52 protein-coding genes, 1 pseudogene and 1 riboswitch are annotated in these 52,425 nt (G+C 51.3%); of the genes and pseudogenes, 16 read left to right on the forward strand and 37 right to left on the reverse strand.

Features of this window, described 5'->3' with window-relative positions; genetic code table 11:
- From OMQ46_RS16155 to OMQ46_RS16165, 3 genes and pseudogenes are all read right to left on the reverse strand, one after another.
- A pseudogene (locus OMQ46_RS16155) lies at positions 1-2,499 on the reverse strand (hypothetical protein); the annotation flags it as partial.
- Complete coding sequence (locus tag OMQ46_RS16160) at positions 2,499-4,301, reverse strand: vWA domain-containing protein (protein ID WP_266238530.1); 1,803 nt, start codon at positions 4,299-4,301, stop codon at positions 2,499-2,501. The pseudogene OMQ46_RS16155 and the gene OMQ46_RS16160, both read right to left, overlap by 1 nt.
- Before the next feature lie 94 nt (positions 4,302-4,395).
- A complete protein-coding gene (locus OMQ46_RS16165; RefSeq protein WP_266238531.1) occupies positions 4,396-5,583 on the reverse strand; it encodes an O-succinylhomoserine sulfhydrylase in 1,188 nt (395 codons plus the stop codon).
- A gap of 109 nt (positions 5,584-5,692) precedes the next feature.
- Positions 5,693-5,889: riboswitch (cobalamin riboswitch) on the forward strand.
- Positions 5,890-6,019: 130 nt separating this feature from the next.
- Between OMQ46_RS16165 and OMQ46_RS16170 the strand changes: the two genes are divergently transcribed.
- Both OMQ46_RS16170 and cobO read left to right on the forward strand, forming a co-directional pair.
- Positions 6,020-7,969 (forward strand): TonB-dependent receptor plug domain-containing protein, encoded by a 1,950-nt coding sequence (locus tag OMQ46_RS16170; RefSeq protein ID WP_266238532.1) that lies wholly within the window; start codon positions 6,020-6,022, stop codon positions 7,967-7,969.
- A 295-nt stretch (positions 7,970-8,264) separates the two neighbouring features.
- Entirely contained in the window at positions 8,265-8,873 is a 609-nt protein-coding gene (gene cobO, locus OMQ46_RS16175; protein ID WP_266238533.1) for a cob(I)yrinic acid a,c-diamide adenosyltransferase, read from the forward strand.
- Between the two features lie 514 nt (positions 8,874-9,387).
- On the opposite strand, the gene clpA is transcribed toward cobO, so the two are convergent.
- The 7 genes from clpA to OMQ46_RS16210 all read right to left on the reverse strand — a co-directional run bounded on the left by clpA (position 9,388) and on the right by OMQ46_RS16210 (position 14,977).
- Positions 9,388-11,649, reverse strand: a complete 2,262-nt coding sequence (gene clpA, locus OMQ46_RS16180) for an ATP-dependent Clp protease ATP-binding subunit ClpA (RefSeq protein WP_266238534.1) — start codon at positions 11,647-11,649, stop codon at positions 9,388-9,390.
- Between the two features lie 71 nt (positions 11,650-11,720).
- A complete protein-coding gene (clpS, locus tag OMQ46_RS16185) occupies positions 11,721-12,044 on the reverse strand; it encodes an ATP-dependent Clp protease adapter ClpS (protein ID WP_266238535.1) in 324 nt (107 codons plus the stop codon).
- Between the two features lie 8 nt (positions 12,045-12,052).
- Positions 12,053-12,370, reverse strand: coding sequence for a Grx4 family monothiol glutaredoxin (grxD, locus tag OMQ46_RS16190; RefSeq protein ID WP_266238536.1), 318 nt, complete (start codon positions 12,368-12,370; stop codon positions 12,053-12,055).
- A gap of 72 nt (positions 12,371-12,442) precedes the next feature.
- Positions 12,443-13,285 carry a phosphoserine phosphatase SerB gene (gene serB / locus OMQ46_RS16195; RefSeq protein WP_266238537.1) on the reverse strand — a complete coding sequence of 281 codons (843 nt, stop codon included), beginning with the start codon at positions 13,283-13,285 and terminating at the stop codon, positions 12,443-12,445.
- A gap of 73 nt (positions 13,286-13,358) precedes the next feature.
- Positions 13,359-13,898: an inorganic diphosphatase gene (ppa, locus tag OMQ46_RS16200; protein WP_266238538.1), complete on the reverse strand. Its 540-nt coding sequence runs from the start codon at positions 13,896-13,898 to the stop codon at positions 13,359-13,361.
- A gap of 93 nt (positions 13,899-13,991) precedes the next feature.
- A complete protein-coding gene (gene rd, locus OMQ46_RS16205) occupies positions 13,992-14,162 on the reverse strand; it encodes a rubredoxin (protein ID WP_266238539.1) in 171 nt (56 codons plus the stop codon).
- A gap of 20 nt (positions 14,163-14,182) precedes the next feature.
- Positions 14,183-14,977, reverse strand: coding sequence for a sulfite exporter TauE/SafE family protein (locus OMQ46_RS16210; protein ID WP_266238540.1), 795 nt, complete (start codon positions 14,975-14,977; stop codon positions 14,183-14,185).
- 140 nt (positions 14,978-15,117) lie between these two features.
- Between OMQ46_RS16210 and OMQ46_RS16215 the strand changes: the two genes are divergently transcribed.
- Both OMQ46_RS16215 and OMQ46_RS16220 read left to right on the forward strand, forming a co-directional pair.
- Positions 15,118-17,130, forward strand: a complete 2,013-nt coding sequence (locus tag OMQ46_RS16215) for a sodium-translocating pyrophosphatase (RefSeq protein WP_266238541.1) — start codon at positions 15,118-15,120, stop codon at positions 17,128-17,130.
- Between the two features lie 286 nt (positions 17,131-17,416).
- A complete protein-coding gene (locus OMQ46_RS16220; RefSeq protein WP_266238542.1) occupies positions 17,417-17,584 on the forward strand; it encodes a DUF1328 domain-containing protein in 168 nt (55 codons plus the stop codon).
- Positions 17,585-17,886: 302 nt separating this feature from the next.
- Here the strand turns inward: OMQ46_RS16220 and OMQ46_RS16225 are convergent, their stop codons facing one another.
- Positions 17,887-18,843 carry an HNH endonuclease gene (locus tag OMQ46_RS16225; protein WP_266238543.1) on the reverse strand — a complete coding sequence of 319 codons (957 nt, stop codon included), beginning with the start codon at positions 18,841-18,843 and terminating at the stop codon, positions 17,887-17,889.
- A gap of 96 nt (positions 18,844-18,939) precedes the next feature.
- A complete protein-coding gene (locus tag OMQ46_RS16230; RefSeq protein ID WP_266238544.1) occupies positions 18,940-19,218 on the reverse strand; it encodes a hypothetical protein in 279 nt (92 codons plus the stop codon).
- 483 nt (positions 19,219-19,701) lie between these two features.
- Here OMQ46_RS16230 and OMQ46_RS16235 point away from each other — a divergent pair, with 483 nt between their 5' ends.
- On the forward strand, positions 19,702-21,015 hold the full coding sequence (locus tag OMQ46_RS16235) for an MATE family efflux transporter (RefSeq protein ID WP_266238545.1): 1,314 nt from the start codon (positions 19,702-19,704) through the stop codon (positions 21,013-21,015).
- Here the strand turns inward: OMQ46_RS16235 and OMQ46_RS16240 are convergent.
- Positions 21,012-21,212 carry a hypothetical protein gene (locus OMQ46_RS16240; RefSeq protein ID WP_266238546.1) on the reverse strand — a complete coding sequence of 67 codons (201 nt, stop codon included), beginning with the start codon at positions 21,210-21,212 and terminating at the stop codon, positions 21,012-21,014. The genes OMQ46_RS16235 and OMQ46_RS16240 overlap by 4 nt on opposite strands.
- Before the next feature lie 181 nt (positions 21,213-21,393).
- On the opposite strand from OMQ46_RS16240, the gene OMQ46_RS16245 reads away from it, so the two are divergent.
- The 7 genes from OMQ46_RS16245 to OMQ46_RS16275 all read left to right on the forward strand — a co-directional run bounded on the left by OMQ46_RS16245 (position 21,394) and on the right by OMQ46_RS16275 (position 26,946).
- Positions 21,394-21,849: a DUF4124 domain-containing protein gene (locus tag OMQ46_RS16245; protein WP_266238547.1), complete on the forward strand. Its 456-nt coding sequence runs from the start codon at positions 21,394-21,396 to the stop codon at positions 21,847-21,849.
- A 12-nt stretch (positions 21,850-21,861) separates the two neighbouring features.
- Positions 21,862-22,197, forward strand: coding sequence for a phenylpyruvate tautomerase MIF-related protein (locus tag OMQ46_RS16250; RefSeq protein ID WP_266238548.1), 336 nt, complete (start codon positions 21,862-21,864; stop codon positions 22,195-22,197).
- Positions 22,198-22,279: 82 nt separating this feature from the next.
- A complete protein-coding gene (locus OMQ46_RS16255) occupies positions 22,280-23,989 on the forward strand; it encodes a proline--tRNA ligase (protein ID WP_266238549.1) in 1,710 nt (569 codons plus the stop codon).
- Between the two features lie 8 nt (positions 23,990-23,997).
- Complete coding sequence (locus OMQ46_RS16260; protein ID WP_266238550.1) at positions 23,998-25,518, forward strand: fumarate hydratase; 1,521 nt, start codon at positions 23,998-24,000, stop codon at positions 25,516-25,518.
- 21 nt (positions 25,519-25,539) lie between these two features.
- On the forward strand, positions 25,540-26,010 hold the full coding sequence (locus tag OMQ46_RS16265) for a CopD family protein (RefSeq protein WP_266238551.1): 471 nt from the start codon (positions 25,540-25,542) through the stop codon (positions 26,008-26,010).
- A complete protein-coding gene (locus OMQ46_RS16270; protein WP_266238552.1) occupies positions 26,007-26,678 on the forward strand; it encodes a lytic transglycosylase domain-containing protein in 672 nt (223 codons plus the stop codon). The genes OMQ46_RS16265 and OMQ46_RS16270 overlap by 4 nt, the downstream gene beginning before the upstream one ends.
- Positions 26,679-26,727: 49 nt before the next feature.
- Positions 26,728-26,946, forward strand: coding sequence for a hypothetical protein (locus OMQ46_RS16275; protein ID WP_266238554.1), 219 nt, complete (start codon positions 26,728-26,730; stop codon positions 26,944-26,946).
- Here OMQ46_RS16275 and OMQ46_RS16280 read toward each other — a convergent pair.
- A complete protein-coding gene (locus tag OMQ46_RS16280; protein WP_266238555.1) occupies positions 26,938-27,393 on the reverse strand; it encodes a retropepsin-like aspartic protease family protein in 456 nt (151 codons plus the stop codon). The two genes, OMQ46_RS16275 and OMQ46_RS16280, sit on opposite strands and share 9 nt — an antisense overlap.
- Before the next feature lie 199 nt (positions 27,394-27,592).
- On the opposite strand from OMQ46_RS16280, the gene OMQ46_RS16285 reads away from it, so the two are divergent.
- Both OMQ46_RS16285 and OMQ46_RS16290 read left to right on the forward strand, forming a co-directional pair.
- Positions 27,593-28,366 (forward strand): SDR family oxidoreductase, encoded by a 774-nt coding sequence (locus OMQ46_RS16285; protein ID WP_266238592.1) that lies wholly within the window; start codon positions 27,593-27,595, stop codon positions 28,364-28,366.
- On the forward strand, positions 28,359-28,823 hold the full coding sequence (locus tag OMQ46_RS16290; RefSeq protein ID WP_266238556.1) for a YchJ family protein: 465 nt from the start codon (positions 28,359-28,361) through the stop codon (positions 28,821-28,823). Before OMQ46_RS16285 ends, OMQ46_RS16290 begins: the two co-directional genes overlap by 8 nt.
- Here the strand turns inward: OMQ46_RS16290 and OMQ46_RS16295 are convergent, their stop codons facing one another.
- The 14 genes from OMQ46_RS16295 to glyA all read right to left on the reverse strand — a co-directional run bounded on the left by OMQ46_RS16295 (position 28,824) and on the right by glyA (position 41,829).
- Positions 28,824-30,545, reverse strand: coding sequence for a lysophospholipid acyltransferase family protein (locus tag OMQ46_RS16295; protein ID WP_266238557.1), 1,722 nt, complete (start codon positions 30,543-30,545; stop codon positions 28,824-28,826).
- A 216-nt stretch (positions 30,546-30,761) separates the two neighbouring features.
- Positions 30,762-31,142 carry an aspartate 1-decarboxylase gene (panD, locus tag OMQ46_RS16300; RefSeq protein ID WP_266238558.1) on the reverse strand — a complete coding sequence of 127 codons (381 nt, stop codon included), beginning with the start codon at positions 31,140-31,142 and terminating at the stop codon, positions 30,762-30,764.
- Between the two features lie 50 nt (positions 31,143-31,192).
- A complete protein-coding gene (gene panC / locus OMQ46_RS16305; protein WP_266238560.1) occupies positions 31,193-32,047 on the reverse strand; it encodes a pantoate--beta-alanine ligase in 855 nt (284 codons plus the stop codon).
- Complete coding sequence (panB, locus tag OMQ46_RS16310) at positions 32,047-32,841, reverse strand: 3-methyl-2-oxobutanoate hydroxymethyltransferase (RefSeq protein WP_266238561.1); 795 nt, start codon at positions 32,839-32,841, stop codon at positions 32,047-32,049. The genes panC and panB overlap by 1 nt, the downstream gene beginning before the upstream one ends.
- A 2-nt stretch (positions 32,842-32,843) precedes the next feature.
- Positions 32,844-33,503, reverse strand: a complete 660-nt coding sequence (locus OMQ46_RS16315) for a deoxynucleoside kinase (protein ID WP_266238562.1) — start codon at positions 33,501-33,503, stop codon at positions 32,844-32,846.
- Positions 33,500-33,988: a 2-amino-4-hydroxy-6-hydroxymethyldihydropteridine diphosphokinase gene (folK, locus tag OMQ46_RS16320; protein ID WP_266238564.1), complete on the reverse strand. Its 489-nt coding sequence runs from the start codon at positions 33,986-33,988 to the stop codon at positions 33,500-33,502. The genes OMQ46_RS16315 and folK overlap by 4 nt, the downstream gene beginning before the upstream one ends.
- Positions 33,988-35,361, reverse strand: coding sequence for a polynucleotide adenylyltransferase PcnB (gene pcnB / locus OMQ46_RS16325; RefSeq protein WP_266238565.1), 1,374 nt, complete (start codon positions 35,359-35,361; stop codon positions 33,988-33,990). Before pcnB ends, folK begins: the two co-directional genes overlap by 1 nt.
- Before the next feature lie 50 nt (positions 35,362-35,411).
- Positions 35,412-35,984: a ribonuclease HII gene (gene rnhB, locus OMQ46_RS16330; RefSeq protein ID WP_266238567.1), complete on the reverse strand. Its 573-nt coding sequence runs from the start codon at positions 35,982-35,984 to the stop codon at positions 35,412-35,414.
- Positions 35,977-37,128 (reverse strand): lipid-A-disaccharide synthase, encoded by a 1,152-nt coding sequence (gene lpxB, locus OMQ46_RS16335; RefSeq protein ID WP_266238568.1) that lies wholly within the window; start codon positions 37,126-37,128, stop codon positions 35,977-35,979. The genes rnhB and lpxB overlap by 8 nt, the downstream gene beginning before the upstream one ends.
- A complete protein-coding gene (ribBA, locus tag OMQ46_RS16340) occupies positions 37,125-38,243 on the reverse strand; it encodes a bifunctional 3,4-dihydroxy-2-butanone-4-phosphate synthase/GTP cyclohydrolase II (RefSeq protein WP_266238569.1) in 1,119 nt (372 codons plus the stop codon). The genes lpxB and ribBA overlap by 4 nt, the downstream gene beginning before the upstream one ends.
- Positions 38,243-38,884 carry a riboflavin synthase gene (locus tag OMQ46_RS16345; protein WP_266238570.1) on the reverse strand — a complete coding sequence of 214 codons (642 nt, stop codon included), beginning with the start codon at positions 38,882-38,884 and terminating at the stop codon, positions 38,243-38,245. Before OMQ46_RS16345 ends, ribBA begins: the two co-directional genes overlap by 1 nt.
- A gap of 13 nt (positions 38,885-38,897) precedes the next feature.
- Entirely contained in the window at positions 38,898-40,004 is a 1,107-nt protein-coding gene (gene ribD / locus OMQ46_RS16350; RefSeq protein WP_266238571.1) for a bifunctional diaminohydroxyphosphoribosylaminopyrimidine deaminase/5-amino-6-(5-phosphoribosylamino)uracil reductase RibD, read from the reverse strand.
- 84 nt (positions 40,005-40,088) lie between these two features.
- The gene (gene nrdR, locus OMQ46_RS16355; RefSeq protein WP_266238572.1) at positions 40,089-40,565 is read right to left on the reverse strand and encodes a transcriptional regulator NrdR; all 477 of its coding nucleotides are present in this window, start codon (positions 40,563-40,565) and stop codon (positions 40,089-40,091) included.
- Between the two features lie 10 nt (positions 40,566-40,575).
- Complete coding sequence (gene glyA, locus OMQ46_RS16360) at positions 40,576-41,829, reverse strand: serine hydroxymethyltransferase (protein WP_323135171.1); 1,254 nt, start codon at positions 41,827-41,829, stop codon at positions 40,576-40,578.
- A gap of 109 nt (positions 41,830-41,938) precedes the next feature.
- Between glyA and OMQ46_RS16365 the strand changes: the two genes are divergently transcribed.
- On the forward strand, positions 41,939-42,802 hold the full coding sequence (locus OMQ46_RS16365; RefSeq protein WP_266238576.1) for an NAD(P)-dependent oxidoreductase: 864 nt from the start codon (positions 41,939-41,941) through the stop codon (positions 42,800-42,802).
- Between the two features lie 54 nt (positions 42,803-42,856).
- Here the strand turns inward: OMQ46_RS16365 and OMQ46_RS16370 are convergent, their stop codons facing one another.
- The 9 genes from OMQ46_RS16370 to rho form a co-directional block, all read right to left on the reverse strand.
- Entirely contained in the window at positions 42,857-44,152 is a 1,296-nt protein-coding gene (locus OMQ46_RS16370) for an adenylosuccinate synthase (RefSeq protein WP_266238577.1), read from the reverse strand.
- Positions 44,145-45,341, reverse strand: a complete 1,197-nt coding sequence (locus OMQ46_RS16375) for an ATP phosphoribosyltransferase regulatory subunit (protein WP_266238578.1) — start codon at positions 45,339-45,341, stop codon at positions 44,145-44,147. The genes OMQ46_RS16370 and OMQ46_RS16375 overlap by 8 nt, the downstream gene beginning before the upstream one ends.
- 6 nt (positions 45,342-45,347) lie before the next feature.
- Positions 45,348-45,545: a DUF2065 domain-containing protein gene (locus tag OMQ46_RS16380; RefSeq protein ID WP_266238580.1), complete on the reverse strand. Its 198-nt coding sequence runs from the start codon at positions 45,543-45,545 to the stop codon at positions 45,348-45,350.
- Positions 45,542-46,414 carry a protease modulator HflC gene (hflC, locus tag OMQ46_RS16385; RefSeq protein ID WP_266238581.1) on the reverse strand — a complete coding sequence of 291 codons (873 nt, stop codon included), beginning with the start codon at positions 46,412-46,414 and terminating at the stop codon, positions 45,542-45,544. Before hflC ends, OMQ46_RS16380 begins: the two co-directional genes overlap by 4 nt.
- A complete protein-coding gene (hflK, locus tag OMQ46_RS16390; protein ID WP_266238583.1) occupies positions 46,415-47,608 on the reverse strand; it encodes an FtsH protease activity modulator HflK in 1,194 nt (397 codons plus the stop codon).
- An 85-nt stretch (positions 47,609-47,693) separates the two neighbouring features.
- A complete protein-coding gene (hflX, locus tag OMQ46_RS16395) occupies positions 47,694-48,836 on the reverse strand; it encodes a ribosome rescue GTPase HflX (RefSeq protein WP_266238585.1) in 1,143 nt (380 codons plus the stop codon).
- An 11-nt stretch (positions 48,837-48,847) separates the two neighbouring features.
- Complete coding sequence (gene hfq / locus OMQ46_RS16400; RefSeq protein ID WP_266238587.1) at positions 48,848-49,072, reverse strand: RNA chaperone Hfq; 225 nt, start codon at positions 49,070-49,072, stop codon at positions 48,848-48,850.
- 75 nt (positions 49,073-49,147) lie between these two features.
- Positions 49,148-50,101 carry a tRNA (adenosine(37)-N6)-dimethylallyltransferase MiaA gene (gene miaA / locus OMQ46_RS16405; protein ID WP_266238588.1) on the reverse strand — a complete coding sequence of 318 codons (954 nt, stop codon included), beginning with the start codon at positions 50,099-50,101 and terminating at the stop codon, positions 49,148-49,150.
- A gap of 12 nt (positions 50,102-50,113) precedes the next feature.
- The gene (gene rho / locus OMQ46_RS16410) at positions 50,114-51,373 is read right to left on the reverse strand and encodes a transcription termination factor Rho (RefSeq protein WP_266238589.1); all 1,260 of its coding nucleotides are present in this window, start codon (positions 51,371-51,373) and stop codon (positions 50,114-50,116) included.
- Between the two features lie 385 nt (positions 51,374-51,758).
- On the opposite strand from rho, the gene OMQ46_RS16415 reads away from it, so the two are divergent.
- Positions 51,759-52,160 (forward strand): hypothetical protein, encoded by a 402-nt coding sequence (locus OMQ46_RS16415; RefSeq protein ID WP_266238590.1) that lies wholly within the window; start codon positions 51,759-51,761, stop codon positions 52,158-52,160.
- Positions 52,161-52,425: the final 265 nt, after the last annotated feature.

A 52,425-nucleotide genomic window follows, 5' to 3' on the forward strand; every position in this document is an offset into this window, starting at 1 on the left:
AAAGAAAAAGGAGAGAAGGACAAGAGAAGGTGATGACTCTGGTTGTGTATTGGGATCTAGCGAAGCATGATAATCAGGATATGGATAGGGATCTGGCTCTGGCTCTGGCTCTGGCTCTGGCTCTGGCTCTGGCTCTGGCTCTGGCTCTGGCTCTGGCTCTGGCTCTGGCTCTGGCTCTGGCTCTGGCTCTGGCTCTGGCTCTGGCTCTGGCTCTGGCTCTGGCTCTGGCTCTGGCTCTGGCTCTGGCTCTGCAATAGTGTGTTCTTCGTCCTGCTGCTGTAAAGGTGCCGCTTCCGTAATCTGTTGCTCTGCTGGCGTCGCTTCTACATCTTCGCTTGAAAAGCCGTCTGTATTGTTCCAGTCCTCTGCGACATCAATTTGTGATTCAGGCTGCTCCTCTTGCGGCTCAATTTCAGATAACCGCATTTCATCATCAGCGGGCTCGGTTGTATCCGCAGTTTCTGCAGTTTCCTCTAGATATTCTTCGGGTATTTCATCGGTGTCTGACTCTGCTGTGGTGTCAAAATCAGAGTCAGATGGCAACTCAGGCTCCGTCACGGTGTCAGTCAGTGCGTCGACATCATCCATTGAATCAGTCATTTCGGGTTCTGACTCAGCGAGATCAGGCGGTGCTGATGCAGGCGACGCTTCATCCGTGTACTCCGATTCCGTTAATGCCTGCTCAACCCGGGTGACCGTGTCATTGCTGATGGCTGTGTCGGGCTGCTCATCCATATCGGCCGGTTCTGAAACCGTATCGCTCTGTTTCGGCGCTTCAGGCACATCCTCAGGCTCCGCCGGGATGAGCGGACTTTGGTTATCATCAGGTTCATCCACTGGAGTGCTAGATGCCTGAAATGATTCAGCAATACTTTCAGAGCTCGGCTCAGATTCAGTCACCGAATCGATGAGGGAATCAATTTCTTGCTCAGCCGTTTCGACTGCTTCAGGCACTGGCTCAGCCACCTCAGGTTGCGACTCGGCTGTGGGCTGTGCATCGTCAGTATTTTCTGCCGCCATAGGCGCTGGCTCAGGCTCTTCGATGACTTGGTTCACCAGGCTCGTGTCTGGCTGCTGTTGAGTCTCCTCCTCTGCTGACATGGCGACGTTCTGCTGAAGCGAATTTTGTGTCTCGCTCGCCTCCGTCGTTTCAGGCATTTCCTGCTGTTCAATCGACGTCTGCACAGTTTCAGATTCTTCTGATATCGAATCAGGTGTTGCCTCTGGCTGCACTGACGGTCTGGGCTGGAAACTGAAACTGTCCGCCTTGAGGAATTGTTTCAAGCTGCTTGCTGTTTGAGGCTCCACCTCTTCTGACTTTGGGGGTAATTCAGCTTGAGCTGAAGGTTCAGCTGGCTGTTCAGCAACAGTGTCTGCCTCCGGTGATTCAGCGCTGATCGTGGCATCCAGATTGTCAGGATCACCGGGTATTTCAATTTCTTCATCACTGTCAGCGAAGCGTTCAATGTCTTCATCCCGCAGACCAGCGTTGGCATACTCCTCGTCAAGAGCGAGATTGCCTTCAATTTCTGTTATCTCGTAATCCTGTTCTTCCTGTTCTGACCCAGTATCCGTTGTGGCTGGCGTGTCAGTTTTTTCGGCAGTCTGTGTTTGCTCTCCAGAGAAGCCGGTGTTTCTCTCATCAACCTCTTCAAGTGCTGGTTCAGAAGAAATATCGCTTTCCAGATCAAAAGACTGGCCTTCAAGTAAGGCTTCGATATCATCGGTACGCAGTGTTTCATCCTGCAGCTCAGATTCTGTTTCTGCTGCTGTCTGACTCTGAGCATCAACTGTAGCTGATGGTTCTTGTTCAGCGACCGGTTCCTCTTCGCCTGGCTCAGTTTCATCACCACTAGCTTCCGGCGTCAGCTTTTTTTCAGCATCATCCTCAGATTTGATTTCAGCCTGGCTATCAATCGCACTGCTGTCGCTGAATAGCTGATCCAGGTCTTGTTCCTCAGCAGACTCTGGCTCCGCTTCAGATTGGTCACTGTCGACGCTTTCATCAATGTCAGATGTCAGAGCCTGCTCGTCTGTTTCGTCTTTTGCATCTACTTCGCCTGATTCCGCCTCATCAACTGTTTCAACATCCTCTTCTGCTTCAGTTTCATCAGCCTGCTGTCTGGTATCAGGCCTGATAGACAGTGCCGAATCAATCGCCTGCTCGATTTGCTCAGGCAAACCGGAGAAAGCCTTGCCATCCTGCTCAACAAAGGCTTTCAACAGGTTCTTATAGATCAGTTTTTCTCTGTCCAGCAGTTCAGCGGCCTGATTATCCAGCGCTTCACCGGACAATCCATAACGACCCGCCAGCAAAGATTTAACCTGTAAAGCACGCTGCTCCTGATTCTTTTTGATTTTCTTAACTGTTTTGCCGGTCTGTGAATGGACTCGCCGATGTCTTTTCAGATTTTTAACAATGAGCAGGCCTGCTATCACCGCAAAGATGAAAGCCACTTCGTATGCCAGGAGTTCCAGAATGGGATCAGTGAGGTTCATTAGATCAAATCTCCTGCCGGCACAGCTGAGGTGGTTTGTCTGCGCCACCAGATTATCCCGGCCAGCAACAGCAATAGAATCACAGCATTACCCAGCAATAATTTCATCGTATCCGACATCGGTGCTGATTCGGCATCTTCCGTATCCTGCGGCGTTGTCTCGGTAGAGGCTTGGTCAGATGCTGCAGGCTGAGTATCGGTGGTATCAGTCGGCGATACAACGGGTGTCTGGGCTGCTGTGGTTTCAGTCTGGGCCAGGTTGTTATCGGTGAGTGTCATTGGCTCCGGCTGTAGGAAAACCTGGCGTCCTTCAGGGGTTGTGCCACGCAATTGCAGCGACAAATGATAATCCAGTCCCGGGTCCAGATCGGTTAAGGTCAGACGCCAGCGGTTATCGTCGGTTTTTAACATCTCGTAGGGCCATTCATCACCATCCTGTTCTCTCAATAAAGCAGTTATCGACAAGGAATCAGGATTAATCAGCGCAGCATCAGCTTCAACTTCTATTCTATGGCTGCGAGTGGGTTGTTCAAGCTGTGTAGTGTCGACGGAGATCGGGGCGGCGATGACATTAATGCTTTGTCGGCGCTGACGCTCAAAAGTCTCACTTTTCATTGTCACAATAACATCATTACGACCGGCCTCGAAACCAGTACCCAGCGTCGCCCGATAGACCGCCTCGTCGGGACGCCTGTCGAGTGGCAACTCCGCCTGTCCGGAGGCTTTCTGGCGGACCAGTTGCCCCTCAACGAGGTGGAGAAAGGCGGGTCGGGTAATGACTTCCCCTTTCTCTGTCAGTCTGGCTTCAAATTCAAACTGTTCTCCTACCAGTACATTATTGGGTAAATCGCTGGTGCGCAATTGCATATCCGTCACCACCATCACCCGGTTATCCGGATCGAGCTCAGCATTAATTTGCCACTGTCCCGGTGTCGGCTTGTCAATGGTGATCAGATCAAAACTGTTTTCATGTTGCCAGCGTATACGCTCAGAGGCTTGAGATTGATCAATGGTTGAACCATCCGGCAACTGGAGTTTGGTCGCAGCTGAGCCAGGTTGGCGAAATGCCAGCACGGTCATTTCCTCTACGCTTTGATCAATAGAAAACTGGTTATCAGCCAGCGGCACTGTGTCACGATTGGTGGATTGTTCGAACAGATGCAGGAAAATACGCTGAAGGTCTTCTGCGGTGTCGGCCTGGCGGTACCAGCCATCGGTAGCCATTGACAGTGCTTTCAGTAATTCGTGATCGGCATTATCAGACAGCGCGATGGTGTGAACTGTCATTTGAAGGGCTTTGAGGCGGGGAACCAGCTTATCCAGAATTCGTTGACGTGAAGCCTTTGTTGCCGCCTCGCCGGGTTTCAGGTCCACAAAGCCATCTGACAACAAAATCATACTGCGTTGAAAACCGGGATCCGCCTGTTTCTGATTGGCCGTGGCTTTCTGTAAAGCCTGTTCAATATTGGTGAACAGGCCATGTGAGTGAATCTGACTGGATTTTTCGATCGCGTTCTGACGCCAGTCATCATTGACCTCGCGCCAGGGCACCAGCATGTTGACCATGCTGGCAAAGGTCCAGACACCGGCACGGGCATCCTCTCCCGGCATCAGCCCGACCAGCATCCGCATTGCCGGGGCTCTGAGATTATTGGGGTCGTTCTGTTTCATGCTGCCGGAGACATCAATAACGACCCGAACATCACTGACCGGTTCCTGAGCCACTGAGTAGCCCATCGGCAGCAATATCAATAACAACGGTACAACGTATTTATTGATTAATGACATAGCATAATCACTCATCTTGTTGTGTCAGTCTGCCCCACCCTCGCGGACGGGACAAATTTCTGACGTTAAACTCGCTTTTTGTGATGTATGCAGGTTTTATGCCGCAGTTTTAGAGCGCTGCAAAGCCCCGGCTCAGATCCGCCTTAATATCGTCGACTGTTTCCAGGCCGACAGAAATACGCAACATGCCGTCAGTGATACCGGATAAAGCTCGGGCTTCATCACTCAGTCGACCGTGCGTGGTGGTCGCTGGATGCGTAATGGTGGTTTTGCTATCGCCCAGGTTGGCGGTAATAGACAGCCATTCCAACGCATTAATCAGCTTCCAGGCATCCGCTTTGCCGCCCCTGATTTCAAAGGCAATGATGCCGCCGAAAGCCGATTGCTGTTTCTTTGCCAGCTCATGCTGAGGATGGCTGGGCAGTCCGGCATAAAAGACCTTGCTGACAGCTGGCTGCTGTTCCAGCCATTGAGCCAATTCCAGCGCAGACGCCGAATGCGCTTTCATCCGCAGGTCCAGCGTTTCCAACCCTTTGATAAAGGTCCAGGCATTGAACGGGCTCATGGTCGGCCCGGCAGAGCGCAGGAAACCGTATACCTGCTCACCGACTAATTCAGCATCGCCTACCACCGCACCACCGATGCAGCGTCCCTGTCCATCGATATATTTTGTCGCCGAGTGGATAACAATATCCGCGCCCAGTGCCAAAGGCTGTTGCAGGGCGGGTGTGCAGAAACAGTTATCAACGACCAGCAAACAATCGTTTTCTTTAGCCAGCGCTGAAAGAGCGGCCAGATCGGCTATTTCATTCAGTGGATTAGACGGCGTTTCCAGAAACAGGATTTTGGTCTCGGGTTTAATGGCCTGTCTCCACTGTTCCAGGTTCGACAGCTGCACATAGTCCGTGCTGATAGCAAATTTGCTCAGATACTTATCGAACAGAACACGCGTGGTGCCGAAAATACTTATGGAAGAGACCACGTGGTCACCCGCCTCCAGCAGGCCCATCATCGTAGACAGAATGGCCGACATGCCTGATGACGTCGCCACGCACGACTCGCCACCTTCCAGTGCCGCCAGGCGTTCTTCAAAAGTACGCACAGTCGGGTTAGTAAAGCGGGAATAAATATTGCCCGGCTCATCACCGGCAAAGCGCGCCGCAGCCTGCTCCGCACTGTCAAAGGTAAAGCTGGAAGTCGGGAAAATCGGTTCCGACTGCTCGCCTTCAGGCGTGCGGCGATGGCCAACCCGCACCGCGCGGGTCGCGAAACCTTTGTCTTTGAATTCTTCTGTCATCTGGAAGTAAATATCCGAGTAAATTGTTCAATTTTAATGGCTAAGACAGCCTGTGACCAGCTTCCTGTGTCTTGACACAAAATTGACATAAAAACAGTTCGGGATTAGAGTCTGCGGCTCTGATACGGGTGCCTGCTCGAAAAAAGCAGGATAATCGGGAAATTGGTAAGCCCCTGGCAATTCCAATACTGCCCCCGCAACGGTATTCAAGTTTCAGACAATCACAATGCCACTGTGCTTGCATGGGAAGGCGATTGTTTTTTTAGCTTGTAAGTCCGGAGACCGGCCTGTGTCAGCGGGATTTCGATCCCAACATTCGCGTCGCGGTGGGCGATGTGGCGAATCTTCATCGGCTCTGCCGAGCTTTCGTCACGCCTGCAGCGGATAGGACTTACCAGCAGTATCGGGTGGATGCTGCCAATCACAGGCGTACATCATGTTATCTAAGAAAACTCTCCTCTCGCAGGTTATCGGGGCGGCTTTATTGACTGGATTATCAATAAACACCTACGCCGCCGGTACCGATTTCAACAAAATCGTTGTCACAGCAACACGTACCCCAACGGCCGTCAAAAATACCGGCAGCAGTGTTTCTGTTATTACCCGCGAAGAAATTGAACTTAAACAACTTCACAGTCTTGCAGACGCATTAAAAGGCGTATCTGGTATCCGAGTAGCTGAAACCGGTGGCCGAGGCTCACAAACGTCGGTTTTTGCCAGAGGCACTAATTCCGACCACACGCTGGTCATGGTCGATGGTATCGAAATTAATGATCCCAGCTCACCCTCCGGCGCGTTTGATTTCGGCAACTTCCTGCTGGATGACGTAGATTCAATCGAAATCGTTAGAGGTGCACAAAGCGTGCTCTATGGTGCAGATGCTATTGGTGCTGTAATTCACATTCGTACCAAAGCTGGCGAAGGCCCGCTAAAAGCTCGAGCTAAACTGGCCGCTGGCAATAAATCAACACACCATGAGACAGTTTCGGTATCAGGCTCCCAAGACCGCTTCAATTACTCTTTCACCGCTGGGCTCTATGAATCAGATAATGACAGTGCTCCGACAAAAAAACGAATGCCCGCAGGAATTGCTCGTGATGATGATGGCTACCAGAACAAGATGTTCTCTGGCCGTTTAGGCTGGCAGGGCGAAAACATTCAAGCTTCATTCTTTGGTCGCCAAATAGAATCTGAAATTGATATTGATGGTTTCCTGTCAGAAGATCTTGATGCCTACAACAGCAGTCGTCAGACCTATTTGGGCGCAGAAATCAAAGGACAATTCTTTGATGGTATCTGGCAGCCTACGCTGACTTTGACGCACACCGAAGTCGAACGTAAAAACCGTAATGAACGGCAAGATCCCTTAGGTGACATTGACAGAAGCAATTACGATGGTGAGAAGCAAAAGCTCAGTTTGCAGAATGACTTTCGCCTCGTTGAAAATCACCTAATCACTATCGGGTACGAATTCGAAGAAGAGGATATAGAGGCTGAAGGATTCAGTACTTTTGGCAGTACTTTTGGTGACTTTACACAGTTACAAATGACCGATAAAAAAAGAAATAACCGTGCTTTCTTCCTTCAAGATCAGATTTCCGTCACTGATAAGTTATCGGCCACACTTGGTGTTCGCCACGATAATACTGACGGCTTTGACTCAGAAACCACCTACCGCGTGGCAAGCCGGTATGAGTTAACGCCATCGACTCAAATACGAGCTGCATACAGCGAAGGCTTCCGCGCACCATCACTCTATGAGATGTATGGTTTTACCCCTAATAGTTCCTCCCTTGCCTATACCGGCAACCCTGATCTGGATCCGGAAACCAGTGAAAACTGGGAGTTGGGCCTTGACCAGAGCTGGTTAAACGGCAAAGTGCAGACCAGCGCCACTTTGTTCAAAAACGATATTGACGACCTCATTACCACTGTCTTTCTGCCCAGCTTTGATAGTACCAGTGTGAACGTTGATGAGGCTGAAATCCGAGGTCTTGAAGCTGATATGAGTATTGAACTGACTAAGCAATTAGATGTTCACCTCAATTACACCTACACCCGTAGCCAGAACGAGGATGATCAGCAGTTAACGCGTCGCCCTGTGCATCAGGCTAACCTCGATCTGATTTATCAACCAGCGGCAGACTGGCGATTGGCTGGAAGTCTGCATCATATCGGTAGCCGTAAAGATGTCGACGCTGATGCTGATCGGGTCAGGATGGGCAGTTATGCTGTAATTAACGTTAGCGCTGATTACAAAGTGAACAACAATACCCGCGTTTTTGCTCGCGTGGAAAACCTGACAGACCGTGATTACGAGCCTGTTTGGGGCTACCAGGGAACCGGCATTACCGGTCTCCTGGGCATTGAGTTACAACATCAATAATCCCGATAAGGGCGGCCCTGCCGCCCTTTTTTTGACTGGCTTAACCTCAACAGTTTTTATCATCAAAAAATTTACAGCTAATTATTGCTGAAAATTCCCTCAGAACACTTCAGAGCACGACTTTTGATACTTTACAAACAGCAGATTCATCGCTTTTTGCTGGTGTTTGTAGTGTCAAATCATCGAATGACTGACGGATAGGGTCGAACAACATCGCGTTACTGATAGACTAACGACCTTTTACCGGTTAGCTGGATGAACAGAAACAACGGTTATCAACATGAGTGGGACAGTAATGAGCGAGACCGAACATTCACAGCGCCATAAACAGGCGATGCAAGAACAGAAAACACAGGTTGATGAGCAAATCAAACGTGCTGATCAGAAAAAGGGCCTGCTCCTGGTCATTACCGGTGATGGTAAGGGTAAAAGCTCGTCTGGCTTTGGCATGGTTGCCCGGGCACTGGGGCATGGCATGAAAGTTGGCGTCGTTCAATTCATAAAAGGCGCTTTCAGTACCGGCGAGGAAAAGTTTTTCCGACGCTTTTCTGACGACGTTGACTACCATGTTGTCGGTGATGGCTTTACCTGGGAAACCCAGAATCTCGAACAGGATATTGCCTCAGCAGAAAGAGGCTGGTCTATTTGTAAGGAGATGCTGTTAAACCCCGATCTGGATATCGTACTGCTGGATGAATTGAACATCGTGCTGGCCATGCGTTATTTGGATACCAGCAAGGTCCTGGCCGATCTTGCAGAGAGGCCGAAGATGAAACATGTCATTATCACCGGCCGGGATGCGCCTGAAGCATTGATAGAGGCAGCCGATACCGTCAGTCGCATTGAGGATGTGAAACATGCTTTCCGCGCCGGTATTAAGGCGCAGAAAGGCATTGAGTTGTAGCGCTTATATTTGAACCACAGGGGCAGAGAGGATTAATTAGCGTGATTGGGTTGAAGCTAGAAGCCCAACAATCCTGAAGCGCAGTGGCCAAAGTCAGTTTTAGAAATGCCCATCATCATTTTTCTCTCAGCCTCTGTGGTTAATATTTAATTTGCCTACAATGGCTTAGATTTTGCTGCGTCATATGACTGTAAAGTTACTCACATTTTCTGTGGATAAGTCTGTGATTAACTTTGGGGTTAGTCGCTAAGTGCCTCTTACAACAAGACTCCCCTCAAAATGGTTAAAAAATAACCAAGAAATAATTACCATATTAATCAGTCACTTACCGTTGCTCAATGCAAAATCAATCACTTGCATGTGCTAGTTAAAATAGACTTGAGGAAAAAGTTCCCGAGGTGAATAACTTTTGAATAATTAGCTAAAGCTAATATCTATAGCCAGAGACAGCTGAGCCCGATAGTGTTCACTATCGGGCTCATTTTTTGGAAAGGACAGAAGCGTTGAAACGGGGTCAGGAGCCAACCGATTCTGCTGCGTCCTCCATCTCAAGATGAATTTCATCATCCTGTAATGTGACACGGACATGCCCACCACGTTGACTGAGTTTGCCGAACAGGAGCTCATCAGCCAATGGGCGTTTGATTTTCTCCTGAACCAGACGTGCCATCGGTCTTGCCCCCATCAGCACATCGTAGCCATGATCAGCCAGCCATTGACGCGCTTTGTCATCAATTTCGATGGTGACATTTTTATCCTGAAGCAGCATTTCCAGTTCCAGCACGGCTTTATCCGCCACACGCAGAATGGCGTCTTTCTGCAGCGGTTTGAAGTGGATGATGCCATCCAGACGGTTACGGAATTCAGGTGTGAAGGTCCGTTTAACCGCTTCTGTGCCGTCAGTCTGATGTTCCTGCTTGGTGAAGCCGATGGAGGTTTTGCTCATTTCAGCCGCACCGGCATTACTGGTCATCACCAGGACTACGTGACGGAAGTCCGCTTTACGTCCATTGTTGTCAGTCAGCGTGCCGTGGTCCATGACCTGCAGCAGCAGGTTGAAGACATCCGGATGCGCCTTTTCGATTTCATCCAGCAGCAGGACTGCATGCGGTTGTTTGATGATGGCATCGGTCAGGAGACCGCCCTGATCAAAACCGACATAGCCCGGCGGCGCACCAATCAGTCTTGATACCGTATGGCTTTCCATATATTCCGACATATCAAACCGAATCAGGTCGACTCCCAGGTTGTGCGCGAGCTGACGGGTGACTTCGGTTTTACCGACACCAGTCGGGCCAGCAAACAGGAAGGCACCGATGGGTTTTTCCGGATGACCCAGGCCCGAACGGCCCATTTTGATCGCAGAGCTCAGGGCAGAAATGGCTTCATCCTGACCGAAGATGACATGTTTCAGGTTATCTTCCAGCTTACGCAGGTTGTCTTTATCGGCGTTACTGACCGTCTTGGCCGGAATACGTGCAATCTTGGCGACAATCGCCTGTACATCATTCACACCAATCAGTTTTTTACGCTTGGATTTAGGCGCAATGCGCTGAGCCGCACCGACCTCATCCAGCACATCAATCGCCTTGTCAGGCAGGAAACGATCGTTGATATGACGATGCGCCAGCTCAGCCGCCTGTTCAATGGCGGCTTGGGAATAACGCACGTTGTGATGTTCTTCCAGCCCGGGTTTCAGGCCTTTCAGAATCTCAATGGTTTCTGCCACAGTCGGCTCGGGCACATCGATTTTCTGGAAACGACGTGCCAGGGCACGGTCATGCTCGAAAATACCGCGGTATTCCTGATAGGTGGTTGAACCGATGCATTTAAGCTCACCACTAGCCAGCAATGGCTTCAGCAGGTTAGCCGCGTCCATGGTGCTGTTACCGGCACTGCCGGCACCAATCATGGTGTGGATTTCGTCAATAAACAGAATGGCACCGGGCTGTTTTTTGAGTTCACGCAGCAATGCTTTCAGGCGTTTTTCAAAATCACCGCGGTATTTGGTTCCCGCCACCAGCGCGCCCATATCCAATGAGTAGATAACGGTGTCTTGCAGTACCTCCGGCACATCACCCTGCACAATGCGGCGGGCCAGACCTTCTGCCAGTGCGGTTTTACCGACGCCGGCTTCACCGACAAACAATGGATTGTTTTTGCGACGGCGGCACAGCACCTGCAGCGTGCGCTCCAGTTCCATCGCCCGACCAATCAGGGGGTCGATACGACCTTTTTTCGCTGAAGCGTTGAGGTTTTGCGCGTAAAGAGACAGCGGATTTTTACCATCCTCGCCGCCCTCTTCTGCATCGATCTTGGCTTCTTCATCAGTCTCTTCGACAACTTCATCAATACCGCCATGGCTGATGGCATTGACGACATCCAGTCGCGTTACGTCCTGCTTCTGCAGCAGATAGACCGCCTGAGATTGCTGTTCAGAGAAAATAGACACCAATACATTGGCGCCAGTGACTTCAGTGCCGCCTGATGATTGCACATGCATGACGGCACGTTGCAGAATGCGTTGGAAAGCCAGCGTCGGCTGGGTTTCGCGTTCACTGTCCTCAGGCAGGGTTGGCAGATTGTCTGCCAGAAAATCACTCAGTTCCTGACGCAGTGCCGGAATATCGACATTGCAGGCTTTGAGGACGGCCAGCGCCTGACCATTTTCCAGTAGGGCCAACAGCAGATGTTCAACTGTGAGAAACTCATGCGAGCGCTGACGCGCGTAGTTGAATGCCTGACTGAGAGTCTGTTCGAGTTCTTTGCTTAACATCTTGCGTTCCACCTAATTGCTTGCATCGCTGAACAATTAAAAACTGAGTTCAGTTTCAGCTATCGAACGGGTCATTCCTCTTCCATCGTACACTGCAATGGATGACCGTGGCGCTGAGAATAGCTGTTGACCTGTTCGACTTTCGCTTCAGCTATCTCATAAGTGAAAATACCACACAAGGCACTGCCTTCGGTGTGAACTTGCAGCATGGTGCGTGTGGCACGTTCACGCCCCATACCAAATAGGTTTTCCAGAACCTCAACCACAAAATCCATGGGCGTATAGTCGTCATTGAGCATGATCACCCGGTACTTGGGTGGGCGCTTCAAATCGGGCTTGGCCGGAGCGACTGCGTAGTCGTTTTCGTGCCAGTCGTGATCGTGTTCGTCAGTCATGCGTCTTCTTAGCTCGCAGTGGCTTCTTCAACCATTTTTTTCAATTCGCCGTTTTCGTACAGCTCCATGATGATGTCGCAACCGCCCACCAGTTCACCGTTGATGTACAACTGCGGGAAAGTCGGCCAATCTGCATAACGGTGCAGATTTTCACGGACTTCCGGCTCCGCCAGCACATTGACATATGCAAACTCTGAACCACAAGCAGCCACTGCCTGTGATGCACGGCTTGAAAAACCGCATTGTGGGAATTCGGGCGTACCTTTCATAAACAGGATGACATCATTACCTTCAATCGCCTGCTTAATCCGCTCCATAACATCCATTAGTTGATCCTCGTAATTGCTAAAAAATTCTGTAGTAGAAATGGGGTCGCTTGTCTTAATTTCAAGCTTAGGCTAGTTATATTCAAGCTGCAACAACCCCAGAATGGCTTCCAGACCATTGTGATTGATGGCTGTATCCGCCTGAGCCTGTACCTTGGGTTTGGCATGGTATGCCACACTCAAACCGGCCGGCTCCATCATTATTAAGTCATTGGCACCATCGCCAACGGCAATCGCCTGCTTTGAATTCAAGCCGAGCCGCTCACAGCATTGCTGCAGAAAGTCAGCCTTAGCTTGTGCACCACAAATGGGGCCGTCGACTTCTCCGGTCAGTTTGCCGTCTTTTTCTGCCAACACATTCGCCTGGGTGAAATCCAGACCCAAACGCTGCTTGAGCCGGTCGGTAAAAAAGGTAAATCCACCTGACACCAATGCCAGCTTGATACCCTTTGCTTTCAGCGTTTCCACCATCACCTCGGCCCCCGGATTAAGTTGCAGGCGCTCGTCATAAACTCGCTCCAGCACCGATACATCAAGACCTTTTAACAAAGACACGCGTTTTCTGAGCGAAGTTTCGAAATCGATTTCGCCCTGCATGGCTGCTTCGGTAATCTCGGCGACCTGAGGTTTGATGTTCATAAAATCGGCTATTTCATCGATACACTCGATACTGATCAATGTCGAATCCATATCCGTCACCAGCAGGCCTGGCTGAATATCGGCAAAAGCTTCCGGCAGGGCATTGATGTCAAAATCAAACTCTTGACGCAGGCTGTGCAGGTTTTCCTGGCTGATATTGACCGACTCAATAACGGCAAACTTTTGCCGCCAGTTCAGCTCGCCGCTGAAGTCATGCGCAATCGTCTCGGCCTGTTGCCGGTTCAGGGTGGCTCCCTGCAGGATGAGTTGAGTCATGTTTATTCGCTTTATAAAAAAACGGCGAGACTGAACGCTCAGCTCGCCGGTTAAATGAATACTGAATTTATGATTAGAATTGCGGTTTCACGGGTGCCGCTTTGAAGCGCTCGACACTGGCCACAATTTCCTGCTCGGCTTCAGATTTACCTACCCAGCCTTCGATTTTGACCCACTTGTTCTTTTCCAGATCTTTGTAGTGTTCAAAGAAGTGGGCCAGTTGATCCAGCAGCAGTTTGGAGACATCACCAATGTCATTGATGTGGTCATACATTTTGTCGTGAGGCACCGCGATCACTTTGGCGTCTTCACCCGATTCATCGGTCATTTTCAGCATGCCAACCGGACGGCAAGCAACCACCGAGCCGCTGATCAAAGCATAGGGGCTCATCACCAGCACATCGACCGGATCGCCGTCGTCAGACAAAGTGTGTGGAATGTAGCCGTAGTTCGTAGGGTAGAACATCGCCGTATTCATGAAGCGATCAACAAACAAGGCACCGGTTTCTTTGTCGACTTCATACTTCACCGGATCGGAATGTGAAGGAATTTCGATGATGACGTTAACGTCCTGCGGCAGGTTCTTGCCCGATCCAACACGGTCGAGATTCATAGCGGTAATGCTCCAGTTGTTGAGTTTGAATAAATCCGCTGATTATAGAAGAAAAAGCAGCCGGATTAAACTCAACCGGAGTGGAATCTGTGCTTATTCCTCGAGTGGAATCATTTCAAAGTCTTCCTTAGGCGCACCGCAATCCGGACAAATCCAGTCGTCGGGGACATCCTCCCAGGCTGTGCCGGGCATGATGCCCTCTTCAGGCATACCTTCGGCCTCATCGTAGACAAAGCCGCATATGGTACAAATCCACTTCCTCATGATGACACCTCCGCTTTAAATTAACCGCGGCTGAGCAGCATCAGCCCCACCGCCAGCAGCAGCAAAGAGAATAACTGACTCAGTTTTCTGTGTGATAAATGCCTGGCCAGCTTGGCTCCCTGCGGCGCCATAAACACGCTGGTCAGGATAATGCCGATAAAGGCCTGCCAATGAACAAAGCCGGTCAACCACTCGCCTTTTATTTCATGCACCTGCGTGCCCATCCAGATAAAGCCTATCACGCCACTGACTGCAATGGGGAAGCCACAGGCTGCCGCGGTACCCACCGCTTTCTGCATGGACTGCCCCGCCATTGCTAGATAGGGTACCACCAGCGTGCCGCCGCCAATCCCGACCATGGCGGAAATGACACCGGTGAGTGTGCCGAAAAGATTCATAAACAGCTTTGAGAGCAGTTTTGATGATAAGGCCTGTGGTGGAGGCAGCCACATTCTGCCCGCCATCAGAATCGCAAACACCCCAAACAGCGTTTGCAAAACACTACTGGATAAGTTCGCCGCTATCACCGCGCCCCCCAGACTGCCGACCATCAATCCTGGTGTCAGACGGCCAACCAGGGGCCATTGGGTCGTACCGTAACCATGGTGTGCCCGCATTGACGATAATGAGGTGACCGTAATAGTCATTAATGAAGTGCCGATGGCAACATGAATAGCGATCTCAGCTGACATGCCCTGCCAGCTGAACACCGTCACCAGAATGGGCACAATAATCAAACCACCGCCAATGCCGAACAGGCCCGCGGTAAAGCCGGCAATAACGCCCGCCAGGGCAAAACTCAGCCATTCAAGCATCAATTTCTGTTCTCCAGAGGGCCAAAGCCCTGACTTTACTTGCCGATACGATACAGGTATAAAAAACCAAGCACCATCCAACCAAGCAAGGAGTTCCACCGCGCACGATTTTTTCTAACGATAATAACGAGGTAAGACTTATGACGTCACTCAGCACCGTCCCGGCCATCCTGGGAATTTTCGGACTACTCTGTGCCTTTCTTGTTTATAAGAAAGTTAAATCCTACTCACCGGGTAGCGGTAATGTCGTAGATATCGGTGATCAGATTCATCTGGGCGCCATGGTCTTTATGCGGGCGGAGTACACGCGCCTCGGTATTTTCTGTTTGATCTGTATCATCGGCCTCGGGCTGTCTGATCTGGGCTGGCACAGTGCGCTGGCTTTTTTTGTCGGGGCGATAAGTTCGGCCTCAGCCGGCTTTATCGGCATGTACACGGCGACTCAGGCCAATGTTCGTACTGCCATCGCTGCCCGAGACAATGGCGCTTCAGAAGCACTGACCGTCGCTTTCTTCGGTGGCTCGATCATGGGGCTCACCGTCGCTGCCATGGGTTTGCTGGGACTGGGGATTCTGTATTTACTGTACGGCAGTGATCCGCATACGGCGCACACGATCCACGGTTTCGGCATGGGGGCTTCATCAGTCGCGCTCTTCTCCCGTGTCGGCGGTGGGATCTACACCAAATCTGCCGATGTCGGCGCCGACCTTGTGGGTAAAGTCGAAGCGGGTATTCCCGAGGATGATCCGCGTAATCCCGGGGTTATTGCTGATAATGTCGGTGACAATGTTGGTGACGTGGCCGGGATGGGTTCGGATATTTTTGAATCTTACTGCGGCGCGATGATAGCCAGCATCGCCATTGCGTCCACCATGAGTGCGGTGGCAGTCAGCCAGTTGGCCGACTCTCAAGCCACCCTGATGTTTATGCCGCTGGCGCTGGCTTCTGTCGGTCTGTTGTGTTCAGTGGCCGGTATCCTCACCGTGAAACTATTCTCAGCGAAAAGTCCTGAAGTGGCGCTTCGCATTGGCACCATGGGCGCTTCGCTACTGTTTATCATCGTATCCTGGCTGCTGATTACCAGTCTGGGTGGTCTGACCAACCTCTGGATTGCCGTTCTATCTGGCGCCATTGGCGGCATCGTGATTGGCCTGAGTACCGAGTACTACACCGGCGGTGCACCAGTTCGTAAATTGGCCGGCAGCGGTGAAACCGGGCCTGCCACCGTGATGATTGGTGGGCTTGCCCTGGGCATGCAGTCTGTTGCCGTACCGGTGTTAACTATTGCCGCCATTATTTTCACCGCGAGTTATTTTGCTGATCTCTATGGTGTCGGTATTGCTGCTGTGGGTATGTTGGCCACCGTCGGTATCACTATGGCGATTGATGCTTACGGCCCGGTTGCGGATAACGCCGGTGGCATTGCTGAGATGGCGGAAATGGGTAAAGACACCCGCGATATCACCGACTCACTGGATGAACTCGGAAATACCACCGCCGCCATTGGTAAAGGCTTTGCAATTGGCGCCGCGGCGCTGGCGGCACTGGCGATTATCAGTGCCTATATCGAGACCATTACCCAGGGTGATCCGAGCTTTGCTCTGCTGATCAACAATCCACTGGTATTGATGGGTATGTTCCTGGGCGGTATTTTCCCCTTCCTGGTCAGTGCACTGACGATGACGGCAGTGGGCGATGCGGCTTTCGATATGATTCATGAAATCCGCCGGCAATTTAAGGAAATACCGGGCCTATTGGAGGGAACCGCCAAGCCTGATACCGCACGCTGTGTCGATATTGCCACCAAAGCCGCACTGAATAAGATGATTCTGCCCGGCACACTCGCTGTGGTGGCCCCGATAGTGGTCGGTTTCGGTCTGGGGGCGGAAGCACTCGGCGGCATGCTTGGCGGCGCGCTCATCTGCTGCGTGATGATGGCGCTGATGATGGCCAATGCCGGCGGCGCCTGGGATAACGCCAAAAAGCATGTCGAGAAAGGCCATCATGGCGGCAAAGGCTCAGAAGTGCATAAAGCCGCCGTGGTCGGTGACACCGTTGGTGATCCACTCAAGGACACCTCCGGCCCGTCGATGAACATCCTCATCAACGTAATGGCGATTGTCAGCCTGGTAATTGCCCCGTTATTGATTTAGCAAACGAGACGGTCTTCCCCCTGTGCTTATGCAGGGGGAGGACAGTCAAAAAAGCTGGGTCGATCAATTTTTCTTGAATGCCCAATCCTGCCTGATTGCATAATCTGTGATTGAGTATTCAGACTTAAGGCTCCCTACTTGGGACAATCGTGTCTGATGAATCAATTGCATTGTCAGCGTAAAGAACGTGACTGATGCTTATCCCTAATCACACCAGGTTGAATACCTGCCATTAATCCTTGAACATGACGAAGACGCTGATTGTTCACTCAATAAGGAGAACACTATGCTAAGTTGGGCTTTAACATTTCTGATCATCGGTATTATCGCAGGGGCGTTGGGCCTGAGCGGCATTGCCGGCACTGCCACCAACATTGCCTGGATCTTATTCGTCATTGGCCTGGTCCTGGCCCTCATCTTCTTTGTCACCGGTCGCCGTCCACCACTCGATTAGAGAGTGATGGCTGCCGATACAAACAAGGGGTCAAAATCGTTCGATTTTGACCCCTTTGATTTTTTGGTGCTTTTTTATTGAAACGGTAGTGAAGCAAGTTGGGCTGATTTTATGAAGCCCAACGGCCTGAGAATGTTGGGCTTAGTGCTTCAACACAACCCTAGAGCTAAAAGTATTCATTGCAAGAATTTGGGTTTTTACACTGACCCCAAATACTACTCTGGACATAAATAAACAGCTAACGCCGCGCTCTGCGGCAAATTTGGAGCGCAGCGGAAAACTTGTCCGACAGCAGCGCCTTGTTAAATTTTCACGGTATCCGATTTACCACGATTGCAATCAAAACAGGTAAGTCGAATATTATGCTCTTCAGAGCTACCACCCTTGGCTACGGGGATAATATGATCGAACTCCACCTCGTCGTCCCTGAGATGCTCGCCGCATTCTTGGCACGTATGATTATCTCTTCGTACTACTCTCATCTTAGTCTTGAAGGATATGTAGCGACCTCGTCGTCGCATATCACTTGATTCGGTTACCGTTTCACCGACAAATACAACTGGACATATATGCCCAAATGTACTGCACTGTAGATCAGTAAACGCTTCAGCGATTTCTTCTGGATAATCATCTGGGTTGTAACTATCTACTCGTTTCTGGAAGTCTTCCCTTCTTATTCTATCGAGAGGCTTTCTATTATCTTCGTAGCCTTCCTCTAGCTGTTTCTGAATACGCCCCATCTTTTCTGCTATTTTTCTTTCCATGAAAGCATCTATTTCGATCTCGTGAGTTTCCTCATCAAAACTGAATGGTACTTGGTAGTTTTGAATCCGACCAAGGTCGCCATTGCCTAATACATCTTCGATGCATGTAGCGTTTTCAAATCTCGCTTCGACCGAAAGCTCGTAAACAACGAGCTGGGCCAGTATTTGCGGATCTTCTTCCCATGAGTCTAATAGCTCTTGATAATAAGCCCTTCTCTGCTCAGTTAACGGAACCCTCTGCCCTATAACATCTTTTTCCAAGCAGTCTTTGAAGTATTCTAGTTGTGACTCAACACTTGACCTTAAAGGTGGTAACAGAGGTGACTGCTCCACAAAAGGTCCATACGGACAATACTTTAGCTCCCAACATGGTTTGCATACGTGGGTAGAGCGCTTTTTCCAATGCTCTAAAACCTCTTCATCAGGTTGGTCCACATCGTATCCCAACCGTTCTTTTACGGTCGGATGAATTGGGATTTTCTTCTTTCTTGGCATGAGCCTAACTCTTAATTTAACGCCACGCACACGAGCGTGAAAAGCGCGCAGCGGTTTTTGAGTCTTCGTGCTGCGACTTGTTATGTGCGACCATTTTCATAGTACGAATACCAAAGTTAACCCTGATACAAGCAACAAACAAAAGGCAACGCGAAGATTTTTGCGTGCTTTGAGTAAAGTACTGCTCTTGGAATCATTAAGAACGCCACCAAAAACTACGGAAAAATACATGCCAAAATTGTAAGCAAGATTTGGAGAGCCCCAGTTTTCCCACGATTGAGTTTCTTCCTTTTTCCAAGCGTCCAGAAAACGTGCGGCAAGAACAATTACCGCCAAAAGCGAGCAAACAAATATAAAGATAGATGGCTCTCTCATTTGCCTCCCTATTTACACATAACAGCCTGTTAATGAGGCCGTTGGCCTCATAATAATTATTATGAGGCGGTCTTTTAATTTTTCCGGAAAAGAAGCCGCAGCCTCGATAACAACCTGAAAATACGATAAAAATAATGCATCAATGCTTTTCTGCAATAACCGAATTGGGCTGAAAATAGGTGCAACTGTGGCTTTAGCGTTGAGGTTAGTCAGGGATGAGTTCGTTTGCATGTAAAAAGCTATCCGTTTCTATAGCCCAAATTGGTCGGACACGATATTAAAGGCATTATCCCTTTATCGTTAATGACTTGAATATTTCACAAGCCTGCACTTGAGGCAACCCCTCAAAATTTTGTGGTGAGCATCGTTTGCGCCTGGTCACTGCCTGATTGATTGTGGGCGGCTGTGCCACATAATTACCCGAGACAGGTTAGGATATGCGTTCACTCAATAACTCACGCAGACTCAACGTCGACAATCACTTTGCAGAATAACAGCATCACACATCAAAAAATCTGGGCGATTGCCGGGCCGATGATTCTGGCCAATTTATCGACGCCGCTGCTGGGTATGGTCGATACAGCGGTGGTCGGTCATCTGAATTCGCCTGTTTATCTCGGGGCGGTGGCACTGGGCAGCATGTTGTTTACCTTCCTGTTCTGGGGCTTTGGTTTCCTGCGCATGGTGACCACAGGCCTGACCTCACAGGCGCATGTCAATGCGGAGCATGGCAGTCCCAGAGATGTATTGCTTCAGTCCGGTCTGCTGGCAATGATCATTGCGGCGCTGTTGCTGCTGTTACAGGCACCCATTGGCTGGCTGGCTTTTAATATCATTGATGGCAGCGCTGAAGTTATCGCCCAGGCCGAGCAATACTATGCCATTAGAATCTGGGGGGCCCCCGCTACTCTGATCAACTATGCCATTCTCGGTTGGCTGATTGGTCTGTCTGCCTCCCGATCTGCGCTGGCAGTCGTACTAGTCATTAACCTCAGTAATATCGTTTTCGACCTGCTACTGGTGAATGGTTTTGGCATGAAGGCCGATGGTGTCGCGCTAGCTTCGGTGATTGCCGAATATACCGGGCTTATTTTTGCTATTTTCCTGCTACAGAAACGCCAGCTGAAATTACATGAAGTGAAGCTGCTCGACGAGTTTCGCTTTATGCTGGCCAACCGGCATCATCTCAACCTGCATGGCAATTTTATGCTGAGAACGCTGTGCTTGATTTTCAGCTTTGCCTTTTTCACCAACCAGGGTGCCCAGGTGGGCGATACCACGCTGGCAGCCAATATGGTGTTGCTTAACTTCATCACTTTTATGGCGTTTGTGCTTGATGGCTTTGCCAATGCCACCGAAGTGATGACAGGACAGGCCATTGGTCATAATAATGCCCTTATGCTCAAGCGAAGCCTGGTCCTCAACGGCTTCTGGTCATTATCGACAGCGGCTGTGTTCAGTCTGGTTTACTGGTTGTTTGGGCTTGAGATCATTGCGCTGCTGACCAGCATCGATAGCGTGGCCGGGATGGCGGCTGATTATCGACTTTGGGTCGTGCTTGCCCCCTGGCTCGGGGTCTGGTCCTATCTGTTTGATGGCTTTTTTGTCGGCGCTACACTGGGGCGGGAAATGCGGAACACCATGCTTTTTTCCACGTTCTGCTGCTATCTACCGGCCTGGTATCTGATGCAAGACTGGGGCAATCACGGCTTGTGGGCTGCCTTGATGGTGCTGCTCGCAGCCAGAGGTCTGAGCCAGAGCGTGTATCTGCCCGGCGTGATACGGCGTCTTAATTAGGGGCTGGTGCCGGCATCCCACACGGAGTGGTGATCTTTGCGTCTGTCTTCAATCTGGCGACGGTCGTCTTTATCTGGTTCAAAGCGAATCATATCCCGTCTGTCCTCGCCTGAACGACGCTGTTGCTTGCGTCTCTCTTTACCGCTCCTGACGCTTCCCGCGTTATCACCTGCTTTTGATTCATCATAATGAGTCATGACTGATCTCCCGCTGTTTAGTTTGAAATTACCCCCGCGTTTGAAATCTTGTCAACCAACAGGGCGGCCGTCATTTCCTGGGTTTCGCTCCCAGTCCTGTTTATTAGGTGCTTGAAAGCTGTATGACATTTGATGATTATCCGCTTTGGCGTAAAATGATTTTTATTTCTGAGGTGCAACTATGCGTGTCCCTGGTTTTGTCAGGCTCAGTCTGCTGTCGGCGACTTTGCTACTTGCTTCAGGCGTTAACGCCGAAATCTACAAATGGGTCGATGAGAATGGTCAGACTCACTACACGCAACAGCCGCCCGCATCAGGACAGGCTGAAACCATCCAGGTCCCGCCACCACCACCTATAGATGACACAGCTGCTGAAGTTCAGGAATTGATTGAGCAACAGGAAGCCGCTGAAAAATCAGCCCGGGAAGCAGAACAGGAACAGCAACAGGAAGCAGAGCGACAGGCGGCTATACAGAAAAACTGTGAGATCGCACAGGCCAACCTGAAGTTGTATCAGGATAATCCCGGACGACGAATGATGGATGAAGCAGGTAACGTTTACCGGCTCACTGAAGAAGAAAGACAGCAAAAAATTGAAGAATCACGGCAACAGATTGAAGAGTTTTGCCAGCAATAAAAGGAGAACGAGATGCCTTATCTTAATATCCGCACCAATCAGGAAGTGAAAGACGAAGCGACATTGATGAAAGTCGCCAGTCAGACTGTATCGAAAGCCTCCGGCAAACCGGAAACCTATGTCATGGTCACCATCGATCAGCAAAAACCCATGCTGTTCGGTGGCAGCGATGCACCGACCGCCATTCTCGATTATCGCTCACTGGGATTGCCCGGCGACAGACAGGGCTTTTCCGATACGCTGTGTTCATTGATCAACGAACAACTGGGGATCGATGGCAGCCGGATTTATATCAGCATGACCGATTCAGAGCGTCAGAACTGGGGCTGGAACCACAGTACCTTCTGACCATTTAATCTATTACTTATTGAGACTGACACCGCCTGCTTCCGGCGGTGTCGTTTTTGCTACACAGGAATAATAACAAGCGATGCGTGCCTCTAACCTGCTCATTTCCACTCTCAAAGAAACCCCTGCCGATGCCGAGATCGTCAGTCACCAGTTGATGCTGCGTGCCGGTCTGATCCGTCGTCTGGCTTCTGGTCTTTACACCTGGTTGCCAATGGGGTTGAGAATTCTCAGAAAAACCGAAGCCATTATTCGTGAGGAAATGAACAACAGCGGTGCTCAGGAAGTATTGATGCCCTCTGTGCAACCGGCCGAGTTGTGGCAGGAAAGTCAGCGCTGGGAAAAATATGGTCCGGAACTGCTGCGACTGGTTGATCGCCACCAGCGCGATTTCTGTTATGGCCCCACCCATGAAGAAGTCATTACCGATCTGGTGCGCCAGGAAATTCGTAGTTATAAGCAACTGCCGGTCAATTTTTATCAGATTCAAACCAAGTTCCGTGATGAAATCCGTCCCCGTTTCGGGCTGATGCGTGCCCGTGAGTTCCTGATGAAAGACGCCTACTCTTTCCACCTGGATCAGGCCTCGCTGCAGCAGACGTATGACGATATGTATGCAGCCTATTCACGGATTTTCAGCCGTATCGGTCTTGATTTCCGTGCTGTTCAAGCTGACACCGGCAGCATAGGCGGTAATGCCTCGCACGAATTCCATGTTTTGGCCAGCTCCGGTGAAGATGCGATCGCTTTCAGTGACAGCAGTGATTACGCTGCCAACGTCGAACTGGCGGAAGCTGTCGCACCTAATGGCGACCGCCCTGCAGCCAGTGAATCCATGACCAGTGTGGATACGCCACAAAAACATACTATTGAAGAAGTCAGCGAATTTCTGAATAAACCGGCATCACAGTGTTTAAAAACCCTGCTGGTTGAAGGCGCTGAAGAAGGCAGTGTTGTGGCACTGGTACTGCGTGGTGATCACGACTTGAATGAAATCAAAGCTGAGAAACACCCGCTTGTTGCCTCCCCTCTGACCTTCGCGACACCGGAACAGGTGCTGGAAAGCTGCGGTGCCAACATCGGCTCCATTGGTCCGGTGGGACTGACTATTCCGGTACTGGTCGATCATGCCGCCGCATTTGTGGCTGACTTTGTCTGCGGTGCCAATGAGGATGAAAAACACCTGACCGGTGTGAATTGGGATCGGGACCTGCCGGAACCACAAACCGCTGATCTACGTAACGTGGTGGCCGGCGATCCGAGCCCGGATGGTCAGGGCACACTGGAAATTGCCCGCGGTATCGAGGTCGGTCATATCTTCCAGCTGGGCGATAACTACAGTAAGAAAATGAATGCCGTGGTGCTGACCGAGTCCGGTAAATCGCAAATCATAACTATGGGCTGCTATGGCATCGGTGTGTCACGGGTTGTGGCCGCTGCGATAGAACAGAACCACGACGAGCGAGGCATTGTCTGGCCCGAAGCCATTGCCCCATTCCAGGTTGCGCTGGTGCCGGTCAATGCGCACAAATCTGCGCGCGTCAGGGAGAAGGCCGAGGAGATCTATCAGCAACTGACTGCGGCCGGTATCGATGTCCTGTTTGATGACCGTGGTCTGCGTCCCGGCGTCGCTTTTGCCGATATGGAGCTGATGGGGATTCCACATCGCCTGATTCTGGGTGAGCGCGGTCTGGATAACGATCAAATCGAATACAAAAACCGTCGAACCGGTGAAGGCGAAGACTTCCCGCTGGCTGACGTCATCAATGCTATTAAACAGAAACTGAGTTGAATCAGCCCATGAGTTGCATCAAACAATCTGACCTTATCGACAGCGTCGCCGACGCCCTGCAATTCATTGCCTGCTATCACCCGAAAGATTTTATTCAGGCGATGAGCCAGGCCTATGAACGCGAACAATCCCCGGCAGCGCGCGATGCGATAGCTCAGATCCTGGTCAACTCAAGGATGTGCGCTGAGAACAACCGTCCCATCTGTCAGGATACGGGTATCGTGAATGTCTTTGTCAAAGTCGGCATGAACGTGCAGTGGGATGCGGAGATGAGCCTGGATGAGATGATCAACGAAGGCGTCAGACGCGCGTATATGCATCCGGATAATGTATTGCGCGCCTCGGTGGTTTCAGACCCGCTGGGCAGCCGTCAGAACACCAGAGACAATACCCCGGCGGTGATTCATACCCAGATTGTGCCCGGAGATACGGTCGAGATTCAGATCGCGGCCAAGGGCGGCGGCAGCGAGAACAAGGCTAAATTCACCATTCTTAACCCGAGTGACAGCCTGGTCGACTGGGTGCTGGAGACGGTACCCAAGATGGGCGCCGGCTGGTGCCCGCCGGGCATGCTCGGTATCGGTGTCGGCGGCACCGCGGAAAAAGCCATGCTGATGGCTAAAGAGTCGCTGATGCACCCTATCGACATCCAGGAACTTATTGATCGCGGTCCACAGACAGCGGCTGAAAAACTACGTGTCGAGTTATATGAGAAGGTCAATAATCTCGGTATTGGTGCCCAGGGCCTCGGTGGTCTGACCACCGTGCTTGATGTCAAAATCAGCGACTACCCCACCCATGCGGCTTCACTGCCGGTGGCAATGATTCCCAACTGTGCGGCCACCCGGCATATCCATTTCAGTCTGGATGGCAGCGGTCCAGCCGAATTCGAACCACCGAGCCTGGATGACTGGCCGGATATCACCTGGGAGGCGGCCGAGAACACCCGTCATGTCAACCTCGATAGCGTCACTCAGGCTGATATCGAGCAGTGGCAGCCGGGTGAGACATTGCTGCTCTCGGGTCATCTGCTCACCGGACGCGATGCCGCGCATAAGAAGATCGCAGATATGCTGGCGCAGGGAAAACCTTTACCCGATGGGCTGGATTTTCACAATCGCTTTATTTACTACGTCGGTCCTGTCGACCCTGTGGCAGGCGAAGTGGTCGGTCCTGCGGGTCCCACTACCGCCACACGCATGGATAAGTTCACAGAAATGATGCTGGGTAAAACCGGTCTGCTGGGCATGATCGGCAAAGCCGAACGTGGTGAGGCGACCATCGAGAGCATTAAAAATCATCGGTCTGTGTATCTGATTGCTATTGGTGGTGCTGCATATCTGGTCTCCAAAGCCATCAAATCATCCCGCCTGATTGCCTTTGAGCAACTGGGGATGGAAGCGATTCGCGAATTTTATGTTGAGAACATGCCAGTGACGGTGGCTGTCGACAGTCACGGTGACTCAGTGCATCAAAGCGGCCCGAAAGAATGGCGGATCAAGCTTGAAGGGCTTACAATCGATTCATAACCCGTTGAGAAGGAAACAGTCATGTCGCTTGCCATTCCACTGCATCTCCTTGCTGCCGTCATCTGGGTCGGAGGTATGTTTTTCGCCTACATGGTGCTGCGACCCAGCGCTGCCAGCCTGTTAGCGCCTGAGTCACGCCTGCCATTGTGGAGTCAGGTGTTTAAACTGTTTTTCAACTGGGTCTGGGTGTCGATTGTTACCTTGCTGATCACCGGTTTTTGGATGATTCATCTGCTGGGCGGCATGGGCGGCGTTGATGGTGTAGGCGTCCATGTCCATGTCATGCTGCTGACCGGCATATTCATGATGCTGATTTTCATGCATGTTTTTTTCAATCCATTCAAAAAACTGAAATGGGCCGTCGCGGAACATGACTGGATCGCCGGTCGCAACGCCCTGACACAGATCCGTAAGCTGGTGCTGCTTAATCTGATTCTGGGTCTGATTACTATCGTGATCGGTGCCTCCGGACGATACTGGCCGGTCGCATGAGATTGACGCAAGCTGGGACACTACTCCTGCTGGTTCTGCCTGTGATGGCAACGGCTGAAACCATTAAACGTATTCAGAATGCGGATGGCAGTGTCGAATTCAGTAATGTCGGCGCTAACGCCGGCCAGCACACCATCATCTATAAATCTCAGAGCGGTGAAGGCTTTGTTTTTTCCGATCAGAAACCGCAACACGGCAGCTTTGAAATTCTCAAGTACAGCTGTTTTGCCTGTAATCCTGACTCCAAAATCAACTGGCATACAATCAGCCTCAATAACGCCGCTTATTCTGCAGAGGTCAAACGCATCGCGATGAAATATGAGGTTGATCCGGCTCTGGTTCGTGCCGTGATTCATGCCGAATCCGCCTTTAATGTTAAAGCGCTATCCAACAAAGGGGCTCAGGGCCTGATGCAACTGATGCCGGGCACAGCCAAAGATTTGGGTGTTCGCAATGCTTTTGATGCCAACCAGAATATAGAAGGCGGCGTGAAATATTTAGCCGGGCTGCTGAAACAGTTTGACGGCGATATCAAGCTGGCTATCGCCGCTTATAATGCCGGTCCCAACGCGGTTAAAAAGTACAACGGCATCCCCCCTTATGCTGAAACCAAGGTCTATGTAGAACGCGTTGGCATTCTGCATCAGCGTTATCGCCGTGAAAGTTAAAAGCACTAAAAAATTATTGAATGAGCATGAAGCGCTCACGCATTCCACCATGCAGAAAGTCAGCTCTCATGTGCAGCGTCGAGACGGAGACTGGGTGCTGAACACGGTTTTGGTTGAGGGTCAGGAAATCCCTTTCAAATATAAGCGCCGCAAACTGTACAAGTCGCTGAAGGGCGCACGCGTCGATATGATTTATTACCCGGACACGGAAACCATTGCCGGCATGGACTTCCCTTTCATGCGCGTGGTGAAGATCAACCTATCCTGAGCCCGGCACTGTCAGCGTCAGCGTTCCCTCGCGCTGTGTCATATCCAGGTGCTTCATAAAACTCATCCCCAGCAGTACCATGTCATCGGGCATATGCGGGTTGATACTGGCCTGAATGTTGTTCAGGGTAATGCCACCCAACTGCACGCTTTCCAGTCGGGTCTGATAAACCGCAATCACACCATTTGCCGTTGATACCATGCTTCGAGCACCTTTCTCCAGGCCAACGGCTTCCGCCACGCCCTCGGGGACACTGACATGGGTCGCGCCGGTATCAAGCAGGAAATCGACCGGGTGACCATTGATCAATCCCGGTGCCAGATAATGGCCGGCGCGGTTACGCTCCAACACCACTTCACCACTGGCGGACTCAGTACTCAACAGTGCGTGATTGGGATTGTCACGCTGCAATATCAGTCCATTGAAGAACAGCGTTAAAGACGCCATAAAAAACAGCCAGAACACGACTGTAAGTAGTCTGCCGGAAAATAATTTGGGGGGCTCAGGTGCGCTCATGACTCAGATTTTAACGGTAATCCGTCAATAAGACACCCCGAAAACAAAATGAATCCGGGTCTCTATCCATAAGCTCGTTACGTTAAAATGGACAGGATAATAAGAGAGGTGATTTATCGATACCATCAGTATTCTTGGTAGTGGCTGGCTGGGCAGGCCCCTGGCAGCCCATTTTGCAGCCAAAGGCCATCCAGTCAGACTATCGACCCGGAGTGAAAGCAAACGGGCTGAATTAGAACAGGCTGGCTTTGACAGCTACATCGTCGATATCGATCAGGAAACCACCGTTGACAGGGCGTTTCTGAACGCTGATATCGTGATAATCAACATTACCTGTAAAAACCGGGCTGGATTCCAGCGCCTGATTGAAGCGATTGAACAGCGCCCTGTCAGCAAGGTGCTGTTTGTCAGTTCCAGTTCGGTGTACCAGAACCTCAACCGTGAGGTCAGTGAAGATGAGGGCGCGGAAAATCAGGGCAGTCCGCTATATCAGATAGAGCAACTGTTCCAGGCCTCGCCGGCATTTAAAAGCACCATACTCCGGTTCAGTGGTCTCGTGGGTAAAGGCCGTCATCCGGGTCGTTTTTTCCGTGGCGGCAAGACAGTTAAACAACCTGACGCTCCGATCAATCTCATTCACTTTGATGATTGTATCGGCATCATTGACCGCATTATCGAAGCCAGCGCCTGGGGAAACACATTCAACGGTTGCAGCGATACGCATCCTAAAAAACGTGAATTTTATCCTTTAATGGCCAATCAGGCGGGCTTTCCATTGGCAGAATTCGCTGAGGATGCGACACTGAGCTTTAAGATTGTTTCCAATCAAAAAATCAAACAACAATTGCATTATCAACTTCAGCATCCGGACTTGATGCAACTGAATCAGGAGCATTATGAGTGATTCATCGCGCTGTCCCTGCAACAGTGGATTATTGTACAAAGAGTGCTGCCAGCCTCTGCATCTGAACAAATCAGTGGCTGAAGACGCTGAAAAGCTGATGCGTTCCCGCTACAGTGCTTTTCAGCTGGGTCTGGTTGATTACCTGCTGGATACCCTGCATCCCTCCAAACGCCACCCGGGAGAACGTCAGGCGCTGCAGGAGAGCGTCAACAATACGCAGTGGCTGGGTCTGAAAATTCTCGATCATAAAGCCGCCAATAACCTGGCCGAAGTCGAGTTTGTGGCTTTTTATGAAGATGATCCCATTGGTCAGTTGCATGAACGTTCCCGCTTCACCCGCGAAGCCGGTCGCTGGTTTTATCACGACGGGCTGTTTCTACCTGCGGTGAAACTGGGCAGAAATGAAAACTGCTTTTGTGGCAGTGGTAAAAAGTTCAAACATTGCCATGGCGGCTGATCAGGCCGCCGCCCCCAGATATCGTTTGCGTTTGCTGGCTTTCAACTGTTGCAGGTCAACCATCACCAGACCATCAATGCAGTGGCCGAAGTCAGCATCAATATTAAAATCGATAAAACGGACCCCACCCTTTTCACAGACATCTGCATACTGTTTGTAAAGTGTGGGCACAGTGACGTTCATATGGGCCAGCTGCTCACGTAAGGCAGCAAAATCCTCATCGGCATCTTCACCGGTCAGCGTCTGCCAGACCTGTTGTTGCAGTTCAGCATCGACACTGTATGGTACCCGAGCACTGGCCAGCTTCTCCTCATCGGCAAAATAATGCCGGTAATAACTGACAATCAGCGCCTGGGCAAAGTCAGGATAGCTGTTACTCAGGCTCACAGGGCCGAACAAATAACGTATCTCCGGGTAACGTTGCAGGTAGGCACCAATACCGTACCAGAGATAATCCAGACTGCGCCGCCCCCAATATTTGGGGCTGACAAAACTGCGGCCCAGCTCGATGCCCTGCTCAAAAAAGGGCTGCATTTTGTCCTGGTCGTAACTGAACAATTCTTCACTGTATATACCGCGACTGCTGCTTTGGGACTGAATCCGTCTGACTTCGCCCAGACGATAGGCCCCCGCAATTTCCAGTTCCTGTTCATCCCAGAGAATCAGGTGACGATAGTCACGATCATAACGGTCCAGATCCCGACGTTTCCCGGTACCCTCCCCGACCTGACGGAATGTCAGCTCACGCAGACGCCCAATTTCATGCATCACTGCTGAATCCGGTCGATAGTCGAACAGATAGATTTTCTTGTTATCCGCTGTCTCTCCCAGCAGTTCTGCCTGCTGCAATTCACGCTTGATAAAGCGTCTTTCTATCGGGTGGGCGATCGTCTGTTCAGTCTTGAACAAAGACTTTTTGCCTTTTGCTATCCGGTAGAGGTGGCGACGCAACAGCTTGGCTTTTTCCGCTTTGACCAGTGGCAACTGCTCAATTTGCTGATAGGGAATCGTTTCACCTACCCGCATAGTAATGTTCTTGGAATTTTTGTTGAACATCTCATGTGCCAGCATCATTCCTGAAAGCGGTTTGTAGACCATGGAGGCGCTGTAGAACAATGAAGAGTTACGGGCACCGATAAAGATCGGCAGGATGGGGGCGTTGGTTTTCTTTGCGAAATTTAAAAAACCACTGTTCCACTTCCCATCACGCACCCCACTGGGTCGAATCCGGGAGACTTCTCCGGCAGGAAATACGATCACAGCCTCATCATTGTTGAGACTCTCAACAATCCGCGTAACACTGCTTTTACGGGTTGACTTGGACAAATTATCAACCGGCAGGAATAGACTTTCCAGGGCTGAAAAATTCATTAACATATCGTTGGCAACAATTTTGACATCACGCCGGACTTCGCCCACCAGCTTGAGCAAAGAGAGACCGTCCAACGCACCCAGCGGGTGATTGGCGACAATCACAACGCGACCGGTGGCAGGAATATTAATGCGGTCACGGTGGCTGATGCTGTAACTGAAATTAAAGTAATCCAGCACCTGATCAATAAAATCAAAACCACGCAGATCCTGATGCAGATTCAGGAAATGATTGACCTCGTGTTCGTGGGTGATTTTGCGAAGGAACCCTAGCGTCGGTTTTTTCAGCCAGGGACGCGTGTGCTGGAACCGGGGAAATTTCTGCTGGACTGCCTGTTCGATATTGAGCATCGTTTCTCTCTTGCTTGCCTGTCGATGGCAAGCTTAGAGCGATGCTGTTACCGCATGATGGCAGTTTGATGACGCTTAGATGACAGCATCAAGCCGTGCTGGACAACTCAGTTCCCAAAAAACAGATACCAGCGGAAGCCGGTGGGAGAACCGGCGTCATGGCTGCGAGTCGCAGCCAAAAGTGATTGATTGTGGTCGCTGAACTACCAGCCCAATTCAGGCTGCCTGTACCGGAATGGAGTGACGCATGTGCGTGATATCGTTGTTTTCGTCGAGATAAACCAGGGTCGGTTTGAAATTCTCGGCTTCATTTTCGTCCATGCTGACATAAGCACAGATAATGATGCGATCACCCGGCGAAGCTTTGTGCGCAGCAGCACCATTGACGGAAATAATCTTGGAACCGTCTTCAGCGCGAATGGCATAGGTGGTAAAACGTTCACCATTGGCGACGTTATAAATCTGGATTTGCTCGTATTCGCGAATACCGGCGGCTTCCAGAAATTGACCATCGATTGCACAGGAGCCTTCGTATTCCAGTTCGGAATGGGTCACACAGGCACGGTGCAGTTTGGCTTTTAAGAGTGTCAGTTGCATAGCGGACAAATCTTGTGGGTTAGCCCAATATTATCGCTTGTTAGAAAGACTCAGGCAAGGTCACACAGAATATTATCTATCAACCTGACTGAGCCAAGTCGGGCGGCAACCAGAACTCGCAGTGCCGTTTTATCGCCGGTTTGTACCGGCTGCAGATTGTCGGCACGGCGGATTTCCAGATATTCCGGCTCAAATCCCGCTTCCTTGAGTTGAGTTTGAGCAGCCTGAAGCAATGCGTCAAGGTCGGTTTCGCCATTTTCCAGCGCTGTACGTATTGTCATCAACTGCTGATACAGCAATGGCGCCTGTAAACGCTGTTTTGCGGTCAGCAGATTATTACGCGAACTCATGGCAAGGCCACTATCCTCACGTCGGGTGGGCGCGCCCACAATATCCACCGGGATATTAAGATCGGCCACCAGCGTTTGGATCATTAACAACTGCTGATAGTCCTTTTCACCGAATACCGCAATATCAGCCTGAACCATATTGAAAAGCTTGGTGACCACGGTAGCGACCCCATCAAAATGACCGGGACGACCCAGCCCACAAAGCTTGTCATCCATTCCGGGTACATGCACGCTAGTCTGCTTAGCCATTCCCAGCGGATACATGACGCTGTCATCGGGCGTAAATACCAAATCGCAATCGAGTTCACTCAGAAGATTGATGTCTTCGTTTAAAGTGCGGGGGTATTTTTCCAGATCGCGCTGGTCGTTAAACTGCAGCGGGTTCACAAAAATACTGACGACGATGCGGTCGGCCAGTTCTCTTGCTTTCTTCACCAGCGACAGATGGCCCTCGTGCAGATTGCCCATGGTGGGCACAAACGCAATGACTTCGTTATTCGCCCGCCAGGTCTTGATTCGGGTACGTAAGGCAACGGTGCTATCGACCACCTGCATCAGAATTGCTGCTCCGGCGTCGGGAAGTCACCGCTTTTGACATCCTGCACGTATTTGCTGATAGCCGCCTGTATCGCACCGGTATCTGCCAGAAAGTCATGGCTGAAACGCGGCCGCCTGCCCGGCGTCAGCCCCAGCATGTCATACACCACCAGCACCTGACCGTCACAGTCTTTACCAGCACCGATACCGATTACGGGGATAGACAATGCCTGGGTGACTCTGGCTGCAAGGGTGGCCGGTACACATTCCAGCACCAGCATATCGGCACCGGCCTGTTCCAGTTTCAGAGCATCAGCAAGCAACTCATCGGCCGCCTCTTTCTCACGCCCCTGAACAATATAGCCGCCCAACCGGTGCACTGACTGCGGTAACAGCCCCAGATGGGCACAAACCGGGATCCCGCGTGCGGTTAATTCGGCAATCGTATCAGCGATGATCGCACCGCCTTCCAGCTTGACCATCTGTGCACCCCCTTCCGCCATCAGCCGCGCCGCATTGGCGATGGCCTGGCCGGGATTGGCATAGCTCATGAATGGCAGATCAGCGACGATAAACGCTTTTTCGCTACCGCGGACCACATTGGCAGTATGATAAACCATGTCGTCCACAGTGACCGGGACCGTGCTTTCCTGGCCCTGTACCACCATACCCAGAGAATCACCGATCAAAATAACCTCAACGCCGGCTTCCTCCAGCGCATGGCTGAAACTGGCATCGTAAGCAGTCAGTACCGCGATTTTTTCCTGCGCCGCTTTCATTTTACGCAGCGCGGTCAGGCTCAAGCGACTCATGATTATTTCTTCTCTTTAATCGGAAGTGGATTGTAATAATGGCGTCCGCTTTGAATCGTACAGATTTGCTCCAGGAGTTGCTGATAATCCTGTTCGCTGTTGACCAGATCAATCTGCTCAGCATTCACAATCAAAAGCGGTGAGGCATCGTAGTAATGGAAAAAGTCAGCGTAGGTATCAGCCAGCCGTTTCAGGTAGCCTTCTTCGATATGCTGTTCATAGCCGATACCACGTTGGGCAATTCGTGATTTCAGTACCGGCAGCGGTGCCTGCAGGTAAATCACCAAATCCGGGGTGCGATGATGCAATGTGAGGTTGTCATACACCATGTGATACAGCGCCAGTTCGTCATCATCCAGTGAAATCTGGGCAAACAGCTTGTCCTTTTCCACCATGAAATCGGCGATATGCAGATCATTGAACAAATCGTCCTGATTCAGGGTTTTACTGAGTTTGACCCGCTGCATCAGAAAACTGAGCTGGGTGGGCAACGCGGATTGCTTTGGGTAAAGATAAAACTTTTCCAGAAAAGGATTATGTTCCGGTTGTTCCATCAGGGTGGTGCCACCAAAGCTTTCCGCCAGGCGTTTCACCAGGTGCGTTTTGCCGACGCCGATAGGCCCTTCAACAACAATGTAATGATGGGGTAAAGACTGATTCATGACGGCTTGTTTTCCAACGGCTGTAATCCTTCCGGCGGGCAGTTGGCCTTTAGCATGACCAGGTCACCCAGCCCGGGAATCTGCAATGACGGCGCAATTTCCGCCAGGGGATAAATCACAAAAGCACGCTCTGCGATGCCGGGATGCGGCACCGTCAAGCGTTCATCTCTGATGACTTTATCAGCATAAAGCAGGATGTCGAGGTCCAAAGTGCGCTCACCCCAGTGACGCTTGCGGATACGGCCATGCTTTTGCTCAATCTGCTGCAGCGCATCCAGCAGTTGATGCGGCGATAATTCAGTCTCCACCGCCACAACCGCATTGATGTAATCAGGCTGATCCTGTGGCCCCATTGGTGGGCTGTGGTAGAGGGATGATGCTGCGGTCAATGAGGTCGCTGAGATAGATTGAATAGCTTCTATCGCGCTACGAACCTGCTGCTGCGGATCGTCAAGATTACTGCCGAGCCCGATATAAACCCGCATTAGTCATCCCTTTCCGCTTTTTTCGTGGCCGGCTTTCTGCGACGACGGCGACGCCGCGGCTTGGAAGTGGTTTTACCATTACCAGACAGACCCGCCACCATTTTTTCCTGTTCATTGGCCGAGACCTCCTGAAACCGGGTCCACCAGTCAACGATTTCTGACAATGGCTCACCGGCTTCGTGACGCAGTACCAGAAAGTCATAAGCTGCGCGGAATTTGGGGTGTAACAACGCACGGAAGGCGCGCTTACCCTGACGCTTCATCAATCTGGGCTGCATATTCCAGATATCTTTGGTAACCAGACTGAAACGTTTGGGGACAGCCACTCGCTGGACTTGATCCATAATCACTTCAGATGAGGCACGTTGCGTCGCCGGAATTTCGGGCATACCGTTTTCCATCAACAGCTGGGCCCGCTGTCTGACCGGTTCCCATAACAGGGCGGCAAACAAAAACGCTGGTGTAACCGGTCTGTCATCATCAATACGGCGGTCGGTGTTTTCCAGTGCCTTCATCAGCAAGGTACGGGGATAACCGTCTTTTTCTTCATGCAGCAGGGCGGCTGTTTGCGGGTACATTTCATCAAACAGGCCGTAGTGACACAACAGTTCGTGGGTAACGGCAGCATTACCGGTCAGGTACAGCTTCAGCGTCTCATCGAACAGTCGCGCCGGGGGAATATCCGCCAACAGAGCGGCCCATTTGAAAATGCCCTCCTCAGTCTGTTTGTCCAGCTTTAATCCCAGCTTGCCGACAAAACGAATGGCCCGTAGCATTCTGACCGGGTCCTCCCGATAACGGGTTTCGACATCGCCAATAAGCCGGATCAGACCGGCATTGAGGTCATCGATGCCGCCGGTGTAATCGACGATGGAGAAGTCACGGATGTTGTAGTAAAGCGCGTTGATAGTGAAATCACGGCGCCAGGCATCCTGTTCCAGCGTGCCGTAAACATTGTCCTGCATGATCCGGCCCTGTTCGTCCACATGGTTACTGGCTTCTGGGGGGGCACGGAATGTGGCGACTTCAATGACGTCACGGCCGAAACGGACATGAACCAGTTTGAAGCGACGCCCGATTAGGCGGCTGCGGCGAAACAGGCTGTGCACCTGTTCCGGTAAGGCATTGGTGGCAACATCAAAGTCTTTGGGTTCATGCCCGAGCAGCAAGTCGCGTACACAGCCGCCGACCAGGTAGGCTTCATAGCCGGCGTCTTTGAGTGTGTAGAGAACATTCAGCGCATTCTGGCTGATTTGCTTGCGCGAGATGGTGTGCTCACTGCGTGGCACGATAACAGGCGCCTGAGGACCACGACCTTTAGTGTCGTTTTTGCCTTTGACCAGTTTGTTAATGAATTTATTCAGAGACAGCATAAGCCGGGAATAATACCATGGGAATTAGCATCGCTCGTTTTTAATCCTTTTCAAAGCAGACTCATCTGTACCGGACTGAAAGAGCGACGATGAATGTCGGTCACACCCAGTTCGAGCAGCGCCTGTTGATGTTGTTTGGTTGGGTAACCTTTGTGTTTGGCAAAGCCATAGCCCGGGTACAATGCCTCCAGCTCAACCATCTCACGGTCCCGTGCGACCTTGGCAAGAATTGAGGCAGCAGCAATGGCCGGTTCGGACTGATCACCTTTAATCACGGTCGTAACCGAGCAATTCAAAGCCGGGGCATGAATGCCATCCACCAATACATGTTGCGGAGTAATTGTCAGTGACTCCACAGCCCGCTTCATTGCCAGTAGTGAAGCCTGCAAAATATTGAGTTCATCAATTTCAACCGGCTCGGCCCTGCCGAGTGACCAGGCCAGGGCTTTTTCTTTAATCAATGGCTCAAGCAATTCTCGGCGTTTTTCGGTGAGCTTCTTGGAGTCGGCAAGGCCATGAATGGGATTATCCGGATCCAGAATGACAGCTGCGGTCACCACGGGACCCGCCAGTGGGCCTCGACCTACTTCATCAACCCCGGCGACCAGTACAATCTCAGTCATCCTGCTCATCCAGCCTGTCCAGAATCACCTGCGCGGCATTATCCGACCCACCCGCCGGTCCCAGGGCAGTCAGCACCTGCTGTCGAATATATTCGGCCTGTGACTTAGCCTGTGGATCGGTAAGCAACGGCGTCAGATGCTGGTCCAGATTATCTACTGTGACGTCATCCTGAAGCAGTTCGGTAATGATATTGTCATTAGTGACGATATTGCAAAGCCCGACATAGGGGATTTTGACCAGATGCTTGAGAATCCGGTAACTCATCGGCGCCACGCGGTAAACAATAAGATGCGGTACCCCCATCAGGGCAATTTCCAGCGTCACGGTGCCGGAAGCAGCGACAATCGCATCACAGCTACGGATCACATCATAAAAGTCGCCGGATACCACCTTGATATCCAGCTTGGACTGCTTGAGCATCGGCTGCAGAAATGCTCTATCCAATCCCGGCGCCAGCGGTAATAACACTTCAAGATCAAAATGCCTTTGCTTAATTTTCTCCGCTGTCTGCAGCATGATCGGCAACAGGGCTTCCACTTCGCTACGGCGGCTTCCGGGAAATAAACCTAAAACCCGGTGTTCCGGGGCAAGCTCAAAATGCGCTTTGGCCTGCCCGGTACTGAGATCGGAATGCACGGCGTCGACCAGTGGATGCCCGACACAGCTCACCGGCACGCCCGCATTCTGATACAGGGTTTCTTCGAATGGGAATAACACCGCCATATGATCGACATAACGGCGAATGGTTTTCACCCGGCCCGGCCGCCAGGCCCAGACCTTGGGGCTGATGTAATACAGCACCGGAATGCCCAACTTGTGTGCCTGTTTTGCGAGTTTCAGATTAAAACCGGGATAATCGACCAGGATCAGTAAGTCCGGTTTTTCCCGGCGCAGGCGCTCGACCAGCTGATTAAAGACAGCTTTAATCTCGCGGTAGCGCTTGAGCACTTCTACCAGGCCCATCACCGCCAGTTCTCTGAAGTCGGTAAAAATCTCGGCACCGGCCTGACGCAGCGCATCACCGCCGATACCAGAGACTTCGATCTCCGGGCGCCGGGCTTTGAGCGCGGCAATCATGCGGCCGGCGTGGGCATCACCCGATGCTTCACCGGCAACAATGACAATCCGCTTAGGATCGCTCAAAACTCGTCGGCCTCGAGATAACCGGTTAATTCCAGACCGAAACCGGAGACCCCGGTCAGCTTGGTGGGCGTACCAATGACCCGCATTTTTCTGACCCCGAGATCGGCGAGGATCTGGGCGCCGACACCGAAGGTCCGTAAATCCCAGCCACCCACTGCTGACGGTGGCGTTTCCGCTTCATCTTCCAGTTGGTAACGGGCAATTTTGGCAGCCAGTTGCTTATTCTGTTCGGGCTGACGCAGCACCACCAGCACCCCTTTGCCTGCCTGCTGAATCTTCTGCATGACTTCCGGAATCGGCCAGTGACTGGGGTCACGGACTGAACCTAACAAATCGCCCAGCGGGTCGGCCATGTGTACCCGCACCAGCGTTTCTTCTTCAGCCTCAATATCGCCGTAAACCAATGCCAGATGCACCTGGCCGTTGACTGAGTCCTGATAACTATGCAGCTTAAAATCACCATAATCGGTAGGAAAATCACAGTGTGACAGTTGCTTCACAGTCATTTCATTTTCCAGCCGGTAGCTGATGAGATCGGCAATAGTGCCGATCTTGAGATTGTGGGTCTGGGCAAATTTCTCCAGATCCGGTCTCCTTGCCATGCTGCCGTCATCATTGAGAATTTCGACAATCACCGCCGCTGGTGAGCAGCCTGAGAGCTGCGCCAGGTCACAGCCGGCCTCGGTGTGGCCGGCCCGGGTCAGGACACCACCTGGCTGGGCTTTCAACGGAAAGATATGACCCGGCTGCACCAGGTCATCCGGTTTGGAGTCGGGATTGACTGCCACTTGCACGGTCAGCGCGCGATCGGCAGCGGAAATGCCTGTCGTGACACCTCTAGCGGCTTCAATTGAGACAGTAAAATTGGTCGAATACGGCGTCTGGTTATCGGAGACCATCAGCGGCAGACGCAGTTCACGGCAGCGGTCTTCAGTCAAAGTCAGACAAATCAGACCACGGCCGAAACGGGCCATAAAGTTGATGGCCTCGGGCGTCACCTTCTCGGCGGCCATGATCAGATCGCCTTCATTCTCGCGATCCTCATCATCCATGATGATAACCATCTTGCCCTGTTTCAGGTCTTCGATAATTTCAGCGGTCGAGTTGAGCTCCATCAGATAAATCCGTGTTTTTGCAGGGTATCGTGGCTGATGCCATCCTGTTTCTGTCCCGGCAACAGGCGTTCCAGGTAACGGGCAATTAAATCTACTTCCAGATTGACTACCGTGCCGGTTTTATAATCACTGATGATGGTCCATTCCATGGTGTGTGGAATGATATTGACTTCAAACCAGCCCGGTCCAACCTGGTTGACAGTGAGGCTGGTGCCATCGATACAGATTGAGCCCTTTTCGGCAATATAACGTTCCAGATTGGCCGGCACTTCAAAGCGAAACTTGACCGAACGGGCCGAAGGTTCCATCAGCGCCACCTTGCCCAGGCCATCAACATGGCCACTGACGATATGACCACCAAGCCGGTCTCCGACAGCCATTGCTTTTTCCAGGTTGACCCTGGAGCCTGGCGTTGCCTTACCCAGGCTGGTGCGATCCAGACTCTCGCGCGACACATCAAAGCTGAGCTGTTTGCCCTGGATATCCACCACGGTCAGACAGACACCATTGACAGCAATGCTGTCACCCAGTTTGACATCATCGAGAGCCAGCGTGTCGGCATCGATTTTCAGTCTCAGATCCCCGCCGCTGGGCTGGACTGACTCCACTTTACCCACGGCTGCGATTATTCCGGTAAACATGCTTGTGTTTCCTTTAAAAGGCTTCGTTGTATTCGGGGGTGGCGGTAATACGCCAGTCCTGACCGATGGCCCGCATATCAGTGATATGCAGGGAGATGTTCTGTGCCATGGTTTCCATGCCGGGCAGATGAAACACGCCGCGCGCCATATCGCCCATGATTTTGGGGGCCATGTAAATCACCAGTTCATCGATGAGACCGGCTTTAAGTAAAGCGCCGTTAAGTACGCCACCCGCTTCTACCATCAACTCGTTGATTTCACGCTGAGCCAGCACCGCCATCAGGGCATTGAGATCGATAATATCGCCATCGCCCGGCAACAGCACGGTATCGGTATTGTGCGGTGAGGGTTTATCGACCGCGGTTGCCAGTAACACTCTGTCCTGACTCAGAAGGCGGGCATCGGCGGGTATACGCATCTGCCCATCTACAACAATACGTAGCGGCTGTCTGATTTTCTGTCCCTCAGGATACCAGTCAGAATGACCTTGGTGTGGCCGCACATTGAGCAGCGGATCATCAGTCAGAATCGTGCCGATGCCGGTCAGAATGCCACTACTGCGGGCGCGTAGTTTCTGAACATCATTTCTGGCCTCCGGGCCGGTAATCCATTTACTCTCTCCGGATGCCATCGCAGTGCGACCATCAAGGCTCATCGCCAGTTTGCTGCGGATATAGGGTCGGCCGATACGCATCCGCTGACAGAAACCGGGATTCAGTTTTTCTGACTGGGCACTGAGAATATCGGTATGCACTTCGATACCGGCCTCGCGCAGTCGCTCGATACCGGTGCCGGACACTACCGGATTAGGGTCTGTCATAGACACAAAAACGCGCTTAACCATAGCATTGATTAGCGCTTCTACACAGGGCGGCGTACGGCCAAAATGGCTGCAGGGTTCCAGGGTGACATAACAATCAGCGCCTTCGGCCTTTCCGCCTGCCTGATAGAGTGCATTGACTTCGGCATGGCCTTCACCGGCACGCATATGCCAGCCTTCAGCGATGATCTGATCGTTTTTGACCAGCACACAGCCAACCCGGGGATTGGGGTCGGTTGTATACAGGCCACGTTCGGCCAGTTGAATGGCTCTCGCCATATAATGTTCAGGTGTCGACATGACAATCTCTTGCTGAACCGGTTGCCTCGGCGAATTTTTATTATGCCTGATAACGAAGCCCCTGACGCTATCAGCGAAACGGGTTTATTTCTTATCGGTGTCCGGCTCGGTCTGACTTTCCATCCGCTCGATTTCCTCGCGGAAGGCATTGACGTCCTGGAAGCTGCGATAGACTGAGGCAAAGCGCACATAGGCCACTTCATCCAGTTCCCGCAGGGCATCCATCACCCAGTCGCCCACCAGGCGGCTGTCCACCTCACGTTCCCCGGTCGCCCACAGGCGGCGGGTGATGCCTTTCACCGCAGTATCGACATCATCAATACTGACAGGTCGTTTTTCCAAAGCCCGCATGATGCCGGCCCGCAGCTTGTTTTCATCAAACAACTCGCGGGAACGGTCGCGTTTAATCAGTCTGGGCAGACTGAGTTCAGCGGTTTCATAGGTGGTGAAGCGCTCATTACACTCGACGCACATACGCCGCCGGCGGATGGCATCGCCCTCCGCCGACAGCCGTGAGTCAACGACCTTGGAATCATCAGCACCACAAAACGGACAGCGCATCAGTTAAATCTTAGCTGTAAACAGGCAGACGATCACAAACAGCCACGACCTTGGCTTTCACTTCGTTGATGACGTCGTCGCTGCCTTTGGCTTCAATGACATCACACATCCAGTTCGCCAGGTCACGACATTCCGCTTCCTTGAAACCGCGGGTGGTGACAGCCGGCGTACCGACACGGATACCGGAAGTCACAAACGGTGACTGGGGATCATTTGGTACCGCATTTTTGTTGACGGTGATATGCGCGTTACCCAGCCAGGCGTCGACTTCCTTGCCAGTCAGGCCGGCTTCGATAAAGCTGACCAGGAAAAGATGGTCATCAGTGCCATCAGAGACGACGTCATAACCACGGCTCATGAAGACTTCAGCCATGACGCGGGCATTCTTGATGACCTGCTCCTGATAGCTCTTGAACTCCGGCAGCATGGCTTCTTTGAAAGCGACCGCTTTCGCTGCAATCACGTGCATTAATGGGCCACCCTGGAAACCGGGGAAAACGGCTGAATTCAATTTTTTCTCGATTTCAGGATTGGCTTTAGCCAGAATCAGACCACCGCGCGGACCGCGCAGGGTTTTATGGGTCGTTGTGGTGGTGACATCAGCAATCTGAACCGGATTAGGATACAGGCCTGCTGCGACCAGACCGGCGATGTGCGCCATATCAACCAGCAGGTAGGCACCCACTGAATCAGCGATATCACGGAATTTCTGCCAGTCGATAACACGGGAATAAGCTGAGAAACCAGCGACGATGAGCTTGGGCTGATGTTCTTTGGCCAGGCCGGCGACTTCATCATAGTCGATTTCACCGGTTTCGGTATTGATGCCATAGGACACGGAGTTATAGATTTTACCGGAAGCACTGACTTTGGCACCGTGAGTGAGGTGACCGCCATGAGCCAGACTCATACCCAGAATGGTGTCGCCCGGTTGCAGCAGTGCGAGGTAAACTGCAGCGTTCGCCTGTGAGCCCGAATGGGGCTGAACATTGGCATAATCAGCACCGAACAGTTCCTTGGCACGGGCAATGGCGATATCTTCAACGGTATCAACATGTTCACAGCCGCCGTAATAGCGCTTGCCGGGATAGCCTTCTGCGTATTTGTTAGTCAAAGACGAGCCCTGCGCTTCCATTACACGCGGGCTGGTGTAGTTTTCAGAAGCGATCAGTTCAATATGATCTTCCTGACGCTTGTCTTCGGCTGCAATCGCGTTGAACACTTCATCGTCAAAACCAGCGATGCTCATGTTTTTCTTGTACACCGTAATCCCCTGTGTCTGATATAAAATGGGACCTTATTCTATCTCACAAAGCAGCCGTCATCTATGGCATAGTGACAGTTTTATTCGAACGAGGATTTGCTTGTAGATTATGAAAATCGGATTAATCGGCACAGGCCTGATGGGACAAGCGCTGGCAACGCATTTGCTGGCCGAGAACCAACCGTTGATGGTGTATAACCGCAGCCCGGAAAAGAGCGAAGAATTACAGGAACGCGGCGCCGAAGTGGCAGCCAGCGCACAACAGGTTGTAGAAGCCTGTGATATCTGTCTGCTGTTCCTGAGTGATGCCGAAGCGATTCAGATGGTACTGGACTCGATCGATACGGCTGCTTTCAAAGACACGCTGCTCATCCAGATGGGCACGATTGCCCCCGAAGAATCACGACATTTTGCTGAACTCGTCCACAGCCAGAAAGGCCGCTATCTGGAATGCCCGGTACTGGGTAGTCTGCCAGAGGCCCGCAGCGGCAAACTCATCCTGATGGCCGGTGGTAGTGAGCAGAATTTTAAGACCGCCCTGCCTGTGCTCGAATTGATCGGCAAGGAGCCTCAGCACATCGGCAGCGTCGGTCAAGGGGCCACAGTAAAACTGGCCATGAATCAGTTGATCGCAGGACTTACCGCCAGCTTTGCGTTGAGCTTGGCCCTGGTTGAAAAAGAAGGCATAGAAACCGAACAGTTTATGAAGATTGTCCGTGACAGCGCACTGTATGCCCCGACTTTCGATAAGAAACTCAGCCGCATGCTCGAGCGCGATTTTGATAATCCCAATTTCCCCACCAAGCATCTTGCCAAAGACACCCGTTTGTTTTTGTCTGTGGCTGAGGAGCTGGGACTCGATACCAGCGCCTTACAGGGAATCGAAAGTCTGCTGCAGAAAACCTTGGAGATGGGGCTCGACAATACCGATTATTCGGCACTCATGGCGGCTGTGTCGCCGAAACAGAAATAACCCGTAGACTGATCTTCTCTGGATACAAAAAAGCCCTCTTTCGAGGGCTTTTCTTTAAACCTGAAACAGGTCGCGGCGAATAATCGTCTCGCGGCGGTCCGGGCCGGTTGAAATAATATCAATCGGTACCCCGGCCAGACTTTCCACTTTTTCAATGTAGGCACGCGCATTGGCCGGCAACTGATCATATTCGGTGACACCCAGGGTTGATTCCTGCCAGCCCGGCATATCGACATAAACCGGCTTGCAACCCTCGAACTCATCAGCACTCAACGGCAGAATATCGACCGGTTCACCGTCTTTTTCATAAGCCACGCAGAGACGGATGGTCTCCAGACCATCAAGCACATCGAGCTTGGTCAGACAGAGACCGGTGATACTGTTGATCCAGCTGGCACGATTCAACGCCACCATGTCGAGCCAGCCGCAACGACGGTCACGACCTGTGGTAGAACCTTTTTCCATGCCTTTTTCGGCCAGGTGTTTACCGACTTCGTCGAACAGTTCTGACGGGAATGGACCGCCGCCAACACGGGTGGCATAGGCTTTGGTAATGCCCAGCACATAATCTATGTGGCAAGGACCTACGCCAGCACCGGTAGCGCTGCCGCCTGCGGTGGTATTGGATGATGTCACATAAGGATAGGTACCGTGATCGATATCCAGCAAGGCGCCCTGCGCGCCCTCGAACATCACGTTTTCACCGGCTTCATAATAAGCCTGCAGCATTGCCGGAATATCGGCAATCAGCGGTAGAATGACTTCGCGCATGGCCAGTGTATCTTCCAGCACTTTGTCATAACTGACCGGTTCCACTTCGTAATAATTAACCAGGGAAAAGTTATGGAACTCAATGACTTCTTTGAGCTTTTCGGCAAAGACTTTTTCGTCCAGCAGGTCACCCACACGCAGTCCGCGACGGCCGACTTTGTCTTCATAGGCAGGACCGATACCGCGACCGGTCGTGCCGATAGCGGCTTTACCACGGCGCGACTCACGGGCCTGATCCAAGGCAATGTGATAAGGCAGGATCAACGGACAGGCGGCACTGATTTTAAGGCGTTCACGCACAGGTACACCGTTGGCTTCCAGCTCTGTCATTTCTTTAAGCAGCGCTTCAGGGCATAAAACCACACCATTACCAATCAGACACTGTACATTTTCACGCAGGATGCCCGATGGAATCAGATGCAGAATGGTTTTCTTGCCATCAATTACCAGGGTATGGCCGGCATTATGCCCGCCCTGGAAGCGCACCACAGCGGAGACATTATCGGTCAGCAGGTCAACCAGCTTACCTTTACCTTCATCACCCCACTGGGAGCCAATTACTACAATATTTCTAGCCACGAGTTTGTGTTCCTGTTTCGGTCACTTGCCAGTGACCCGCTTGTTTAATCAATGTATGAGTTGTTGAAATGTCAGTGCCAGGCATTTGATAAATCACCACTTTGCCGTCATTTCGCAGTGAGGCCACCATCTCTTCCAATGCCGGATCATCCTGCCATTCGACGGAGATAGATTCTCCCCGGCAGGCATTATCCGCTGTTGGCAACAAGGTGGCGATTTTTTTCAGGTCCATGCTGAAACCGGTGGCAGGCTGAGCATGGCCAAAATGTTCGCCGATGTCGTCATAGCGGCCACCGGCGGCGATCGATTGGGCAGATCCCGGTTTATAAGCAGCAAATACGACACCGGTGTGATAGTGATAACCGCGCAATTCTGCGAGATCAAAGTTAATCGCAATGTCAGGAATACGCTGAGTCAGCATCTCATTGATACGCATCAGTGTATCCAGGGCTTGCTGAACAGAGTCTGGTGCTTTTGCAAGCTGTTGCTTGGCACTGGCCAGTATGCTGGCATCACCATTGAGTTCAGCCAGTGCCAGTAACATTTGACGGGCATCATCAGCGAGTTGATATTGCGTCAGCAGAGTCTCGATTTCGGCAGCCGCTTTACGTTGCAGCGCAGAGAACAGTTCCTGTTCCTGAGTGGCATCGAGTCCGGCATAGCTGGCAAGACCACGGTAGATACCGACATGACCGATATCCAGTGCCACTGAGCTGACAGCCCCTGTCACCATCAGCAAGTCCACCATTAACTGAATGCTCTCGACATCACTTTCTGGACCGGCATGACCATAGATTTCAGCACCAAGCTGAATCGGATTGCGAGAACTGGCCTGCCCTTCCGGCAAGGTGTGTAGCACACTGCCAATGTAGCATAGACGCAATACATCAGACTGACCGCGCATTTTGTGGGCAGCGATACGGGCCACTTGCGGCGTCATATCGGCACGAATGCCAAGCATACGACCGGACATCTGATCAGTGAGTTTGAAGGTCTGAATGTCCAGGGTTTTGGCGGTCCCGGTCAGCAGTGAATCCAGGTACTCAACCAATGGTGGTACAACCAGTTGATAGCCCCAGCTGCGCATCCGATCAACCAGTGCCCGGTGCAGGCATTCCAGTTGTGAGGCTTCCTCTGGCAACAGTTCATCGATGCCTTCAGGCAGCAGCCAACTCTCTTTGATAGTCATGTCGAGTTAATTAATCCAGTACAAAAAAATCAGGCCGGCGAGCATGCTGAAAAAACCGATCAGACGAACCTGCCTGTCTGGCATCGCGGCCATTTGTAGTAAAGCCCGTTTAAATTTCTGCGGGCTGAGAAATGGCATGATGCCCTCGATGATGAGCATCAATGCCATTGCCACCCAGAGACTGTGCAACAGCTCCGGGTTCACTGCGTAAACTGATCAGCGTCGTTAAAGCGTTTGAAAAAGTCGCCTGTGGGTTCGATAACCAGCATGTCGTCACCTTTAAATACATTCTGATAGGCACTCAAGCGACGATAGAGTGAATAGAAGTCTTCGTTGGCGCCATAAGCATCTGCATAAATTTCGGTGGCGCGGGCATCACCCTGGCCACGAATCTGCTCAGCTTCACTTCTGGCTTCTGCCAGAATAACGGCACGCTGGCGGTCCGCATCAGAACGAATCTCTTCAGCCTTCTCAGCACCCTGTGAACGCAGCTCTTTTGCGACCCGCTCACGTTCCGCTTCCATACGGGTGTATACAGACGTACTCACTTCTGATGGCAGATCAATTCGTTTGATACGCACATTAGAGATGGCGATACCAAATCCTTCTGCAACACGATTGGCTTCTTTCAGAATATCCTGCACCATGCTGACCCGGTCACCAGACACCACTTCCTGGATGGTGCGACGACCAAATTCGCCACGCAGTCCATCCTTGATAATTTGCGACAAACGCAACGCGGCACGTTCCTGATCGCCCCCCATTGAGGTCAGATAAGTGCCAACATCCTCGATGCGCCAGAGTATGAAAGAGTCGACGATCACATTTTTCTTTTCGCCGGTCAGGTACCGCGCAGGTTGCGCATCCAGCGCCATCTCACGCGCTTCAAACTTACGCACATTGGTTACAAATGGCATTTTAAAATGCAGGCCAGGATCAAAGTCAGTCCTTTCTATCTGACCCAGTCTGAGCAGAACGGCTTTTTCACGCTCATCCACAATAAACAGCGATGAGCTCAGGGTGATCAGGGCCAGTACGACCAGCACCAGAATCAGCGTCATACGTGAACTCATTTAGCGACCTCCTCTGCTGCGAACGTCATCACGTGACGCGCTGCTTGATGTGGAACTGTTGTTGTTAGATGAATTCGGATAACTAAATTCATCCAGATTCAGACGGGCCGGATTGCTGCTTGAACCACGCATACGATCCAATGGCAAATACAGCACATTGCTGCCGCCATTCTCAACATCCACCATCACTTTCTGACTACGTGAATACACTGATTCCATGGCATCCAGATAGAGACGTTCAGTGGTGATAGCCGGTGCCTTGTTGTATTCCTGCATGACCTGGGTAAAGCGGCTGGCATCACCCTCCGCCTTGGCCACTACCTGGCTCTTGTAGGCTTCAGCTTCCTGGAGGATACGGAATGCCTGCCCCCTGGCTTTCGGCAGGATGTCATTAGCATAGGCTTCTGCCTGATTGATCTGACGCACTTCGTCCTCACGAGCTTTGACCACGTCGGCAAAGGCTGACTGAACCTGCTCAGGAGGCTGGACGTCCTGCATATTGACACTGGTCACCAACAGACCGGCATCGTGCGCATCCAGCATTGACTGCAGCAGTTGTTCCGTACTGTTGGCAATGGCGCTACGCCCTTCAGTCAGAACGAAATCCATTTTCGAGCGGCCCACGGTTTCACGCACCGCACTCTCCATCATCTGACGCAGAATAATGTCCGGATTTCGTACGTTAAACAGATACTTGGCAGCATCCTGCACCCGATACTGAACCGCGATTTTCAGGTCGATAATGTTTTCGTCCATCGTCAACATCAGGGATTCAGAGGGAATCGAATTGGTGCTGGCGACGCCAGTCGAGCGATAACCGATTTCAGCGGTTCTGATTTCTTCGACGTTAACAATCTCGACCTTGTCGATGGGATAAGGCAAATGCCAGTGCGGCCCCGGCATCGCGGTTGAATGATACTGACCAAAACGAAGTACCACGCCGCGCTCCGGCGCTTCGACAATATAGATACCAGACAGCATCCAGACGATAAATGCAATGAGTGCAATCAGGCCAATACCGAATGAACCCTGTGAGGAACGGTTATTGTCACCTGAACCACCACCTTTACCACCAAACATACCGCCCAGTTTTTGTTGCATTTTACGGACGACTTCGTCCAGATCGGGTGGCCCATCTTTACCACGATTACCCCACGGGTCTTTACCACCGTTGCCGGGTTCATTCCAAGCCATGTAGCTCTCCAAAATGAGAAAAGAGATTTACTTCCAAAACGACTATTTTACGGAGATGGGCGGCATACGCAACCAAAACCCATCCTTAAGTCAGATACTGAGACTCTTCCAAGTGCGGAAAATATTCCTGCAGCGCCTGACGCAGTAATTCAAGGCCCTCACCGGTTCTGGCCGAGAGCCAAATCCTCTCAATGTCACCGTCGGCATTGCGCTCAATTCGCGGCTTCATGCCTTCGACCTTGTCGATTTTGTTGTAGACAATCAACTGCGGCACTTCGTCCGCTTCAATTTGCTGCAGCACATCATTCACATGGTGCATCAGATCATCACGATCACTGGCCGCGCAATCGACGATGTGCAATAGCAGGGCCGCATCACGGGTTTCTTCCAGCGTGGAGCTGAAAGACTCAACCAGATCATGAGGCAATTCGCGGATAAACCCAACCGTATCAGCTAAGATCAGCATTTCTGTATCGTGTAGTTTGACCCGCCGCAACGTGGGGTCCAGAGTGGCAAACAGTCGGTCATCGGCATACACCTTTGCCGAGGTGATTTTGTTGAACAATGTCGACTTGCCGACATTGGTATACCCCACCAGTGAGACCACCGGAATGCCACCACGACTGCGAGAGCGTCTGCCCTGTTCGCGTTGAGAACGGACTTTATCCAGCTTCTTCTTTAAGGTTTTGATCCGCTGCCCCAGCAAGCGTCGGTCAGTTTCCAGCTGGGTTTCACCAGGACCACGCAGACCGATACCACCTTTCTGTCTTTCAAGGTGAGTCCAGCCCCGCACCAGCCGGGTCGACATATGCTGAAGCTGGGCCAGCTCGACCTGGAGCTTGCCTTCGTGTGAACGTGCACGACGCGCGAAAATATCCAGAATCAGTCCAGTCCGCCCCAGAACACGGCATTTAAGCCGTTGCTCCAGATTGCGTTCCTGACTGGGAGACAGTTCATGGTTGAAAATCACCAATGCCGCGTGAGATGCCGCGACATAGTCGGCTATTTCATCGACTTTACCACTACCGGCAAAGTACTTAGGATCGGGGCGGTGTCTTTTTCCCTGAACGATGGCGGCAATATTGGCGCCAGTGCCGCCAACCAGCTCCTGGAATTCCTCCAGGGATTCGTCATAGTTGGGGTCATTGAAGTTGAGATAAACAAGAACAACAGCTTCCTGGTTCGATGAATCGTCAAAAGCGGCCTTACTATCGGGACGATCAAACAATCAATGTGCTCCTATTCTTCCTGACTGTAGTTGACATTACGTGCTGGCACAATCGTGGAAATGGCGTGTTTGTAGACCATTTGATTGACTGAATTTTTCAGCAGAATCACAAATTGGTCGAATGAGTCAATTTGACCCTGTAATTTAATGCCATTAACCAGGTAAATCGAAACGGGGATGTTTTCACGACGTAATGCATTTAAAAATGGATCTTGAAGGGTTTGCGCTTTGGCCATTATCTGCTCCAGATATTGTTATTATTGTTGAAAATCACCTGCCAATGTTTCATTCTAAAAGCCCTAGCGGAATCGTCAAGCATTATTCTGTAATTGTGTGACTTGCATCGTCAGATAATGGTTCACGTCATCCAGCGGCAAGGATTGACCACTGTCAAACCAAACACCATCTTGCTGTGCGCGTAACCAGGTAATTTGTCTTTTCGCCATCTGTCGCGTTGCCACGATCGCCTTGTAAATGAATGTTTCCATATCGCATTCACCACTGAGATAAGACCAGGCCTGACGATAGCCCACAGCACGAATTGAAGGCAGTCCGGGATGGCAATCCTCCCGTTCGAAGAGCCTCTCTACTTCAGCAAGAAACCCTTTATCGACCATCTCTTGGTAGCGTCTGGCAATACGCTCGTGTAAAACTGCGCGTTCGAAAGGCGCCAGAATGATTTTGCATACCTTGTATGGCAACGTTTCTCCCTGCTCTGATGTCAATTCAGTCAGGCTCTTTCCGGTCAGTTGATAAACTTCGAGCGCGCGTTGCAGCCGCTGAGGATCATTCACATGGATTCGGGCGGCTGCAACGGGGTCCACTGCCGCCAGACGCTGATGCAAATAGCCTGTCCCAAACTCAGCGGCCTCGGCATCCAGCTTAGCTCTGACTGACGCATCGGCTGATGGCAGTTTCGACATGCCTTTTTGAAGCGCGTTAAAGTAAAGCATGGTGCCACCGACCAGTAACGGCACTCTGCCACGGGAGGTAATGTCGGCCATCAAAGCCAGCGCATCATCGCGAAAACGTCCTGCTGAATAGGCCTCGGTCGGGTCCAGAATATCAACCAGATGGTGGGGGAACTGCTTAAGGATGTCGCTAGCGGGTTTGGCGGTACCGATGTCCATACCTCGATACACCAATGCTGAATCCACGCTGATAATTTCTACGGGATAACGTTTGGCCAGCTCCAGCGCCAGATCGGTTTTACCCGCTGCCGTCGGCCCCATGATGAAGATGGCCGGCGGCAATGTGTCCTGCATAGCCAGTCCTGTTTAGCCCTGCTTCATCATGTCGAAGAACTCGGCATTGGTCTTGGTCGACTTAAGCCGGTCCATCATGAATTCCATAGCTTCGACCGGTTCCATTTGAGAGATCAGCTTTCTGAGAATCCACAGTTTCTGCAAATCATCTTCAGAAGTCAGCAGTTCTTCACGACGCGTGCCAGAGCGTGTGACATTGATAGCCGGATAAATACGGCGATCAGCCAGCTTGCGTTCAAGCAGCACTTCCATGTTACCCGTGCCTTTGAACTCCTCAAAGATAACCTCATCCATCCGTGAGCCGGTTTCGATCAGCGCGGTAGCGATAATGGTCAGGCTGCCGCCTTCTTCGATATTACGTGCTGCACCGAAGAAACGCTTTGGACGCTGCAGTGCGTTGGCGTCGACACCACCGGTCAGCACTTTACCTGAGGAAGGTGCAACAGTGTTGTAGGCACGTGCCAGACGAGTAATGGAGTCGAGCAGAATGACGACATCATGTTTGTGTTCAACCAGGCGTTTGGCCTTTTCAATGACCATTTCTGCCACCTGAACATGACGCGCTGCAGGTTCATCAAATGTACTGGAAACCACTTCACCACGTACAGAACGCGCCATTTCAGTCACTTCTTCCGGACGTTCGTCGATCAGCAAAACAATCAGATCACTGTCCGGATAATTGGCCGCAATTGACTGGGCCAGAGACTGCAGAATCATGGTCTTGCCGGATTTAGGCGGGGCCACGATAAGACCACGCTGACCCTTACCGATTGGCGCGGCCAGATCAATAATACGTGGGGTTAAATCTTCGGTACTGCCGTTACCACGCTCAAGCGAGTAGCGTTCATTGGCGAACAGTGGCGTGAGGTTTTCAAAGGGAACTTTGTTCTTGGACTTGTCCGGTTTTTCAAAGTTGATTTCTTCAACTTTGACTAGCGCAAAATAGCGTTCACTATCTTTTGGCGGCCTGATTTTACCTTTAATCGTGTCGCCGGTACGCAGGTGGAAACGTCGAATCTGACTGGGTGATACATACACATCGTCCGGACCAGCGACATAGGAGTCTTCCGGGGAGCGAAGGAAACCAAAACCATCTGGTAATAATTCTAAGACCCCGGTAGTGACGACGTCTTCGCCCTGTTTGGAGTGGGCTTTGACTATCGCGAAGATTAATTCTTGTTTTCTGTTCCTGGCGAGGCCCTCTAGATTCATGGAAAGGGCAAGATCCATCAATTCAGCAGCAGACTGCTTTTTCAATTCTGTCAGATTCATGTATTACCTGATTGGGATTTTTTGATATAGAACAACCTTGAGAACGCCACAGTATGGGCGCTGATATGTACTAACGGGGAGGGGTTTTCGAAAAAACTGTTGGCAAGCATAGCAGCTCGGGATCCGGGCGTCCAGTATTTGGGTGAAAATATTCTCTTTTTTGTTGTCTAGACCTATGGCATGTGGCAGGAGCATATATTGTTGCCTGCAAAATGAACCATATGCCGCCCTAGATAACTAACAGGACAATGAACTCACAGCAATCCACTGAAATGAATTTATCTGTTTGAAATGGGTCAGACAAAACAAATGACCAGTAATCAAGAGTATGACAAAAGAGTCCTCGTCCAAGTGTTCGCACTAACAACAATCAGGAAATAAATTGATGACTCAACGACTGCCCACGCCTTACTTCCTCAAGACTTTTCGCAGTGATCAGACTATCAACCACTGGCCTATCCACTTCGCCATTATCCCATCAGCTTCTAATCACCAAACAGAGCAAGAGAGAGAATTACAGCATCTTAGGAAGCATTATTCCTGGGTACGCTGCTTAACCCTACATGATGCTGACGCAGAACACGGACAAAACTGCTGGGCTGTCAACATGGGATGGCAACAGGCTTGCCAGACTGGTATAGAATTCGGTCAGGAAGCAATATTTTATGTTTCTGATAATACCTTATCTGTCACCTTTTGTGATGAGCGCAGGAAACCCTTTATTGTGGATGGATTTTTGAAACGATATCGGGTCCGGGAGAAAAATGTGACCCGCGCAAGCATGTAATCATGAATCCACCCCGAGGTTTGTCTGCATGACATAACTATCAGGGAATGAAAAAGCCTGGCAGTGACCTACTTTATCAGCCACATCCCTGTGGCTGACCCTACGGGCTCCCTTCGGTCGTGCAAAAACATTCCTGATGTTTTTGTCACTCCGTTCAAGTAGGTCACACTTCCTAAATTTCAAATAATAAAAAAGGCCACCCCTATCGGAGTGGCCTTTTCTATTATATTAAAGCCTGGCAGTGACCTACTTTCACATGGGAACT

It is taken from the genome of Methylophaga sp. OBS1, from assembly GCF_026319365.1.

Bases quoted from the DNA above. Each gene is read 5' to 3' on its own strand.
- OMQ46_RS16160 (WP_266238530.1), bottom strand. From the start codon at position 4,301: ATGAGTGATTATGCTATGTCATTAATCAATAAATACGTTGTACCGTTG.
- OMQ46_RS16165 (WP_266238531.1), bottom strand. From the start codon at position 5,583: ATGACAGAAGAATTCAAAGACAAAGGTTTCGCGACCCGCGCGGTGCGG.
- OMQ46_RS16170 (WP_266238532.1), top strand. From the start codon at position 6,020: ATGTTATCTAAGAAAACTCTCCTCTCGCAGGTTATCGGGGCGGCTTTA.
- cobO (WP_266238533.1), top strand. From the start codon at position 8,265: ATGAGCGAGACCGAACATTCACAGCGCCATAAACAGGCGATGCAAGAA.
- clpA (WP_266238534.1), bottom strand. From the start codon at position 11,649: ATGTTAAGCAAAGAACTCGAACAGACTCTCAGTCAGGCATTCAACTAC.
- clpS (WP_266238535.1), bottom strand. From the start codon at position 12,044: ATGACTGACGAACACGATCACGACTGGCACGAAAACGACTACGCAGTC.
- grxD (WP_266238536.1), bottom strand. From the start codon at position 12,370: ATGGATGTTATGGAGCGGATTAAGCAGGCGATTGAAGGTAATGATGTC.
- serB (WP_266238537.1), bottom strand. From the start codon at position 13,285: ATGACTCAACTCATCCTGCAGGGAGCCACCCTGAACCGGCAACAGGCC.
- ppa (WP_266238538.1), bottom strand. From the start codon at position 13,898: ATGAATCTCGACCGTGTTGGATCGGGCAAGAACCTGCCGCAGGACGTT.
- rd (WP_266238539.1), bottom strand. From the start codon at position 14,162: ATGAGGAAGTGGATTTGTACCATATGCGGCTTTGTCTACGATGAGGCC.
- OMQ46_RS16210 (WP_266238540.1), bottom strand. From the start codon at position 14,977: ATGCTTGAATGGCTGAGTTTTGCCCTGGCGGGCGTTATTGCCGGCTTT.
- OMQ46_RS16215 (WP_266238541.1), top strand. From the start codon at position 15,118: ATGACGTCACTCAGCACCGTCCCGGCCATCCTGGGAATTTTCGGACTA.
- OMQ46_RS16220 (WP_266238542.1), top strand. From the start codon at position 17,417: ATGCTAAGTTGGGCTTTAACATTTCTGATCATCGGTATTATCGCAGGG.
- OMQ46_RS16225 (WP_266238543.1), bottom strand. From the start codon at position 18,843: ATGCCAAGAAAGAAGAAAATCCCAATTCATCCGACCGTAAAAGAACGG.
- OMQ46_RS16230 (WP_266238544.1), bottom strand. From the start codon at position 19,218: ATGAGAGAGCCATCTATCTTTATATTTGTTTGCTCGCTTTTGGCGGTA.
- OMQ46_RS16240 (WP_266238546.1), bottom strand. From the start codon at position 21,212: ATGACTCATTATGATGAATCAAAAGCAGGTGATAACGCGGGAAGCGTC.
- OMQ46_RS16245 (WP_266238547.1), top strand. From the start codon at position 21,394: ATGCGTGTCCCTGGTTTTGTCAGGCTCAGTCTGCTGTCGGCGACTTTG.
- OMQ46_RS16250 (WP_266238548.1), top strand. From the start codon at position 21,862: ATGCCTTATCTTAATATCCGCACCAATCAGGAAGTGAAAGACGAAGCG.
- OMQ46_RS16255 (WP_266238549.1), top strand. From the start codon at position 22,280: ATGCGTGCCTCTAACCTGCTCATTTCCACTCTCAAAGAAACCCCTGCC.
- OMQ46_RS16260 (WP_266238550.1), top strand. From the start codon at position 23,998: ATGAGTTGCATCAAACAATCTGACCTTATCGACAGCGTCGCCGACGCC.
- OMQ46_RS16265 (WP_266238551.1), top strand. From the start codon at position 25,540: ATGTCGCTTGCCATTCCACTGCATCTCCTTGCTGCCGTCATCTGGGTC.
- OMQ46_RS16270 (WP_266238552.1), top strand. From the start codon at position 26,007: ATGAGATTGACGCAAGCTGGGACACTACTCCTGCTGGTTCTGCCTGTG.
- OMQ46_RS16275 (WP_266238554.1), top strand. From the start codon at position 26,728: ATGCAGAAAGTCAGCTCTCATGTGCAGCGTCGAGACGGAGACTGGGTG.
- OMQ46_RS16280 (WP_266238555.1), bottom strand. From the start codon at position 27,393: ATGGCGTCTTTAACGCTGTTCTTCAATGGACTGATATTGCAGCGTGAC.
- OMQ46_RS16290 (WP_266238556.1), top strand. From the start codon at position 28,359: ATGAGTGATTCATCGCGCTGTCCCTGCAACAGTGGATTATTGTACAAA.
- OMQ46_RS16295 (WP_266238557.1), bottom strand. From the start codon at position 30,545: ATGCTCAATATCGAACAGGCAGTCCAGCAGAAATTTCCCCGGTTCCAG.
- panD (WP_266238558.1), bottom strand. From the start codon at position 31,142: ATGCAACTGACACTCTTAAAAGCCAAACTGCACCGTGCCTGTGTGACC.
- panC (WP_266238560.1), bottom strand. From the start codon at position 32,047: ATGCAGGTGGTCGATAGCACCGTTGCCTTACGTACCCGAATCAAGACC.
- panB (WP_266238561.1), bottom strand. From the start codon at position 32,841: ATGAGTCGCTTGAGCCTGACCGCGCTGCGTAAAATGAAAGCGGCGCAG.
- OMQ46_RS16315 (WP_266238562.1), bottom strand. From the start codon at position 33,503: ATGAATCAGTCTTTACCCCATCATTACATTGTTGTTGAAGGGCCTATC.
- folK (WP_266238564.1), bottom strand. From the start codon at position 33,988: ATGCGGGTTTATATCGGGCTCGGCAGTAATCTTGACGATCCGCAGCAG.
- pcnB (WP_266238565.1), bottom strand. From the start codon at position 35,361: ATGCTGTCTCTGAATAAATTCATTAACAAACTGGTCAAAGGCAAAAAC.
- rnhB (WP_266238567.1), bottom strand. From the start codon at position 35,984: ATGACTGAGATTGTACTGGTCGCCGGGGTTGATGAAGTAGGTCGAGGC.
- ribBA (WP_266238569.1), bottom strand. From the start codon at position 38,243: ATGGAGCTCAACTCGACCGCTGAAATTATCGAAGACCTGAAACAGGGC.
- OMQ46_RS16345 (WP_266238570.1), bottom strand. From the start codon at position 38,884: ATGTTTACCGGAATAATCGCAGCCGTGGGTAAAGTGGAGTCAGTCCAG.
- ribD (WP_266238571.1), bottom strand. From the start codon at position 40,004: ATGTCGACACCTGAACATTATATGGCGAGAGCCATTCAACTGGCCGAA.
- nrdR (WP_266238572.1), bottom strand. From the start codon at position 40,565: ATGCGCTGTCCGTTTTGTGGTGCTGATGATTCCAAGGTCGTTGACTCA.
- OMQ46_RS16365 (WP_266238576.1), top strand. From the start codon at position 41,939: ATGAAAATCGGATTAATCGGCACAGGCCTGATGGGACAAGCGCTGGCA.
- OMQ46_RS16375 (WP_266238578.1), bottom strand. From the start codon at position 45,341: ATGACTATCAAAGAGAGTTGGCTGCTGCCTGAAGGCATCGATGAACTG.
- hflC (WP_266238581.1), bottom strand. From the start codon at position 46,414: ATGAGTTCACGTATGACGCTGATTCTGGTGCTGGTCGTACTGGCCCTG.
- hflK (WP_266238583.1), bottom strand. From the start codon at position 47,608: ATGGCTTGGAATGAACCCGGCAACGGTGGTAAAGACCCGTGGGGTAAT.
- hfq (WP_266238587.1), bottom strand. From the start codon at position 49,072: ATGGCCAAAGCGCAAACCCTTCAAGATCCATTTTTAAATGCATTACGT.
- miaA (WP_266238588.1), bottom strand. From the start codon at position 50,101: ATGCAGGACACATTGCCGCCGGCCATCTTCATCATGGGGCCGACGGCA.
- rho (WP_266238589.1), bottom strand. From the start codon at position 51,373: ATGAATCTGACAGAATTGAAAAAGCAGTCTGCTGCTGAATTGATGGAT.
- OMQ46_RS16415 (WP_266238590.1), top strand. From the start codon at position 51,759: ATGACTCAACGACTGCCCACGCCTTACTTCCTCAAGACTTTTCGCAGT.